Genomic DNA, 57671 nt, shown 5'->3' on the forward strand with positions numbered 1-57671 from the left:
CGCCAAGCGCACCATGACCTACATGGCGTTTTCGCTGGCCATTACGGCCGGTGGACTGATGATCGCTTACCTGCTCCTGGGTGTCACCCACAGCGAAGATCGCACCATGAATCAGATTCTGTGCGAGCGCTTCGTGGCTGACCTCGGGCTGGGCGAAGGGATTTCGGGTTCGACCTTCGTGTGGGTAACGATCCTGGCCGAAGCGCTCTTGTTGTTCGTGGCCGCCCAGGCCGGCTTTATCGACGGGCCACGCGTGTTGGCCAACATGGCCCACGATTCCTGGATGCCCCATTGGTTCGCCAACCTCTCTGAGCGGCTGGCCACGCACAACGGCGTGATGCTGATGGGTTTTGCCGCAATCGCAGCGCTTTTGTACACCGGCGGCGACGTCACCACGCTCTTGATCATGTACTCGATCAACGTCTTCTTGACGTTCTCGCTGTCGATGATCGGCATGGTCCGCCATTGGTGGCAGCTGCGCAACGAGCATCCGTGGTGGCGGCGCCGCCTGGCTTTGTTTCTTTTCGGCGCCGTGATGTGCGTGTCGATCTTGTGCCTGACTATCGTCGAAAAGTTCGACGTCGGCGGCTGGCGAACGCTGGGCGTGACGGGCTTGCTCGTGGGCCTGTGCTTCTGGACCCGCAATCACTACGACACCGTGATCGCCAAGGTCCGTCGGCTGGACGAAACGCTCGGCCAGCTTTCCGCCCCGCCGAACGCCACGGCCGGCGAGGTCGATCCGAAGCTGCCCACGGCTGTGATCCTGGTCGGCGGCTACAGCGGCCTGGGCGTACACACGCTCTTGAACGCCGTGCGCTTCGCCCCCGGCCATTTCAAGAACATGGTGTTCATCTCCGTGGCGGTGGTCGACTCGGGCAATTTCAAGGGTGCCGCGGCGCTTGAGGATCTGCGCCAGCATACCGAGGAATCGCTCGCCAAGTACGTCGACCTGGCGCGCCGGCTGGGTATGCCAGCCACGAGCTACATGACCATCGGCACCGAGCCGGTGCACGAGCTCGAACTGCTCTGCCTGTCGATTGCCAAGCAGTATCCGAAGGTGGTTTTCTTCGCAGGCCAATTGCTGTTCGAGCAAGACACCTGGTACCACCGCCTGCTGCACAACCAGACCGCCTTCTCGTTGCAGCGGCGGCTGCAGTGGGTCGGTCTGCCGATGGTGATCCTGCCGACCCGCGTACGCTAGAGACGCTCGACGCGTGCCCGGGCCGGGTCTACCGTTTTTGAAAGGCGTCCCGTCCTCTCGCGCGGGCGGCCTCCCAGGGCAAATACCCCGGGGCTGAGGGTTTGACGTGTCGGCCACCCCCATTGCCTCTTTGCCTGCCTCATGGTACCTACACGGCTCGGCAGTTAACGGCGGCACAAGCCTGACAACCGACACTTGCCGCACGGTTATCAGCGACAGATTTACGGCCGACCGGCGACGACCGATCTCGTGGCTGACAGGGGGAGTTGGCGGACTATACTAGTGCTCTGTGAGACCTGAACGTTCGTAGGGAACGCGTGTGCCAGAGCATGAGGAATTTGCTCGCCGCGGGTCGACTTGCGTCTCCGCCGGTCGTGCCGCGCGGGGCCCCGCTCCTGCCTGCGATGCAGAACGAGGGGGGGATGGCCGGTGGTTGCCGAAGTCCGAGTGGGAAGAGGGCCGATGCCCAGAGCCTTGAGTATCAGCGGAATCGTCGTCGCGATCCTGCTCATCCTGGTGTTCGGCCTGGACGTGGCGCTCGGGTTCCCGTTCGGTGGGGCGAGCAAGACCATGGATATCGGGTTCTGTATCGCCGCGCTGCTCTTGGGGTACCTGAGCTGGTCGACGCTGCGCGAGCTGCCGTAGCGGCGCCCCGGCTGAACCGCTCTCGGACGTAATGCCCTTCATGCTTATTCGCCGGCGGCGAAAAAGCATGCCACGCTTCCCGGCATGGCACGGCTACGCGGCCCGGCGACGCAGAATCGAGCAAGCCGGCGCGGCCACGCGTTGCCAGGTCAGGCCGGCGGCGGCCCCGGCAAGCGTTTCGCTGCGCAGGCGCCCCTGGTCGGCATAGGACGCAATTTGCCGCACGACCGAGCGGGCGTCGTCCATGAGACGCGAGTGCTGGCTCGCAGCCTCGGCCAGGTCGACGTGCAGGTGAACCATGTCGCCGGCGCCCACGGCGCGATCGACGGCCTGCCGGAGGCGCCGCACCCCGTCTCGCGCCAAATCCAGCGCTTGCGGCATGCGCCACAATCCCCAGCGCAGCTTTTGCGGAATTTCGCTCGCCCGGGCCGACAGCGGCAATAACCACCGGCTGCGCCGCCACAGGCCACGTGACGTGGCCACCTCGGTTTGCAGGCCGGATTCGGCAATGTGAATCGCCGCGATTCCGTATTTCACCAGCAGCTGATACATGTCGCCCGACAAGCTCCGCGGTACGAGCGCGCTGGCCACGCTCAGGCCCGCGGCGCGCGATCGCAGCGCTTCGCGCCGCAACTGCTCGACGATTCGCGGAGAGTCATCGGCCGCGAGCGAGATCGCCAGCGCCTGCCGCGGATGTTGCTCATCGATCGCGCCGGCCCCTTTGAAGTCGACCGGAGAGCGCGTACCCCAGGTCGCGGCCACATCATGCTCGACGAGAAACTGCAGCATCGATTCGGCGGCCGCCGTGACGGCTTGCATCGAACCGGCCTCGCCGGATCGCGCGTCGGCCGACAGGGAGAACAGCACCACGGCAGGAGACGGACTGACTCGCATGACAACACCCTCACGTTTCCGACGGACAAACCGCGCCCCGGCTAGACATTCGTCGGCTGTGCCAGCACGTCCACTCGAAGGAATGTAACGGGCGTACGGGGCGAGAAACGGCGCCCAGTTTTTCGCGTTCGGGCACGCTAGCGAATGGCGCGACTGTAGGGGCATGTGCGTGGCGGCGCGGCCGGCATGTTCCGAAAAGTCAGCCGGCAAGAATCGCGTCAACGAGCCCAGACGTCGTATACACCGCGGCTTCCGCCGCGACCTGATAGCCCAATTCTCGCAACGTCTGGCTCGTGACAGGGCTGATACTCGCCAAACGTGCCCGATGCAAATTCTGCCCGAACAAAGCCGCCAAGGATCGGGCAATGGCCGAACTGGTGACGGTCACCCACGGGCGACTGCCGGTCCCCAAGGCTGCCGCGACTGCGGGATCGGCTGTTGTCACGTCGCGGCTCTCGTAAACGACAACTTGCTCGACCGTGGCCCCGGCCTGTCGTAATTCCTCGGCCAACAGCTCCCGACCGCGGCTGGCCCGGGCGAGCAACACACGTCGTCCGGCAACTTTTTCGGCGAGCGCGGCCGCCAGCCCTTCGGCCCGGTACTCGCCAGGAACCAGCTCAGCCCGCAGCCGATAGCGGGCCAGCTCTTCGGCCGTGGCTGGTCCAATGGCCGCGAGTTTTACGCCGGCCAGCCGTCGCGCGTCGTCGCGCTCGAGCAATCGATCGAGCAGATAACGAACACCGTTGGCGCTAGAAAAGACCAGCCAATCAAACTCAGATAGCCGCGCAAGCGCCGCGTCGACGGTTCCCCAATTCGTCAGCGGACGAATCTCGATCGCCGGTTGAACGAGCACATCGGCGCCCAACTCGCTGAGCCGCGCACAGAGGTCATCCGCTTGCGCGCGCGGCCGGGTCACGATCGCGCGCTCGCCAAACAGCGGCCGCGCCGTGAACCAATCGGAAAGCGGCTCGGTTCCCGCCACATCGCCCACAATGGTAATCACGGGCGGCCGTAACTTCCGCTGGTGAAACTCGCGCGCGACAGTGCCCAGCGTCGTGCGCAGGGTCGTCTGATCGGGCCAGGTGCAGCGACGAATCACGGCCACGGGCGTGGCAGCGTCGAGCCCTCCGGCCATCAGGCCGGCGGACCAATGATCGACGGTGGTAACGCCCATGTAAAACACGAGCGTGCCAGGAAATCTCGCCAGCGCGGCATAATCGACCGCCGATTCCTTGCCGGTCTCCTCATGCCCCGTGACCAGCGCCACGGCCGAGGATAATTGTCGTCCGGTGACGGGCACGCCGGCGTAAGCACCGGCCGCCAGCGCCGTGGTGACGCCGGGCACGATTTCGAACGGCACGCCGGCAGCGGCCAAGGCGCTGCATTCTTCGGTGGCGCGCGCGAAAACCAGTGGATCGCCCGCCTTCAGCCGCACGACGCTCCGTCCCGCGCGGGCGGCCGTGATCATGCGCTCGTTCACCTCCTGTTGCGACATGATCCGCCCGCCCCCATGCCGCCCGAGACAGACCAGCTCGGAGCGCGGCGACGCGTGCGAGAGTACTTGGGGATTGACCAGATAGTCGTAGAGGACCAAATCGGCCCGCCCCAACAAACTCGCTCCGCGCACGGTCAACAGCCCCGGATCGCCCGGCCCGGCCCCGACCAGAAACACCCGGGCTGGCGTGTGCTGAGGCGTCGACGGCATAAGAACGCTCGTTTGTGTGCGGGGGGCATGCTGGTAGAATGGAAGATCGGCGATTTGGGCACCGGGGATGTCCTGCGGGCTCGCTCGCCGCCAGGGCTGCCCTGCGGCAAGCCGGCTCTCACTTTTATCGATCTTAGGGACTGGCCGCACGGCCTCCCAGTAGTGGCGGGCCGGATTTTGTACTGCACGACGCATCGGCTTGCGGCGTGCCGCCGCGCGGCCCGACCGAGAGAGGTTGTCCCCGAGTCGAAAGTTCGTCTTGCCCTTGTTTCCACTGCGGTTTGCAAACCTCCGAGCCTATGGCCGAACAGCCCCCCAAACCTCCATCGAACGACGGCCCGCAGCCGATTTCTCCGCAAACGCGCAAGCGCTTGCAGCTGTGCTTTGAAACGGGGAGCAAAAGCTCGTCCGGCGGCAATTACGATTATGCCACCGAGATGTTCACCATGTGCGTCAAGGGGGATCCGGGCAACCTGATCTACGTACAGAACTTTCTCGGCAACCTGCAGAAGAAATACAACAACAACAAGAAGGGAGCCGGGAAGCTCGCCGCGCTGGGCATCACTACGGCCAAAGGCGCGATCGCCAAGTCACGCGTGCAAAAAGATTGGAAGGGCGTCATTGCCTCCGGCCTGGAGATCCTCAAGGTCAATCCTTGGGACCTCTCTGCGCTCAAGGACATGGCCAACGCCTGTGAGCAATTGCAGCTCGATGAAGCGCAGCTCGCCTATCTCAAGTTGGCGTTGGATGTCGACATCGCCGATCCTGAAATCAACCGCTTGAATGCCCGCGCGCTGGGCCGACTCGGGCGGTTCGACCAGGCCATCCTCTGCTGGAGCCGCGTGCAAAAGGCGATTCCCCGCGACGAAGAGGCGGCCCGCGCGATCCCCAACTTGACCGTCGAAAAGACGATTCACCGCGGCGGCTACGAAGATGCCGAGTCCAGCACCGAGGTGATGGCCGACAAGGACGCCCAGTCCGATCGCCAGGGCACGAGCGGCCCGAAGCTGACGCCGGAGCAGCAACTCGAAAAGGCGATCGCCAAGAATCCCGAGAAGGTCGACAACTATTCCGAGCTGGCCGACCTGCACCTGCGGCACGATCGCTTGGAGGAGGCCGAAAAATGGCTGGCCAAGGCGCTGCAAGTCTCGGGGGGTGAAATCACGATCCGCGAACGGCTGGAAGACATCCAGATGCGGCGGGCACGCCGCGACCTGGAGATCGCCCAGAAGCGCGCGCAAACTGAAAAGACTCAGGAAGCAGTCGAGCTGTGGAAGCAGATGGCCGAGGCCTTGAACCGCACCGAGCTGGAAGTGTATCGCAGCCGCTCGGACCGCTACCCGGACAACGCCAGCTTGAAATTCGAGCTGGCCTTGCGCCTGCAACGGGCCAAGAACTACGCCGAGGCCATCAAGGTTTATCAACAGTCGATGGCCGACACCAAGCGCAAGGCGGCGATCCACCTCGGTCTCGGCGAGTGCTTTCAAGGAATCAAGCAGTTCAAGCTGGCGGCCAGCAATTTCGACCAGGCGGTCGCCGCGACCAACGATCGCGAGCCGGAGCAAAAGAAGGTCGCCCTGTATCGCGCCGGCAAATTGGCCCTGTTCATGAAGAACCTGGAAGTGGCCGACAAATACCTGACCGAGCTGGCCGGGCTCGATTTCGGCTACAAAGATGTCGGCGACCTGCTGGACAAACTGAACCAATTAAGAGAAGATGGCGGGTCCTCGGGCTAGCCGCCGCGGGTAAGTTCGCGGCCTGGCGGCTGGAACCTGCTGGCCGCAAATCCTTGTTTTTCTGGGCCTGATTCTCCGTATGCCGACAACCAATAGTGCCAAGAAGCGTCTTCGCCAGAACGTCGTCCGCCGGGCGCGCAATCGTGCCACGCGCAGCTTGTTGAAAACCGAGGTTCGCAAGGTGCGCGAAGCCGTGGCCGAGGCCGACGCGGAGAAGGCCGGCGCGGCACTGCGGGAAGCCGCCAAGAAACTCGACAAGGCCGCGGCGCGTGGCGTCATTCACGGCAATGCGGCGGCCCGCATCAAGTCGCGTCTGTCGCTGGCCGTAAAGAACGCCAAGGGAGCCACGCCCACCAAGGCGGCCAAGAAGCCCAAGGCGAAAAAGGCCTAAGCCCCTCAGACTCAACGGCACGACCCGCTCATTCGCGACATTCGCTCCCTGCCCGCGTTTGATCCCTTTCCAGGGCAGCCGCGTCCTCGCGCGCCGGTTTGCATTTCCTGTCCGGCGCGGCCATGATCGAGCGAGAGGTGCCGCGCCGCCGTTTCACGGGCACCCTTGTTCTTCTGGGTATTGGCCATGCCCCCGACCGACACGCGGATCGCTGTGTACACCGGGTCGTTCGATCCGATCACGCTCGGACACCTGAACGTCATCGAGCGCGCCAGCCGACTGGTCGATCGGCTGATCGTGGGGATCGGCATCAACGCCGGCAAGGACCCGCTGTTTACGTTGGAAGAGCGCGAGGCGCTCGTGCGACGCGTGACCGCGCACATCCCTAACGTCGAGGTGCAGGAGTTTTCCGGCCTGGCTGTTCATTTCGTGCGCAAGTGCAACGCCCGCGTCATGATTCGCGGCGTGCGCCCGCTGACGGATCTCGAGACCGAGATCACGATGATGATGGCCAACCGACAGCTCGATCCGAAGATCGAAACCGTCGTGCTGTTGGCCGACGCCGAGTTCGCGCACGTCTCCAGCTCGCTGATCAAGCAAATCGCGCCGTTGGCCGACGACGAAGAGTTGGGCCGGTTCGTGCCGCCGGAAGTGATCGCCGCTCTGCGGCAGAAAATGGATGGCCGGCCGATGCCGTCGCGCGATATTTAGCAAGCGCGGCGAATCTCGAAATTTCTGGGTGGCAACCTGCGACTTGCCTATCTGTCGGCGGAAATCTGCGCCGGCAACTCGGCAAAGTTCCGCAGGATACGCAACCCATCGCTTTGGCTCTTCTCCGGATGAAATTGCGTGGCGAAAAGATTGTCGCGCGCAATGGCGGCCGTGAACGGCTGCGGATAATTGGCCTCGGCGGCGATGACCGTGCGATCGTTCGGAACGACGTAGTAGGAATGAACGAAGTACACGTAGGGCGCACTGGACAGGCCCGCGAACAAGGGTTGCGGCTGGCGAAGCTCCAGTTCGTTCCAGCCCATGTGCGGCACCTTGAAGCCTTCGCGTGGGGCGAAGCGTACGACTTCGCCGCCCAAGATGCCCAGCCCTTCGTGGCGCCCCCCCTCGTAACTGACCTCGAAGAGAAGCTGCAGCCCCAGGCAGATGCCCAGGAAGGGCCGGCCTGAGCGCGCCGCCCGGCGCGTGACGTCCGCCAATCCGCGCTCGCGCAGCTCGTGCATGGCGTCGCCAAAGGCCCCCACGCCCGGCAGCACCACGCGCTCGGCCGCGTCGATCGTGGCTGGGTCGCTGGTGATCACGGCCTCGTGCCCGACCTTTTCGAAGCCCTTCTGCACACTGCGCAGGTTGCCCATACCGTAGTCGATGACCGCAATCATTCTCTATCGCGAAAAGTCCAGAAAGCTTGAGAGGAAGGGAATCGCCGGAACCCGCGAAGCGAACGCGGCAAGTGCCTGCAAGGACAGCCTCCCTCGAGGCCCGGTTCGCCCCGAATACGATTCTAGCGTCCCGACGTGCGCTCGGGGTAGATAACGAGTTCCACGCGGCGATTTCGCTCTTTGCCGGCGGCCGTGCCGTTGGAGACGATCGGATGGTTCGGGCCGTGCCCTACGACGAACAACTGGCCCGGCTGCAGCCGGGAGCGGAGCGAAACATAGTCGTAGACCGCCAGGGCCTCGCCGATCGAGAGCTGATGGTTGTTTTGCCACTTGCCGGCACTGGCTGAGTCGTTGTCGGTGTGCCCTTCGATCCCCACGATCTGGTTCGGATACAGCCGTACGATGTCCGCGGCGACGGTATCCAGGAGCGGACTCGCCTCGGGAAGCAGTCGTGCCGTGCCAGGCGAGAAGAGCCGGGAGCTGGGAATCTCGATCCGCACCACGTCGCCATCGGCGCGGGCTTGGACCCCCGGAATATCGATCGCCGGGAGCTGACTCTTCAGGCTGTTGTTGGCCGTGATCTTGGCGCCGGCCTGCGGCTTGGCCGAGACGGTCCAGGCCTCGGGCCCGTTGCCTCCAGGCGGCGTTTGTTCTTTGACCTTGGCCAGTTGCGACGTGGCGCTACCCAACTGATCCCGGAGTGCCGCCACCTGGTCCTCGAGCAGGCGCGATTGTTGCTGCGACTGGCCGAGCATGGTCTGCAGCTCTTGATTGTCCTTGTCGAGCGCCAAAGCGCGCGTTTGCAGTTCCGTATTGCGCTGCGCGAGTGCGACTTGCTGCTGCTGCAGGCTTTGCACCTGGCTTTGCGCGGTGAGCGAGTTTTGCGCGCAGCCGACCAGCACGGCTAACGGCAAAATCCACGGCCAGCGCACAGCGGCCACGGCTCGCATGGCGGCCTACTCCCAGTTAGGTGCAGAAGAGCGATGAGATTGAAGCCGAGGTGCAACGACCGGACGGCCCGCCGCAATGCGCCCGCGTGCGCAAGGGCAACACGAGCGCAAGAGCGCCGCAGGGACCAATCGGCGAGGGATGGTAGCCTCGGCGAATTAGCGACACAAGGCCAATCGCGCGTCGCTGGGAGAAGCCAGCTCCCGCGCCAGCATCGCCCCAGCTAGCGTGTCGGTGGCTGGGTATTGGCCATAGAAGCGTTTGATGAAATGACGATGCCACGGCGACGGCGCGTGAGCCTGCCAGCCCCATCGCGCCAGCAGTCGGTCCGAAATGCGCGCCGTGGTGACGTCGCACAGGATGGCATCGCAGCGCTTCCAGCGGGCCAGCTCGTCCAGGGCGCCCAGAGCGCCGCGAATCGTGGCCAATGATGTGCCTTGCGCCGACAAGGCATAGTCGACGATCAGAAACTGCCGCAGCCTGCGCGGCTGGCGATAATAGAGCCAGCAGCGGTCGCCCGTGCGCAGCCGATGGGCAAGCCGGCCCCACAAGCTCACCTCCAACTGAGAGACGCGCCGGGCGAAAAGACGCGGCCGGACGCTCACCAGCCGCCCGGCGGCCACTTCGATCATGCCGCACCGGGCGCGCCGGAGACGCGCGGGCGATGGCCGATAATGTGCCGCGTCAGGTGGCGCTGGCATGCCGACGGGCCTCGCAGAAATGGGAAGTGCCTGTGACCGCGCCTTCGCGCGATCACAGGCCGTTCCACGTCCAAACTTCAGAACGCCGCTCCCTTGTACGTCAGTGGGCGCCAGGCCCTAGTTCGAGGCCGGGCGAGCCGACTCGTGGTGACGCTGCGCGTGCGGCGTCGACGGCTCCCGCTGCGCCGCACGTTCTGGTTGTCCCTCGTGATCGCGCGGCGATGCTTCCTGCGCCGTGGCTTCGGTCGATGGCTCGTCCGTCGTCTCTTCCTCGTCGAAATACTGCGGTTCGTAGAGCGCGATCCATGGCTTTTGCGGATCGACGGGCCTGGTGAAATTCACCGCGATGCCGGCCCCCGGCCCGACCTCGACGTTCGTTTCGCGATTCTGTTCCTGCCCATGGTCGTTCCACACCGTGCGCACGTCGAACTTTTCGGGATGATCGTCGTCGTTGTCGATTTCCGGTGTCAGCAGCACGCGCTGGTTGCCTTCCCCCTGTACGAGCTGCCCGTTCAAGTAAACCTGGGCGTCCTTGCTCGGAAGCGCCAGATAGATCGCACCGCGAGAGTCGAAGGTGTTGTCTTCCTCTTCTTCGTTCTCCATGCTCGTGTCATTGGCGGCCAACTGATCGATCGGCGGACGCTGTGCGCTGTTCTGCTGCGTCTCGGCATACGGGTTCTCGATCGGCGCGCCACTGTCGGCCAGCGTGCTCGCGGCCGGCGTCGTGCTGTTCGGCACTGTATCGGTTGTGTCGTTGGCAAGGTAATTCCCCGTCAAAGGCGCCGAGATCGGCTGATTTGCGCCGTAGCTCGACCAGCCGCCATACGGAGCGCCCCACGCGCCGAGACCGTAGCCGGCCAAACCCCAGCCGAGGTTCGATCCCCAACCGCCACCCCAGCCGCCCCAGCCCCCACCCCAGCCACCGCCGTAGCCACCCCAGCCGCCGCCCCCCCAACCGTGGTGCGAGTGGTGGTGGCTGTGATGATGCGAGGCGTGATGGTGGCTATGGGAATGGTGATGATTGCCATGGTGTCCGCCGTGATGGCCGCCATGATGACCGCCGCCGTGACCTCCGCCATGCCCACCGCCGCGGGCCATGACACGGCCCGTCGCCACTGCTATCGACAGACCAACCACAGCCACGACAACCAGCGAGCGATGCAATCGCAACGACATAGTTCTCACCCTCTGCAAGTAGGACCAGGGATACATCCGCGCGGCCGGGAACGGCACGCGAACTCGTGATGTTCGGAATGCGCCCGCCGAAACCACATCCTGGCCTGCGGGCTCATGGGAAATCTATTTTCCGTTCCGGCCCCGTGTCGCGCACGGACGATTGCGTCGGCAGGCGAAAACGTGCTCCGGCGGGTCGCCGCACGGAACAATTGCTACAGCCGCGCCAGAGGGCTTGGCGGCGCCCTGCCCGAGTCGGTTTCCCAGGCTACGAATGACCCGGCGGCGCTCATGCGCCCCCCAGGGCTTCGCGAAGGGCTCGCCACACGCGCAGCATGACCGCGAGCAATACCAAGCACACGCCAAGCGCCGCGGGCACCAGCCAGGGAACGTCGTAAAGCGGGTTGGCCCAAGCCCACAGCGCGCCCCACTTCACGATCACCACCAGCGCGGCGAGGCAAAGAAATGGCCCATAAGGAATGACGTTGTCGCGATAGGCGAACCACTGGATCAAGCCCACGACTAACCCCGCCAGGGGCGCGAGAAAGAAGACCATCGGGCTGGCCTGCCAGCCGAGAAAGCTGCCGATCATGGCCATGAGCGTGACGTCGCCGAATCCCATCGCCTCGCGCGCGAGCGCCCAACCGGCGGCGACGCGCACCGCCCAGATCAGCCCGCCGCAGGCGGCCATGCCGACCAACGAGCTCACCAGCCCCAACCAGCGCTCGCCCCCCATCGACCACACGACGGTGATGAGCGCAGCGCCGACCAAGCCACAGGCGACCACGATGATGCTCAAGGGATCGCGGCGCCAGCGGGCCAGCATGAGCGACAATGCCCGCCGCCAGCCGCGACGCCCGCGCCGCGGCCACGGCAAGAGAGCCACGCACCACAGAAGGAAGCAGAACAACGCCACCAGCAGCCACGCGATCGTCCCCCGCGGCGCCAGATGCGCGGGCGGATCGTTCGGACTGGCCAAGGTGAGAAATCCAATCATCGGGCCTGCGACGCGCTGCTCGATGACCGGCAACAACGACGCGGGTACCGTCACCGCGGCCAACAAACCCAGCAGCGTGCCCGGCACCGTCACGAGGTCAGGAATCGTCTGTTCGTCGATATCCACGAGCGACGCCACCAGCATCAAGGTGATCAGCACCAGGTGGCTGATGAATTGGGCGTGCAAGTAGAAGCCGTCGCCCTGCGCCGGGACAAAGCCGAGCGGCGCCAGCGGGCGGACCAGCTCCCAGCGATGTACTTCCCAGACATAGAGCGCCGCGAAGGCGAGTCCCAGCAGCAGTTCCACGACCAGCGGCCGCCAGCCACTCGGGCCGGGATGGCTGTCCTCCCAGCGCCGCGCCTGCCACGATCCCACGATCGGCAGCCAGGCACGGCGCAGCCTCACATCGCCAGGCGAGGGATGCGCGCCACCGGCCGCGACGTAGAGCGGCCGTTGCATGGCGACCAACCACCAGGAAAACCAGTTGGCCAATCGCGCAACGCCGGCTCCCACGACAAAAAGCACCATCAATCGCAAGGGAAGCGGCATAAGAGCCCGAGGCCTTTAGCCTCCCTCCGAGCCGCACGAGGCTAGCTGCAAACGATCGATGATCTCGCCAGCGATGTCGCCCGGCTCGCGATCGTCGGTGGCGACAGTAATCGTGGCCGCCTCTTCGTACAGCGGCGTGCGCTGGGCCAACAATTGGCGGATCTCTTGCTCGCCGCCGGCCAGCAAGTTGGGCCGCCGCGCGGCGGTCGTCGCATCGGCCGCGATGCGCGCGGCGATCGTCTCGACCTGGGCCGTCAGCCACACCACGGCGCCGGCCGCGGCCAGCGCCCGACGGTTCTCCGGGCGCAGCACGACTCCGCCGCCGGCGGCGACGATGGTCCGCTCGCGCGCGACCAGCGCGGCGATGACCTGCGATTCCCGATCGCGAAAGGCCAGTTCCCCCTCGTCGGCGAACTGGGCCGCGATCGACTTGCCGGCACGCAGCTCGACTTCCACGTCGCTATCGCACCAATCCCAGCCCAGGCGCAGCGCCAACTGTTGAGCGACCGTGGTTTTGCCGGTCCCCCGGTAGCCGATGAGCACGAGGTTTTCGGGCGTGGGCATGCGAGGGGCCAAAGCTGACGAGGAGATTTTCGATGTCTGCGAGCGTGCGACGGTATCCGCCGAAATTATAGATCGCCTGCCACACCTTGCGCGGCGGCGATCATGCTTTGGCCGGGCCGATCGTGCGGCGCAATACCTCGCGCATCAGTTCGGCGGGGGCATCCTGGCCCGTGAACAACTTGAATTGCAAAGCGGCCTGGCGGATGAACATCTCGACGCCGGTCACGACCGTGCAACTACGGCTACGCGCGTCTTTGACGAGCAAGGTGCTCTCCGGGTTGTAGACCGTGTCGAAGACGATCATCGCCGGCTTCAGATGGTGCTTTTCATAGGCCGTTTCGTCGACGTTGGGGTGCATGCCCAGCGGCGTGCAATTGATCAGCACGTCGACCGAGTAGTTGTAGCGGGCCGTCCAGTCGATGGCCCGGCAGCCAAGGAATTTGGCCAGCGCGTCGGCGCGGGCGCTGGTGCGGCTGGCCAGCGTGACCTCGGCGCCGCGGCGCATGAGGCCGTAAGCGATCGCGCGGGCTGCCCCGCCCGCCCCCAGCACCAGGGCCGAACGCCCCTGCAAGAAACGTGTGGTGGCCGTCTGTTCGTCCAGTTCCATGGCCGAAGCCAGGCTGTCCATGGCGGCGCGGTAATCGGTGTTGAAGCCCGACAACTCGCCGTTTTCGAAGAGGATCGTGTTCGCCGCGGCAACTCCTTTGACGGCGCCGTCGATCTTGCCGAGCCATTTCAGCACCGCTTCCTTGTGCGGGATGGTAACGCTCAGCCCGCGAATGCCGAGTTCGCGCGCGTCGTCGATGAAGCTGCCCAGGTCCTCGCGCGGGATGCGGAACGGCAGGTAGACCTTGTTCAACTGGGCGCTGCGAAAAGCTGCGTTGTGAATCAACGGGCTGAGGCTGTGGCCGATGGGGTCGCCGATGACGCCGTACAGCTCGGTTTCTGCCGTGATATGTTCGTAATCGTAAATCTCGCGCATCTGCTGAAAGCTGAGTTGCCCCGGCGCGAGGGTCCGTTCGTGATGGAATGTCGCGTACGTGAAGGGAGAGCCGAAGCGGCCTGCCAAAACGCGCGAGGGAGTGCCGATATCGCCCATGCAGAAGCCGACGGTCGGCTGCTGGCTCTCGCGCACCAGCCGCAGCATGCGCAGGTTGTCGTGCGGGTGATTGGCCAGCGTGGCCAGCTTGACGATATCGGCGTCGAGCTTCGTAAGCCGCGCGTGCAACTCGGCCAGGTTATCGGGCGTCTTGCGAAAATCGTGCAGGCTGACGATCCGCTTGGTCTTACCGTAGCGCGGAATCTTGGCGGCGACGTCTTCCTCCAGGTCGACGTATTCCACGCCTTCGGCGATCGCGGTGCGCAAGAGCATGATCCGCGCCGCCTCTTCGCCGTTGTATTTGCCGCCGTCCTGGGTGCGGCGGATCGTGATGATCACCGGCGAGGGGCGATCCGCGAGCACCCGTTTCAAATTGATCTGGCCGTTGATGTAGTCGAGCCGCAGCTCGACGAGCCGCGCCCCCTGCTCGACCAGGTGCTTATGTTCGGCAATCACGTGGCGATGCCGGCCACGGCCAATGCTGACGCAGATCATGATATTGCCCACGCGGCGGTAAGGAGAATCGCTCTAGTATAAGGTGTCGTCCGACAGGAGGCAGGGGCGCACTCGCGGTAGAAGCACGAGTTTCGCCCGGCGGGCGTGGGCGGAATCGCTCTGCGGCGGGACGCCGCGTCACGTGCGCATGAACTGCCGGTCCAGATCCTCGCGCGTGAAGACCAGGGCCGTGGGGCGGCCGTGGGGGCAATGGTGCGTGTCCTGGGCCAGGTGCCGGGAAGCGAGCAGGGCTTCGATCTCCTCCGGCGTGAGGGCGTCCCCCGCTTTCACCGCCGCCTTGCACGACATCATGTGCAATAGTTCGTCCAGCAGATCGCGCCGCTCGGGCGCGCGTCCCCCGGCCACCAACAATTCCACCATGTCACGCAATAGCGCCGCCGGCTGCGCCGCTTTCAGCATGGCCGGATAGCTCGATACCAAGACCGTGCCGCCGCCAAAGGGCTCGATGCGAATGCCCAACTGCGCCAATAGCTCGCGCTGCTCCAGGGCCGCGGCCGCCTCCGCAGGGGTGAGATCCACCGGCTCGGGCACGAGCAAGCTCTGTGTCTCGAGCGCCCCGGCCAGCACCTTGGCGCGAAATTGCTCGTACAACACGCGTTCGTGCAGCGCGTGCTGGTCGATCACCAGCACCCCTTCGGCGCTCTCGGTAACCAGATACCGGTTGTGAATCTGCACGGCCTGCGCCACCGGCGCCGCGTAAGGAGGAACCGAGGCAAACTCGCGCCGTGCATCGACAAAGTGGGGACGCAGATTCCAGGACGTTGATTCCCCCGCTCCGTATTCACTGGCGATGTGCCGAGAAAAATGCGATGTACCGTTTTCGTTCGTTTCGGACTCCGCCGCGAGCGGCTCTTCACTGCCACCGGCCGGATCCCAGTGCCGCTCCAAGGGAACAAGATCCAACGGCGCCGCAGGTGATGCGAGCGAAACGGGTAACGCCGCGCCGGCATTCGCCGCATCGACCTCGGCATCTTGCGAGCGCCGCGCGGCCAGTTCACTTTTGGCCCACTCGACGAACCTATTGCCGGACTGCGCCATCGGCGCGGCGCCATTTTGTGCGTTACCGCCGCTCGCGAAATCGATCGCTCCGAGGAACGCGTCGTTCGGCCGGGCGACGCGGTCGGCCGTGGCGGCATGCGTCAGGTCGCTGGTGAGAAATTTAGTGCGGATCGTGCCGAGCAATTGACTGTAGAGCCGACCGCCATCCTGGAAACGGACTTCGAGCTTCGTGGGATGGACGTTCACGTCGACCATTTCGGCCGGCATGTCAAAACACAGAAACGAAATCGGGTACCGGCCCGTCAGTAGCAGGCCGCGATACGCTTCGGCCAAGGCGTGTTGCAGCGCCCGGTCGCGGACGTACCGCCCGTTGAGAAACAGATACTGCATGCGCGTGTTGCCGCGGCTCTGGCTCGGATGGGCCACGTAGCCGGCTAAACGGATCGGCTGGTCGGCGCTGTCGATCCAGATCAAGGCGTCGCTCAATTCGGGTCCGAAAAACGCGCCGATCCGCTCGCGCCAATCCTGGCTCGGCGGCAGGTCGTAGACCAGCCGCTCGTTGTGGCGCAGCACGAAGTGCACCTGCGGGCTGGCCAGGGCCAAGCGGGTGAAGGCCTCGGTCACGTGCCCCATCTCGGTTTGCGTCGAACGCAGAAACTTGCGCCGCACCGGCGTGTTGACGAACAGGTTGCGCACCTCGATCGCGGTGCCCGGGGCGCAGCCGCAGGGAACGACCTGCCGCGGCTCACCGGCGATGACCTCCAGTTCAGCCCCGGCCGTGGCGTCGGCCGTGCGGCTGCGTAGGGTGAAATGACTCACTTCGGCGATCGACGCCAGCGCCTCGCCGCGAAAGCCGAGCGTGCTGACGCGAAACAGGTCGTCGGCCGTGGCGAGCTTGCTCGTGGCATGGCTGGCGACGGCCAAGGGCAACTGCTCGGCCGGAATGCCGTGGCCGTTATCGACGATCCGCACCAGGTCCATGCCCCCCTGGGCGATCGAGACCTCGATGCGCGTCGCGCCGGCATCCAGCGAGTTTTCGACCAGCTCCTTGACGACGCTGGCCGGCCGCTCGACAACCTCGCCGGCGGCGATCTTGTTGATCACGCTTTGCGGCAATTGTCGAATCGTGGCCATGAGAGTCCGTTCACGGGTGGCATCGAAATGTGCGTGAGTATCCGGCAGCGCCTTTGCCTTTCGGCGCGCTACTTACAGATGGAATTCCTTGATCTTGCGGTAGAGCGTGCGCTCGCCGATCCCAAGCATCTCGGCGGCCTCCTCGCGATTGCCGCCGGTCAGCTTCAAGGTTTCGGCGATAAACAGCCGCTCGATCTCGGTAAGCGGCTTGCCGACCAGGCTGCCGAGATTATCGCCCGTCGCAGGGGTGGCTGACTCGGGCGCCGCTTCGTTGGCACCAGATAACTCGACGGGCAAGTCGTCGATATCGAGCACCCCGTCATAATCGACGACGACCATGCTCTCCACCACGTTGCGCAACTGCCGAACGTTGCCCGGCCAGTCGAAGGCCATCAGCCGGCGCCGGGCGGCGGTCGACATGCTCTTGATGGGTTTATCGTGCCGCTTGGCGAATTGCCGCATGAAATGTTCGATCAAGAGCGGAATATCCTGACTGCGCTCGACCAGCCGTGGCAGCACCACGGTTACGACCTTCAGCCGGTGGTACAGGTCGCTGCGGAAGGTGCCGGCCGTGATCTGCTTTTCCAGGTTGCGGTTCGTGGCCGACAGGATGCGCACATTGACCTTGATCCGCTCATTCGAGCCGACGCGCGTGATCTCGCCATTTTCCAGCACGCGCAGGAGCTTGATCTGCGTCGCCATCGGCATGTCGCCGACTTCGTCGAGAAACAAGGTGCCGCCGTTGGCGTATTCGAACTTGCCGACGCGGTCGGTCGATGCGTCGGTGAAGGCTCCGCGCACGTGGCCAAACAGTTCGCTCTCGAGGATATTCTCACTGAGAGCGGCGCAATTCAGTCCCACGAACTGCTTGTTCTTGCGCGGGCTGTTCTGGTGGATCGACTGCGCGACCAGCTCCTTGCCGGTGCCCGTCTCGCCCTGGATCAGCACCGTGGCATTCGTGGGCGCGATCCGCTTCAAAAGCTGGATCACGTCATTCATCTTCGGGCTGGAACCGATGACGCCCTCGAACCCATACTTTTCGTCCAGCCGGCGGTGCAAATCGGCGTTCGTGCGGCGCAGCCTGAGGTTGGCGGCCGCGTTTTCGGTCACGGCCCGCAATTGCCCCAAGTCCAAGGGCTTTAACAGATAGCTATAGGCCCCCTGTTGCATGGCCGATACGGCCGACGGCACGGTGCCATGCCCGGTGACCAGGATCACCTCGGCCTCGGGCTGGCTCTCCTTGGCTCGTTTGAGGATTTCCAGGCCATCGATATCGGTCATGACCAGGTCGGTAATGACGATGTCGAAGACGTTTTCTTCGAGCTCCGCAGCCCCGGCGGCGCCGCTGGTGGTCACGGTACACTCGTAGCCGACCCGCTCCAGGCTCTCGGCCATGGCCGCCGCGTGCGCAGCGTCGTTATCCACGATCAGCACGCGGATCGGGAGGGCGGAGGAGTCGGCAGTCTCGAGCGGCTTGGCCGTAACCATTTGCCCGATAATACAAAACTGCGGTCCGAGGGGCCACTGGCCGGGCACACCCGCGCCCTATTCCTTGCCCCCGATCTCCTGAACCCCCAAGCGCGGCGGCACGGGCAGCTCGATGGTGAACTGAGTGCCCCGGCCAGGTTCACTGTCGACCCGGATCTGCCCGCCATGCGCTTCGACGATTTTCTTGGCGATCGGCAGGCCCAGGCCTGAGCCACCCGACTTTGTCGTATAGAAGGCGTCGAAAATCTTCGAACGCGTCCGTTCATCCATGCCGCTGCCGGTGTCGATCAAGTGCAAAGCGACGCCGCGCGACGTGACCGCAGTGCTGATCACCAATTGCCCCCCCTTGGGCATCGCCTGCTGCGCGTTGAGCACCAGGTTCAAGAGGGCACTTTGAAATGTCTCGCGGTCCAACAGCACGCCTGGCAGATCGGTTTGCAAGTACGTGACCACCTCGATCTTGGCCTCGGACGCCTTGGGACGGAAGAAATCCAACAGCCGGCGCACTTCTTCGTTCAAGTCCGACGACTCCAGCCGCGGCTTGCGGACCCGGGCGAAGGCCAGAAAATCGTTGAGCAAATCCTGCAGCCGCTGGCACTCGCGCTGCACGACGCCGATCTTGGTCAAGGCGCGCCGGGCACGCGGTGAATCATCGCCGGCCAGGTCTTCGGCCAAGAGCTCAATATTCAGGCCGATCGTCGAAAGCGGGTTTTTGATCTCGTGCGCGAGCCCCCCGGCCAGCTGCGCAATTTCGGTGTACTGGTCGACCAGTTTTTGATTGACATCAGCGGCGGAAGTTTGGCTGGCACGGTTCATGCGCCGCCATTTTACGGGACGTTCCGCCAAGGGCCAGATGCGCCCTGTGCGGGTCTGTGTGGTGGCGCGACGCGCGCCAAGAAGCATTAACGCAAGACCATCAATGCTTATGCTCGTGCTTGTGCGGCTTCGACGGCTTGAAGTCCGGGCCCACGGGTAGCGGTAGGCCCAGCATGTCGCCGTTGGGCTTGAAGCCGCCGCCGTCGACGTCGACGAAGATCGGATTGGCCACGGCCGTGGGCATTTGCTTCGCCTGGTCCGGGCCGACCACGGGTCCGAGTTCTTTCCCTTCGCCCGCCGCGACGACGACCAGGTGGGCGTCCGCAGGCAGTTCGATCGGCAGTTCCTCGTCGAACACCACGGTCGCCTGGTGGAACTTGTCGGCATGGGTGCGGCGCGAGTAGTTCCACTTCGGATCGGCCACACCGTTGACGAATATCTGCACGCGGTTCACCTCCAGCCAGTTCGGGCATTGCACCCGCACGGCCAAAGTGAGCTTCCCGCCCGGGGCCTGTAGATCCTCACCAACCAGCGCGGTGTCGTTACCCTCCCCGGCTTTGGCATGCACCGTCAAAAACGGTCCGTTGGTCATCACGATGTTGCCGTGCTCGCAGGCGTGTACCAGGTTCATCACCGACGCCTCGGCCGGGACGTCGGTCGACGACTTGATGAAATTGCGCAACCCCCCCGAGCCGTGAAAGTTCCAATGTGCGTCGGTGTTGACCACGCCCGGCACACGATAGCCCAGATTTAACAGTTGCAGCCAGTGGAAAATCGTGTTCCCCTGCTCGCGCTCGTTAGGAACGCTCTCCGGCGGCGTAAAGATCGTGGGCAGTGGGTGCACTTCGATCACGTCCATGAAGCCGAACATCTTTTCGAAGCCGCCGTCGGGCGAGCCGTTCAAATCCTTGTCGAAGGCCATCTGTACGATGTTCGGGTGATTCACCTGTACCAGCTTGTCGGAGTTGTTTTCCCACATCGCCAGCCGCTCGATCTGCACCACCGGGTCGACATCCGAAAGCGGCGCGCCGTTGTCCTGCGTGCGTGGATGCGGTGTCAGCGGGAAGGCGTTCTGATGATTCAGCGGCAACGGTCGGCCGGTCATCTCCATGCCAGGGCAGGTCAGCATGCGCTTCACGGCGTCGAAGGCTTTCAGGTGCGGATCGTAGACCGTGATCCGGTTGTGCTCGGTGCATGGCGCGAACTCGACGTGCTCAGCCAGTAGATTCAGCACGCGACCCGCCTGGCTGGCGGTATTGTCGCCGGACGGCGTCGAGTGACTGTGGAAATCGGCGCTCAGCCAGCCGGTGGTGTCGACCGAACGTTTGAGCTGTGCTGCCAGCGGCGTGACTTTTCCGCCCGCGACCTTGATCGTCGTGAAAACGGCGTCGTATTCCGGGCCATAGCTGACGATCACGTCGTACTCGCCCGGCGCAAGCGGCACGCGGAACTTGCCGTTTTCGGTGTAATAGACGTTCCGCACGCCGTGTACGGCGCTATCGGGGCCGAATTTGGGACTCTTTGTGTCGCCGCGGCCGGAGAATTGCACCTTGCAAGCCGTGATGCCGCCGTCGGGGCTCGTGATCTTGGCGTCGACGTACCCGGGGGGCGGCAGCTCGACGGTTTGCGAGGCATTTCTTTCCGCATATATCGTGACCGCCTTCGAGCCCTGCCCTAGCGCGCTGACTTGCGCCTGATATTCGCCGGCGGGCAAACGGACGGCGAGGCGGCCCTTGTCGCTGGTCCGGCCATGGGCCAGCCGCTCGCCGGTCGAGTTCTTGATCTCCACGTCGGCATCGACCACGACGCCGTCGGGATCCTTCACAGCCAGGTCAACGGTCACGAGCGGCTGCTTGTGCAACTCCCGGGCCAGCGCCAGGACCTCGATCAAGTTAGCGGCCGGGAAAAGATGACGCACGACTTCGCGTGTCTCGCCCGGCGCTAGCTTCGCCGCGGCGTCCTTGGACTTGATACTTAAGACCGGCTTATCGCCGCGCTTGATGGCGTCAGGCGAGAAAGTCGACTTCGGTTCCAGCAACATCGCACCGTAACCTTGCCGCCAGTAAGGATCGTAAGCCCAGAAGAGGCCCAGGTCGTCGGCGGTGCCGAATTCGAACTCGCCGTCGGCGCGAATGGCGTCGGCCAGGTTCAGCTCCAGCGGTTCGGCCGAAACGTTCTTGATGCGCGTGATAATCTTCAGGCTGTGGGCATCGTCAGCAAGCGCGTAAATGACTTCAGCCGTCGAGCGTTTGTCTTCAGAGGTGCCGCGGAACGTGAGCGTCTTTTCCGCGCCGCTGCCGCCCGCCTTTTCGGCATCATCGGGCCCCGTGAGAGCGTATTGCCCGTTGAGCGGATAATAGGCGCTCAATTGATCGGACTGTCGCGAGCGCTCGGTGAGGTCAATGACACAACCGCCGACGTTGCGCACGGTCATGTTGGCATTGCGCTTGGGCAAGGCTTCGGCGATCACGGCCACGATCTGCTTGTTGCGCAGCACCCAATCTCCGTAGATGCAATCGACTTCCTTCCCTTGCGGCACCGCGTCGTCCCAGCTCTTTTCCGTAAGCTGGATGACGTCCGCAGCCGAAGCGTCGCGTGTCCCGACCATGAAGCCCACGATCAGGAGTGCGATTGGGAGTCGATACAAATTGAGGGACGGGTACAGGTGCCGCATGGTGCAGATCCTCAGGAGGGCGTTAATCGATTATTCCCAGACGCGGGCCATGATAGCGGATGTTTGTGAGGGATGTGTGAAGCTACGCAGACGCTTCTTTCAACGACTTAGCCGCCGGCCTCGCCCGGCGCTCCTTCTGGCCCGGCGCCTCGCCGTGAAAACTCTGGGCGGCGATCGATCGTTCTCACGAACGACGCCACTCGCGACTACCTCTTGAACACCTTCGGCGAGAGTTTGATCGTGCCCAGATCGTTTTCGCCGGGCTCGATGCGCCGTCGGAACCGCCCTTTGGGCCAGTCGGGCGTGTTGATGAATCCTGGCACCTCGTGCCAGGCTTGAAACTCGAATTCGCCAAGCGGCAGGCCGTGCAGCGCGAAGGTGCCGTCCGTCTGCGAGATTGCGAAGTAGGGATTGCCGCACGGCAGAATGTACGCCTTGTACCACGGTTGGATGTTCGAGGTCACTGGCTGTGGAAGCCCGTGGACCTGGCGAAACTTGTAGGTGGCTTCGTGCGCGGGTGCGAGCAACGGGTTCATGCCGGGCCCGCCGATCTCTGTGACATTAGCATTGATGGCAAAAGGGTCGCTGTTGCGAATCACTAATGTCTGTGCCGTCGTGAGCGCCAGAATATGCGGCTCGAAGCGTAATCCTTTCGATTCGAGCACTACCCGTGGCGGCAGGTCTCGCAAGCGCCTTGGATGCACCGGCACATTCTTGGTCCGGACAAAGAGAAGGACATTGCACAAACCTCCTTGTGCGTCCACCAGGAGCGTCTCATCCACCGGATTGGGCATCTTTCCCAGCCTGCCCGCGGGCACGACCAGCGGGGGAGGATCGGGGCGCGGCCCATCGTAGACGAATCGCCCGATGAGTGTCCCCCAGCGCGTGTCTTGTTGTGGCGGGGCGCCTCGCGCAACGACCGTGGAGAGGCAAACCAGCAGCAGAATAGGCGTGCTTCGCATGAGTCGCCCCGTGGTTCTTGTACCCCGTGCCGGACGCCATCGAGTTTAGTGTTCCGCGGCTGGCGATGCCAAAAAGAGATCCGCCGGGCAAGCCCGGCGGCTGAATAGGTCGAACGCCGCGGTTCGCGGACCGGCATGTACGCAAAAAAGCCGCCGAGCTTTTCGCCCGGCGGCTCTGTTTCGCATCACTTTTTCGAACGCAACGTTGCTTACGCGTCGTCGCGGCTGGCGGCCGCGGCTTGTTCGCGAAGCACAGCGCGGCGGCTGAGCTTGACGCGGTCCTGGTCGTCGATGGCGATGACCTTCACCAACATGGCATCGCCGATCTTGCACACGTCGTGCACGCTGTTGACGTATTCGTCCGACAGCTCGCTGATGTGTACCAGGCCGTCCTTGCCGGGCAGGATCTCGACGAACGCGCCGAAATCCTTGACGCTGGTGACGCGTCCTTCATACAGCTTGCCGACCGTGACACTCTCGGTCAGGGCCTCGACGCGACGCATGGCGCTCTCGGCCGCCGCGGCGTCGCTGCTGGCGATGGTCACGGTGCCGTCGTCCTCGACTTCGATCACGGCGCCCGTCGTCTCCTGGATGCCGCGGATCGTCTTGCCGCCCGGGCCGATCAACAGGCCGATCTTCTCGGGTGGAATCTTGGTCCGCAGCAGGCGCGGAGCCCAGGCCGAGATTTCGTCCCGCGGCTTGGGAATGGCCGTGAGCATCGCCCGCAAGATGTTGATCCGCGCTTCGCGCGACTGGGCCATGGTGGCCTTGATGATGTCGGAGCTGATGCCCGTGATCTTCAGGTCGAGCTGGATGCCGGTGATGCCATTCTGCGTCCCGGCGATCTTGAAATCCATGTCGCCGAAGTGATCCTCATCGCCGATGATGTCGGTGAGCAGGGTCCACTTGTCTTCGGTCTCCTTGACCAGGCCGACCGAAATGCCGGCCACCGGGTTGCGAATCTTCACGCCGGCGGCCATCAGGCCCAGCGTGGCGCCGCAGACCGAGGCCATCGAGCTCGAGCCGTTCGATTCCAGGATGTCCGAGATCACGCGCACCGTGTAGGGGAAATCCTCGGGGTCGGGCATGACCGGCTTCACGCTGCGCTCGGCCAGCGCGCCGTGGCCGATCTCGCGACGGCCGGGGCCGCGGATGGGACGCACCTCGCCGACCGAAAACGGCGGGAAGTTGTAGTCGAGCATGAACTTCTTCGAGTATTCCTCGATCAGGCCGTCCACGCGCTGCTCGTCACGGTTCGTGCCGAGCGTGATCGTGATCAAAGCCTGCGTCTCGCCACGTTGGAACACGGCCGAACCGTGTACGCGGGGCAGCACGTCGATCTCGCAGTGAATGGGACGCAGATCCTTGGTGCCGCGGCCGTCGGGACGCGTGCCCGACAGGATCAAATCGCGCACCACGTGCTCTTCGAGCTTGCCCCAGGCGCGTGAGAAGCTGGCCAGGGAAATCGCGCCCTCGGCCGTGGGGTCGGGAATGAGTTCCGCGAGCACCTTGGCTTTCAGCTCCGCCACGGCGTCGGCGCGGGCGTGCTTGCCCACGGTCTGCTTGGCGGCCTTAAAGGCCCCGTAGTAGGTGCCCTGCAGCCGCTCGTACACGCCGTCCGGCGCCGGAATCTCGTATTGCTTCTTCGTTGGGTTGACCTTGCGGACCAACTCTTCCTGTAGCTCGCAAATCTCGGCCACGATGCGATGGGCCTCGTTGATCGCCTCGAGCATTTCGGCTTCGGGCATCTCGCGGGCAAAGCCCTCGATCATGCACACCGCTTCCTTGCTGCCGGCTACGACCAGGTCGAGATCGCTCTCCTCCAGGTCATCTTGCGTGGGGAACGGCACCCACTGGCCGTTAATGCGCCCTAGTCGCACGGCGGCGACCGGTCCCTCGAACGGCAGAGGCGAAATGCCCAAGCAGGCGCTCGCGCCATTCATGGCCAACACGTCGGCATCATTCTGGCGATCGCTGGCGACGACAAAGGCCTGAATCTGCACTTCATCGTGAAACCATTCGGGAAACAACGGGCGAATCGGCCGATCCACCAGACGCGAGGTGAGCGTCTCTTTCATGGTCGGGCGACCTTCGCGCTTCAAGAAACCGCCGGGAAATTTGCCGGCCGCGGCGGTGCGCTCGCGATAATCGCAGGTGAGCGGGAAGAAATCGATGCCCGGCCGCGGTGGTCCCGTGGCAGCGGCGACCAGGACCACAGTCTCGCCATATTGAACAAGGCAACTGCCGGCGGCCTGCTTGGCCAGAAAGCCGGTCTCGAACGACAGGACGCTGGCTCCGATCTGCTTTTCAACACGTACTTTCAAGGTACTACATCCTTCCTCGTAGCGTCCCGAGCCATTCGCCCGCGCGCCGGCCTATGCGACCACCGCATAACAAGCGCGAAGAATGACAAAGCGGCTGGAGAAAACCCGAACCCGCACTCCACGGCGCAAGGCTTTTCGGCCGTAGAGCCCGGAAGGGCGACAGGCGACAGAATGAAGGACCGCTCATGGATCCTTCGTGCCAGATTCGCGTCGGGGCAGGAGCGACTGCTACGCGGCGGACTATTTACGAATATCGAGACGCCGAATGATGTCCAAATACCGCTGCGGACTGACCTTCTTCAGATAGTCCAACAGGCGACGCCGGCGACTCACCATCATCAATAGACCCCGCCGACTGGCGTAATCCTTGGTGTGCGTGCGCAGGTGCTCTGTCAACTCGCCGATACGGGTCGTCAACAGCGCGATTTGGACCTCGGGCGAGCCAGTGTCATGCTCGCCGCGGCGATAGTCCCCGATCAGTTCTTGCTTACGCTCTTTTGTGATTGCCATCGGTTCGTCGTAAATCCACCACTTTGCCGGCGGTCGGTCTAACAGCACCGCCGCATCTGTACCCGCCGAATCCTTTGCCCAAATTCAGGCACCCCCAAATTCAGGCACACTGCCGACTGCTTGGTTTTCCCACTGCTTGGTTTTGCCACTGCTTGGAGTTGCCAAGTTGGCTAGGACTGCTCCCACGTATAGGTTTTTACAAAACTTGAAACCGCCAATGTACCAATCCCGGGCGGATTTGCAACCACAATTGCCACGAAGTGTAACAGCCGCCGGACACCGCCCGCAGCTGCCTCCCGCCCGTCTTACCCTTGCACCACCGGGTTCGACAGCGTGCCGATGCCGTCGATCGTGATCTCAACGACATCCCCGGCGAACAGCGAGAAGTCGTCCTGCGGCACAACGCCCGTCCCGGTCAGCAGGAAGACGCCGTCGCGGAACAGATTGTCCCGCCCCAGGTAGCCGATCAGGTCCTCGAAAGTGCGGGCCATCTTGGCGACGCTCGTACAGCCTTCGAACACGGTCTGCTTGCCGCGACGGATGGCCATCCGAATACCGATTTCCTCGCGCGGCGGCATCCGATCCACGAGCGTAATCCAAGGGCCAAGCGCGCAGCAGGAATCGTAAACCTTGGCCTGCGGCAGATAGAGCGGGTTTTCGCCTTCGATATCGCGCGAGCTCATGTCGTTACCGATCGTGTAGCCCACTAACCGCAGGCGCGAATTGAGCACCAGGGCCAACTCCGGCTCGGGCACGTTCCACAGGGCGTCTTGCCGGACGCGCACGGGCTTGCCCGGCCCGACCACGCGGCTGGGCGTGGCTTTGAAGAACAATTCCGGACGCGAGGCCGCATACACCCGGTCGTAGTGCGAGGCCGCGGCGGCCGACTCGGCCATCCGCGCCGCGCGGCTGCGCGTGTAGGTGACGCCGGCCGCCCATACTTCTTGCGCGTCGATGACCGATAACGGCACAACCTCGGCAACGGGTACCTTCTCGGCCGTCTGGTCGATCAAGAACTCGATCGTCGACAGCGGATCGTCCGACTCGAGGATCTCGGCCAGCGACCGATAGTGTCCTCCGCTCAACTCGAGCGGCACCACCATCTCGTCCTGGATCAAGCCGACGGTCTCCAGACCGCTCGGAAATCGCATCTTCCCAATCTTCATCGCAATCGACTCCCGCGTTTCGCCCGCTCACTCCTTAAGCCCGGCAAAAGCAGCCGGCCGGTTACAAGATTTTCGTTGCTGGGCTTATTTTCGACAAGCAGGGCCTACACGCGGCGAAAACGGCGCAGTCCTTCGAGCACCGCTTGAATATCAGCCGGTAGCGGCGCTTCGATCAGTAGCGGCTCACCACTCTCCGGGTGTGCGAGGGTCAGGCGGCGCGCGTGCAGCGCCTGTCGAGCGAGCAGTACGTCGCCGTCGGCCGGCTGGCGGCTCAATTCTCCACGCGTGATCTCGGCCCGCCCCCCATACTGCTTATCGCACAGCACAGGGCAGCCAATGCTCTGCAAGTGGACGCGAATCTGGTGCGTCCTGCCGGTATGGGGCTCGATGCGCATCGCGGCAAATCCGTCGAAGCGCTCGAGCACTTCGTAAAAACTGCGCGCCGGGCGGCTGGCCGGATCGTGCGGCCGGATGGCCATCTTCTCGCGCTCGCGCGGGTGCAAACCGATCGGCAAGTCGATCCAATCGCGGTCGCGATCCGGCCGGCCCGACACGATCGCAAAATACTCCTTCTTGATCGTGCGTTTCTCGAACTGCTGGGCCAGCCGCCGATGCACGGAATCGTCCTTGGCGATCACGATGACGCCACTCGTATCGCGATCGAGACGGTGCACCACGCCCGGTCGCGTCGGGCCGCCGACGTGACTGAGTCGATCGAAATGAAACTGCAGCGCCGCCGTCAACGTGCCGGACCAGTGACCTTTGGCCGGGTGAACGACCATGCCGGCAGGCTTGTTGATCGCCGCCAGCCACCGATCTTCGTAAAGAATATCGAGCGGAATCTCCTCGGGCTGCGGCAGCGCGCGCGGCGGATCGACAAGCTCGACCAAGATCCGTTCGCCGCCCCTCAAAGGATGCGCCGCCTTCACGCGCAGTCCATCGACGGTCACGCTCTTGGCATTGATCAACCGCCGAACGTACACACGGCTGTAGCGCGGCAATTGCTGCGCGAGGAAAGTATCCAGCCGAACGCCAGCCGCCGAGTCGGGGGCCACGAGTTCCAGCATCTCGGCCATGGCGGGCGTAACGCTACTCGGGCGATTTGTCGGCGACAGGCGCCGCGGCCTTGTCTTCGACCGTTGCCGCTTCAGGCGATGCCGAACCCTCGGGCTGCGGCGTCTCGGGCTGCGACGCGGGCGTTTCCGGCTGGGTCGTTTCCGGCTGGGAGGCTGTCTCGGCCGCCGGCGCATCCCCTGGCGCAGCGCCCTCGGCGCCTGCAGGTGGGTTGGCCGGCGTACTCAACAGACTGTCGGTGGCCGACGGCTTGAAACCGCTTTCGTCGGGCAACGCGCCAAAATCAGGACGCACTCCGGGCATGCCCGGCATACCCTGGGCGCCCAAGCCGACGCGCGGCGGCGAAGCGGCAAAAAACCAGTCATAGAAGCGCTTCGTCGGTTCGCGGTTGATGTCGCGCAGCCGCTGCTGTGCTTCGGCCGCGAGCGGCCCCGTCCCTTTCGCGGCCAGGGCCTCATAGGCGGCGCGGGCCTTGTCCAATTCGTTAAGCGATTCGTAGGCGCGCCCCGTGCCCAGCGCGGCACGCTCTTGGAGCATCGGCGATCGCGAATGGTCGACGATGAACGTGTACCCGTCCACCGCCGAGCGGAGCGACTTGGTGGCCGCGGCCCGATCGGTGAACAATTGCCCGATCCCTTCGCGCAAGTGAACGTCGGCCAGGCTGAGCACGGCCCATTCGCCGACCGGTGTGCCGGTGAACTCCGACGACTCGGCCAGTTGCGTGAGCGGCTCGGTATCTCCCTTCTGAGAGATGTCGTCCATGGCCGTGAAAAATCGCTGCCAACCTTGCTCCTGGCGGTACGTCGACTGCGTCCGCATATAGCTGTACAGGCCGATCAACACGACCGCGCCGATCAGCACGCCCAAGATCAGCCGGCCATACTCTTCGAAGCGCTCGATCTGCAGGCCGAGCCAGTCCGCCAGAACGTTGTGTTGCAGTTCGTGGCGACGCTCCGTCTTCATGGCGGACCTTCCGTTGCGATGCGAGCCAAAGAAAAAGAGAGCCTCACAACGGCTCCCAAGAGACTACCTGCCGGGAGTATGGGGCTCGGGCGGAAGTTCGTCAAGAGCGGCTACTTACGTCGTCTCGTTCGCGCTACGACGCGCGCTCCGAAGAATCACCGTCGGCAGCCCGTTGCAGACGCGCGCGCATCGCCGTAGGATCGCCAGGCGGAGCCAAATCTCTCGATCACCGGCGATCTAACGGACTGAAAATAGCAGGCTAGGATGGCGACCCCTTTGAATCCCGCCCAGGATCAGGCGGTACACACCCTGCGCGGGCCGCTGTTGGTGCTGGCCGGCGCCGGCACCGGCAAGACGCGGGTTGTTACGCATCGCATTGCCGAGTTGATTCGCCGCGGCACGCCCCCCGCCAAAATCCTGGCCGTCACGTTCACGAACAAGGCCGCCGGCGAAATGCAGGAGCGGGCCGCCGCCCTGCTGGGAAAGCGTCAGCCCGAGAAGCCCGAGATTTCCACGTTCCATTCGTTATGCGTGCGCATTCTCAGGCGTCACGCGCGGCTGCTGGGCTACCCGGCGCAGTTCGCGATTTACGATCGTGGCGATCAAGAGAGCCTGGCCCGGGCGGCGCTGCGCGACATCAAGGTCCCCGGCGCGCTATTGCGTCCCGGGGACCTGCTGCATTTCATCAGCCGCTGGAAAACCTCGTCGATACGCCCCGACGGCGCCGTGGCTCAGGCGGCCAGCGACAAGGAACATCTGGCCGCGATGGCCTACCGGCGCTATCAGCGCGCCCTGAAGACCGCGGGGGCTGTCGATTTCGACGATCTGCTGTTGTGTACCGAGGAACTGTTTCAGCATTTTCCGGCAGCGCGCTCGGCCGAGGCGTCGCGTTTCCACCACCTACTGATCGACGAGTATCAGGACACCAACGGCTCGCAATATCGCATCGTCAAAGCCCTGGCCGACGAGCATCGCAATCTGTGCGTCGTAGGGGACGACGATCAATCGATTTACGGTTGGCGCGGGGCCGAGGTCGAGCACATCCTGCGCTTCCATCGCGACTGGCCCGACGCCACGGTCATCCGGCTGGAGGAGAACTACCGCTCGACGGCGGCGATCCTGGCGATGGCCAATCGTTTGATCGCCTACAACAGCAAGCGGCACGACAAGGTTTTGCGGGCCTTTCGCGAAAATGGCGAAGAGCCGCGCATCATGCAATATCCGGACGAAACGGCGGAAGCGGCCCGCGTGATCGACGAGATTCGCAATCTCATCGCCGAAAATGTCGTCGAGCCACGCGACGTAGCGATCCTATTCCGCACCAACGAGCAGCCGCGCGCCTTCGAAACCGAGCTGCGCCGCGCCAAGGTGCCCTACACGCTCATCGGCGGTATGTCGTTTTACGACCGCAAGGAAGTCCGCGACGTGCTGGCTTACTTGAAAACCATTGCCCATCCGCACGACGAGGTGTCGTTGCTGAGGATCATCAACACGCCGGCGCGCGGCATCGGCGCCCGCGCCGTCGAGCTGCTTTTGGCCCGCGCGGTGGCGGCAGGCAAACCGCTGTGGACCATCCTGCCCGAGGTTGCCCAGATGCAGGAGTTGCCCGTGGCCGCCGTCCAGGCCGTGGGTAAATTCTGCGCGCTCATTGAGCGTTATCGCGAGTTGGCATCGCGCGGCCGCCTGGTGCTGGTGCTCCAGCAATTGTTGGCCGAAATCGGTTACCAGGACGAGCTCGCGCGGCAATACAAGGACCCCAATGAACAGACCGCGCGCTGGAACGCCGTCGAAGAAGTCGTGAACTCCTTGGCCGGCTACGTCGAGCGCACCAAGCGCCCGACCTTGGCCGGATTCATCGAGGACGTTGCACTCGCGGGCCGTGACGACAGCGACGATAAGGAAACGCGGTTGGCACGCAATGCCGTCGTGCTGATGACGCTGCACAGCGCCAAAGGACTCGAGTATCCGCACGTCTACCTGGTGGGCATGGAAGAGGGGCTGCTGCCGCATCATCGCGCCGTCGACCTGGAGGGGGCCGCGATCGACGAAGAACGCCGGCTGTGCTACGTCGGCGTCACGCGGGCCCAGGATCGTCTGACGCTGACCCTGGCCCAGGGGCGCATGAAATGGGGCAAAAAGCGCCCCTCGATTCCCAGCCGATTTCTCTACGAGCTGTTGGGCAAGGCCGACCGCGCCCCCGCGGCGCAGGGCGCAGTACCAGCCCCGCACGGCCGACAGGCGGCGGACCGCGACGCGCAACAAAAGCGCGGCGGTGGCGCCAAGGGCGCGACCGGCAAGCGACCTCCCGCGGCTTCCGGCGCGCGACGTCCGCCGCGCCCGCGATAGCGGGCGATTGGTCAGACGAGCAACTTCCCTGCTGCTGCACGACGTCGCGCAGTTTTGGAAGTCACGGAGCGTCAAAATGGGAAAGCGAGGTAGCTGATTTGGCCGCTGGCGACTAGACTTACGCCATTCGAAGCTCGGCCACGCGGCGCAGAGCAACCCAGGTCGCGAGGCCGCGTTGCGGTAACCGCATTCCGGCGCCCGCAGGAAGGGATTCAAGGCGTCCATGTCGCAGCCTTTGCGTTTCGTTCATGCCAGCGATTTTCATCTCGAACGCCCCCTGGCGGGGCTGGCCGAAATCCCTGCGCACCTGACGGACCTGCTCATCGATGCCCCGTACGCGGCCGCCGAGCGCGTCTTCGAGCTCGCCGAGAGCGAGCGGGCCGACTTCCTGATCCTGGCCGGCGACATCGTGAACATCGATCGCGCCGGTCCGCGCGCCATTGCATTTCTGATCGATCAGTTCGAGCGGCTGGCCGCCCGCGATATTGCCGTCTATTGGCTGGCCGGCCCCGCGGAGCGCCGCGGCCCCTGGCCCAGCGACTTGAAGCTGCCTGGCAACGTCCATCCGTTCGGGCGAGGCGCAACCCAGTCGGTCGTACATCACGCCGACGGCGACGATCTGGCCGAACTTATCGGCTACGGCGCTGCCGCCGACGAACGCCCGACGGCAGCAGCCAAGAACAAATCCAGCCGGTTCACGATCGGCGTCCGACACGGAGCGTTTCACGGGCGTCAACTGGGCAAGCTTGCCGGTCACTATTGGGCCTGCGGCGGAGCGAAGCGGCGCCGCCAAACCACCAGCGATGGCCGGCCGATCGTTCATTCCGGCACCCCGCAAGGACGTTCGCCGGCCCACCGCGGTCCGCACGGCGCGGTTGTCGTCGAAGTCGACGAGCACGGCGTGGCCCGCCCGCGCTTCGTCGCCACCGACCTGGCACGTTATGCGCGTCTGCGCGTCGAAATCGATCCGGCCGCGCCGCGCGCCGATCAGGAACACGCCCTGGCCGAACGCGTGCAAGCCGCGCTCGATAAGGCGCCGGGGCTGGACCTCTTCTTGCGCTGGCAGATCGTGCCGGTCGGCGCGGCGGGGTCGGGTAGTGCCGCGCTGGGTATGTCGCGCGAAGCGTGGGCCCAGACGTGGCTGCGCTGGCTGCGCCAGGAATTCGGCACCGATTCCCCGGCCGCCTGGAGCATGTCGGTCGACGTCGTTTTGCCGCGTCGCCGCGGGCAACGGTCGCCGCAAGACGGCAGCTTGCTCGCCGATTTTCTCGCTGCCGTCGCCGATGCCGAGCGCGATCACGACGAGTTGTCGCTCGATCGCTTCGTGCCCGAGCATTGGCGTCACGCCCACGTGGCCGAATTACTCAGCATCGCCGACACAAGCGCGCGGCGCCGCGTGCTGCGGCAAGCGCGTCTGCTGGGAAATGATCTGCTCGGCGCCGAGGAGCTCTCGGCATGAAGGTCCGCGAGATCAAGATCGACGGATTCGGTGTATGGACCGGGCTCGACCTCGCCGACCTGGACGATCATCTGAATGTCTTCTACGGCCCCAACGAGGCCGGTAAGACCACGCTGATGCAATTCGTGCGGGCGATGCTGTACGGCTTTTCGGCCGAACGCCGCAAGCGTTATCTCCCACCGGTCCACGGCGGCCGTAGCGGCGGACGATTGCAACTGGCCACGCCCGACGGTGAGTTCACGGTCGACCGGCACGCGGCCGACGCCGCGGCACCCGAACGCGTGGAAATCCTCTCGGGCGAGGAACCACTGCGCGACGACCGGTTGCTGGTGCAGATGCTGGGGGGCGTCGACGAAATCGTCTATCGCAACATTTTCGCTATCGGCCTGCGCGAGATCCAGGAACTGGGCTCGCTGAGCGACACCGAAGCGGCACAGTGGTTGTACAAACTGGCCGTCGGCACGGATCGCGTGTCGCTGGTCGACGTCATCAGCGAATTGAACAGGGCGCGCGGCCGACTCCTGGCCGACGGGCAAGAACCGTCGACGATTCCTCAATTGCTTCACGAGCGCGACGAGCTGCGCCGACAATCGAGCGCGCACACGTCCGTACGTCAGTTTCTCGATCTGCGCCGTAAGCGCGGTGAGCTGGTAACCCAGATCGCCCGTTGGGAAGCGGACGCCGACGAGGCCGAGCGTGCGGCGCGGCTGGTCGAAATCGCGGCAGCCATCTTCGACAAGTGGCACGCTCGCGCGGCGCTCGACAAAGAGCTGGCCGCGGCGCGCAAGGAACCACGCGTCGAACAGCAGACGCTCTCGGACTTCACGGCGCTTGAGCAGTCGCTCGCGCGCGTCAGGACGCGGCACAAGAAGCTCTCCCGGCTACTGGCCAAGACAAAACACGACATCGACAGGCTCGGGCTGGATACGGCGGTGTCACAGCGCGCCGCGCGGATCGAATCGCTTTTGGAACAAGAACAGTGGATCACGGCCCTGGATGCCGAACGCGTGGCCCTGGCCGATAAGGTGGCCGCGCTGGAAACGCGGCGCGCCGAATTGTGCGCGCAATTGGGCTTCGATCCGGCCGGCGCCGCCGGCGAAGGGGGCGGCAAGGCGTGGCGGCAACTCAAGTCGCTGGCCGTCGAGCTGCGCAGGGCGAGGGCCGCCTTGGCCGAAGCCACCGAAGCAGCTGGCACCAAACAGCAAAGTTCGCAATCCACGTCCCAAGAGCTGACCGCGGCTCTCAAGGCCCGCGGCGCCACGAGCCTGACGCCACTTTTGGAAAGCTCCGGTCAACTGGTCGCGCAATTAAGGAAACGCATCCAGCTCGACGATCGCGTCAACGAGCTTGTCGAAAGAGAAAAGGAACTCGAAGAGCGCAGCCGTGGCCTGGTCGACAAGTTGCTCCTGCCCGGCTGGGCCATGGCCGGGCTGGGGACCGGCTTTGCCTCGGGCGTCGCGGCGTCGCTCGCGGGTGTGTTTTTGCCGGCATCGCTCGTCGGAGACAGCCGGTTAGCGCTTGTGGCGTTGGGACTGATCTCCTCCGGCGGATCGGGAGCGGCGAAAGTAGCCATCGAAAAGACGTTTGCGCGGCGTTCGAGCCAGTGTCTCGCGCAGCTCGAATCGCTCGTCGGCCAGATCGACGCAGCGAAGCAAGAGCGCGACGCGCTCGATAAGGAATTGCCGCGCGGCGGCGGGCCGCTGCTTGCGCGTCTGCAAGCGGCCGAAAAAGATCACGCCGCCATCCAGGCGCTCGTACCTTTGGAATCGAAGCGGCAAGCCGGATCGCAGGACGCAAGCGAAGCGGAAAAGTGCCGCGAGCAAGCCCACGCCGCATACAGCGAGCTGCGGCATCGCTGGCGGCATGCCTTGATCGACGCCGGTTTGTCGCCAAAAACTCCGCCGGGCCGCGCCGGACAAATGGCCAAGATTCGCCAGATTCTGGCGCGCGTCGACACGCGATTGGAAGAAGAGCGTCGCGAACTGGCGCGGCGGCAGAGCGTCGTCGAGGCGTTCGCTAATCGCCTGGCGCAGTTGCGGGCCGAGTTGGATGTACCCGGCGCCGGTAAACATCTCGACGACGCCCCCTTCGTGGTGCCGATGGCGCCCAAGGTGAACCTCTCGCCGACGCAGGCCAAGCTCGACTCGCTGGCCCTTCCCGTCGAGCTGCGGGCGCTGCGCGAAAAGCTGCACGAACAGGCAGCCCTGGTCGCCGAACGCCAGGCGCTGGTGCGGCGCGGCAAGCGGCTCGCCGCGCGGCGGCAAAAGGTTCGCCATCACGGCCGTCGCCTCGAACGGAAATTGCTCGCCTTTCTCGATCGCGAGGGCGCTGCCGACGCGGCCGAGCTGCGCCGGCGCGCCGAGGACACCCAGCGCAGCGACCAGCTTGTCGGTCAGCAAGAGACTCTGGGCATCGAGATCGCGGCGCTCGTGGGCACGCAGGTTCACGAGGATGATCTCGCGCAGCTGGTACGCACGAAAACCCGGGCGGAGCTCGACAACGCGTGGCTCGCGCACAGTTCCCGGGCGCGCGATGTGCGCGAGAAAGTCAAATCCGCGCACGAACAGTTAGGACGCTGGGAGCAAGAGACGCAGATGCTGGTGGCAGGGCGCGAGCCGGCCCAGGCGCGCGTGCGCTTGGGCGCTGTGGAGCAGCAACTGCGCGACGCCCGCAAACGCTGGCAAACGCTGGCCGCGACGGAACATTTCTTGGCCGGCATCCGCAAACGCTACGAGCGCGAACGCCAGCCAGAAACGCTGCGCGAAGCGTCGGGCTATCTCGAGCGCTTGACGTCTGGGCGCTACGTGCGCGTGTGGACCCCGCTCGACGAGCACGTGCTGCGCGTGGACGACGCGGAGGGCAACGTCCTGGCCGTCGACGTGCTCAGCCGCGGCACGCGCGAGCAATTGTTCCTGAGCTTGCGGTTGGCGCTGGTGCGCTGGTACGCGCGGCGCGGGATCGAGCTGCCGCTGGTGCTGGATGACGTGCTCGTGAATTTCGACGCACGCCGCTCCCGAGCCGCTGCCGAGGTGTTGCGCGACTTCGCAGCGCGCGGACATCAATTACTCGTGTTCACCTGCCACGAACACATTTACGATCTCTTCCGTTCGTTGGGGGTCACTGCGCGGCGGCTGCCTGCCAATCCGCGCTTACTGGCGTTCGGCGTGATCGACGAGCAAGAGGTCCCGCACGAGCCGATAGCGCCGCTGGTGGCGCCGGCAACACGCATCGAGACGATCGAGCCTGCGCCGGTGCCGGCGACGAATGGGCACACGGCACACCTGGAAGAGCCGGCACCCGCGCCGCCACCGCCGCCCCCTGCCCCACCGCCCGCTCCGGCGAAAAAGAAGCGGACGCTTGTCAAGTTCGACACCGTACACGGCCCGCGCGGCCCCTTCGCCACGGCGCTATGGCACGAGCGCATCACGTACGAGCTGTCGGGAGAACGGCCCGACGAACCGGAACTGCCGCCGCATGACGACGAGGACGATTGGATCGACATCGATGCCATCGAATAATCGTCGCGTACGGTGTAATCTCGGCGCCGCGAAACTACAATGACGTCGCGCGCCGCTTGCGTGACGCGCCGCGATAAAGCGCGCTTCCCAATCAAGTCTCTCGCGGAGTTACCACGATGAATCGCACACGCTTCACACGTCGAGAGTTCAGCGGCCTGGCGCTGGCGGGCTTGGGGAGTTGCGTAAGCAGCTCGTGGAGTCGGGGCGAGGAGCCGGCCGCCGACGCCGCGCCGCTGGCGTTCGTGCCTGGTTCCTTCACGATCGTGGCGCTCCCGGATACGCAGATCTATTGCGAGAAGTACCCGCGGCATTTCATCAATCAAACGCGGTGGATCGTCGAGAACCAGGAAAAGCACAACATCGTGTTCGTCACCCACCTGGGCGACATCACGAACCGCAACACGCCCGAGCAATGGGAAGTCGCGCAGGAGGCGCTACGCGTTCTCGATGGCGAGGTGCCCTATTCGCTGGTGCTGGGGAATCACGATTACGGGCCAGGCGGCAACTGCACGACGCGCGACACGCTCTTGAACGGATACGTGCCGCTGTCGACGGTGAGCAAGCAGCGAACCTTCGGCGGTGTGAAGGACGACGGCCGGCTGGAAAACAGCTACCACACCTTCAACGTCGGCGACAACAAGTTCCTGGTCTTATGCCTGGAGTTCGGCCCTCGCGACGACGTGGTTTCCTGGGCCGATTCGATCGTCACGCGCCACCCGCAACATCGCGTGCTGTTGACGACGCACGCCTATATGTACTTCGACGACACCCGCTACGACTGGACGAAATTCGGCAAGGATCAGAAGTGGAATCCGCACGCCTACGGCACGGCCAAACTCGCGGGCGGCACGAACGATGCTCAGCAGTTGTGGGAGAAGTTGATCGCGCCGCAGCGCACTTTCTTCATGACGCTCAACGGCCACGTCCTCGATGACGGCCTGGGGCGAATGACGTCCACCCTGCCCAGTGGCGGCGCGGTACACCAGATGCTGGTCAACTACCAGATGAAGAAAGAAGGGGGCGAGGGCTTCTTGCGGCTTGTTGAATTCCTGCCCGACAAGCGCACGGTGCAGGTGAAAGCCTATTCACCGTCGACGGGCACGTACAAGACCGACCCACAGAATCAATTCACACTCGCGCTCGACCCACCGCTGGCCTGACTAGCCACAGAGTTCACAGAGGGCACCGAGTAGATCTCGAAGCCGCCCCGCTCGCGTCTTCGAAGCGCTTCGCGCTTAACGGCTTGTGTGCTCTTTTGTTTTCTCGTCTCTGTGTCCTCGGTGTGCTCTGTGGCAAATATCTTTGTCATTGCCGCGTCGCGCGGGCCCGCACGGCCACGTCCGGAAAATCGGTAAACAAACCGTCGACGTCGTATTGATTGAAGAAGCGGCGGGTCTGCGCCTCGTCATTACCGAGCGTGTAAGGAATGACCTTGAGCCGGCGCTCGTGGGCGCGGCGGACCAAATCGTTGTCGCGCACTGACTGTCCGTCGTTCTCGATCGCCTTGAGTGCCGGACCGATGCCGTCGGCGAACGTGGCCAGGTCGTCCAGCGTGCGATCATCGGGCGCCCCGCCGGTCAGGTACACCATGCGCAGATCGCTTTTCAATTCCTGCCGCATACGGCGCAGGGCGTCGAGTTCGAAGCACTGCACGATCACCGGGTCCGTGCGCTGCGTCAGACCGAACGCCGCATATTGATCGAGCAGCTTTGCCTCGAGCGGCTGCCCCTCGTCCCGGTGCCAGCGTGGGCTTTTGGGTTCGGGAATCGTACCGACGTTGCGGCCCGTCCGCTCGTTCAGCCGGCGGATCATGGTCAGCATCTCGGCCAGGGTCGGAATCTGATAGCCCGGCTCGGCCGAATCGCGACGGCCTTTGACGGCGAGCGTCTTCAACTCCGCAAGCGTGAAATCGATGAAGTAGTAGCGCCCATCGGCGCGCTGGCGGCCGGGAAACAGCTCGGCGACGTTGGTCGTGTCTTGCATGTGAATATCGTGATTGCAGACCAGGACGCCATCCTTGCTGATGACGACGTCGGGCTCGATGAAATCGGCCCCCTGAGCATAGGCCAGCGCATAGGCTTCCAGCGTGTGCTCCGGCAGGTAGCCGCTCGCACCGCGGTGGGCGATGACGAGCTTCTCTCGCGCTTTTGGCGGCGAGTCCTTTGAGGACGCGTTATCTGTTTCAGCACCACATGCGAAAGTGGCCAACGCGATCCAAGGCAGACAACATGAAGAAAAATACAGAATGACCTTGATGCGTGTCGGCATGACGAAGGGCTCGCGGTGCGTGGCGCAAGAAAGATTACGACGGTCACCAAAGTAAGCGCCTTTCATCGGGAATTCCAGTCAGAATCCTGTTACGGTCGCGCTCGAATTTTTATCCTTCAAAAAGCCACGCGCGCCGCGCAACAAACCCTGCAAAGCGCACTTTGCGCGCGGTTCGAGACGGGTCGACGCCCCGAGCACGCGTTGCTACTATGGTTATCAGGATGTCGCCCTTCGGGGCGCTCCCGGGTCGCCAGGTTCCTGCCCCACCTGGCGGCTCTTTTTTTGCGCGCGGCGCGGGACGCAGCCCGATCCGGGACCAATGCTGCGCCCGATCGATCGGCGTCATCGTTACCGTCGGCGCGGCACCTGCGCGATCGCGAAACGGCGTCGGCATACCGGCGCGCCCGTCGTGCCAGCTCGGGTTGCCCCATCATCGACCGCGGGCTACGATCGAGCACCGGACGCAGCACGAAACGTTGCGATTTTTAGCGGCGGCAGCTCCCAACGCAGCCCGCGTCCGTTCCGGCGAGACAGAAGCGCTCGCGTCACACTTTCTGGCGGCAGGAGTTCATCGTTCGCATGACCCAACACGAGCATCGCGGCGGCAAACCGGAACATGGCCACGAGCATGGCCACAGCCACGAACACGGGCACCGCAAGCGGCCCATCCATCACGATTGGCGGCTGTGGGTGGCCGTGATTGCCATGCTGGGAGCGATGTTGGCGTACGTGATGTCGGACGACGAGCGCTTCGCGCCGGGCAACGATAAGCACGACCCCATGCCCGCCGCTCCGGCGCCGGCCATGTAGCCGGGCGTCCCTCGGGCAGCTTTGTCTCCGGATGCGACAATCTTGCGCGACACGCGGTTCACCAGTGGACGTGAACCCCGGGCAAACTTTCGTGCAGCCGCGCCACGCCCGCATCGGTGACCTTGGTCCCCTCGACGTATAGCGATTCGAGGCCGGTCAGTTTCGTCAGTTGCTGGATGCCGTCGTCGGTGATCGGCGCATTCTCGATGATCACGAACCTGAGGGACGGCATCTTGGCGAGTTGAGCCAGTCCGGCGTCGTCAATGCGCGAGCGCGCGACGCGCAACAGCTCCAGGTGCTCTAGGCCTGCCAGCGACGCCAGGCCTTCGCCCGTCAGATTCGCCGCAGCGAGGTTCAAGGCGCGGAGGTTCGACCACTGGGCCACGATCTTCAAGCCTTCATCCGTGATCGTCGTCTCGCCGAGAGCCAGCGATTCCAGATTTTCGAGGTTCGCCAGATGCGCAAGCCCCGCATCGCTGATCTTGGCTCGCGGCAACTTGATGCTCGTGATTTCGACGAGCGTCGACAACCGCGCGACATCCTCATCCGCTAGTTCGGCGTCCGGGACGTCGATTTCCTGGGACCGGCCGTCACTCGCCAGGTGCAGCTGGTGAGCGAACTCGGGATCGATTTGCAAGCTCGCCGCGGCATCTTCGGCGCTCGGCGCGACGACGGGACACATGTTCGGGCTATCGCACGACTCTTTGCAGCCGGTCGCCGGAGCGCACAAAAGCGCGATCGCCAGCGAACCGACGATCCTCGCACCTCGACTTCGAACCGCTTCGGCCCGCATCGTAGTCCCGACGCTCATCGCGCCGCCTCCATCAATTGCTTAATGATTCTGGCCGAAATCGTTCTTCGCGTCGCGCCACAGGGAATGGATGTGATTCGCCGGATTGCCCGCCGAGTCGGGTTGCGTGTTGACGAACTCGATGACGAAGGTCGGCCCTTGCACGACGTAATAGTGGCCGATGCCCGGCTTGTCGGCGCCGGCCCAGGCGAATTGCAGCTTGTCGATGCCGGCCTTTTCCAGCGCCTCCAGGCGCCCCTTGGCGACCGCTTCTGGCATGTTGTCGGTGTAGGCCTTGATCAGGTCGCGCAGCAGCTTGATTTGCTCAGGAGTCATGTCGGCCGCGGCCACGCCACCCAACGAATCCTGGGGCGGCCGCGGCAAAGCCGCGCCACGCAAATCGTTGGGCGCCTTCTCGGCAATGACCGCCTGCTTGCGCTGCTCGGGCGTCAACGAGGCCAGCAGCTTGAAGCCGGTGTCCTCTTCCGGCTTGAGGATGCGCAGGCCCTTCTTGAAATCGCCGAAGTCTTCGCGGACTTCGGCCGGATTGGCGCCGAAGAACGTGGGCGTGGTGGCATCGACAATGCCATGATCGACCACGAAGTTCAGCGACAAGTGATGCCCCTCGACGCTCCATCCCCAGCGGCCATCGTCGTCAGGCCGGCCAAAGATGGTGAAGTAGTAGCGCTCCGGATCGCGGATCGGCGCGTCGGTGCGCGATTTTTCCAGTTCGCGCAAAATCGCTTCCAGCCCCATGATGGTCTTGGCCTTGTCGTAGCCCAGGTGGCTCAAGCCGCTTTCCAGCAGCTTGTGCGCCGCGCGGCGGCCGGTGTCGTTCATCTGTTTGATCTGCAGCCCCTTACGCTCGGGCTTGGGAATGAAATGCCAATCGAGGCGGCGCGGATCGTCAAATGCCATAAGCGCCAACTTGCGCTGCTCAGGCGGAAGCACTTCGACAAACCCTTGAGCCGCCAAGACCATATCGGCGCCGGGACCCGCCGGGCGATACTTGAGCCAGCCGCCGCCGATCACGAGCACCGCGAGCGCGGCGGCCATCACATACTTCGAACGCTTCATCAGAACTTCCTCAGAAGGTGGAAATGATTTTTGGTGGGAGTGCGTGGGCCAGTGTCTACCCTTATAAGCGGACGAACGGCTGCCTTCCATTCCCCTCCCTGTCAGGGAGGGGTCAGGGGGAGGGTCAACGCGTCGCGCGATTGGGGATTCGGAACCATCATCAAAACTGTGCAGGCATTTTTAATGCGTCACGCGACTGGTTGTGAACGTGTTCCCCCTCACCCCTCGCGGGGAGAGGCTTTTGCTATTGTTTCGGCGAACAAAAGCCGACTACGGGGCCGATAGATCCGCGCACACCAGTTCCTTGTCGTTGCGGGCAAAGACGTGCTTGTAGGCGTAAGCCGGGTGCGACCAGCAGACGCCGTCTTTGCGGCGCAATTGCTCGGTGGTGGGGTCAAGCAACTTCGTTCGGCTCAGTTCCTTAAAGCCCTCGGGCGACAACCGCGTGATCAACAGCTCGCCCCGATCATTGAACATCCAGATATCTTCACCATGTTTCACCATGTGGATCGTGGCCCACCGCTCGCGCGGCACCGCCTGCTGACTTTCCCAGATACGATCGCCCGTTTTTGCGTCCAGGCAGCGTAGCTCGCCATAGCTGTCGACGCCGTAGACATAGTCGCCCGCCATGTACGACGTGCTGATGATCGAGTGCAGCGAATCGGTCTGTTTTTCGTCAGGCCCGAGGCGGCGCCAGATTTGTTCCACGGCCGGCCGATCGGAGAGCAGCTTCAACATCAATGAGCCGTCATAGAAACAACTGACGAATAGACGGTCCTTCTCCACGATCGGCGTGGCGATGTTGATGATCATGCGGGTCGGCGTGAAGGGATGCTCCCAATATTGCTTGCCCGAGGCCGGGTCGAGACCGGCGACGTGCTCACCGGTCCAGCAGACCAGCACGCGCTTGCCGGCCTGCTCGATGATAATGGGCGCCGAGTACGAAGCATTGTCACCGAGTGCCCGCCAGCGTTCCTTGCCGCTCACCTTGTCAAAGGCCACCAGGCAGGCGTTCTCCTCGCCGCCGATTTGCACGATCACCAGGTCTTTGTCGACTAGCGGCGACGCGGCGATGCCCCAGATGGGCATGCGAATCTTGTACTCGGTATTCAGATCCTTGGCCCACAAGACCTTGCCGCCGGCCGCATCGTAGCAGTGCAGGTGGCCCATCGTGCCCAGCGCGTAAGCGCGTCCCTCGTCGATCGAGACCGAGGCACGCGGCCCGGCGACATATTGCACGGTGTACTCGCAGTCGTACTCGTGCGACCAGAGCTTCCGGCCGGTCATGGCGTCGAACGCGTGCGTCCGCTCGATCTGCTTGGGCATATCGACGCGATCCATCACGAACACGCGACCATCGGCCACGGTGGGCCCGCAGTATCCGGCCCCGATCGGCGCCGCCCAACGGTGCGCAATCTTTCCCGGCGGCAGCTTGGTGACGATGCCACTCTCGCGCCATACGCCGTCGCGTTTGGGTCCGCGCCATTGCGGCCAGTCGTCGGCCGTGGCCGCGCACGTATGACCAAGGAGAATGGCGCATACCGCCAAGATCGGGAATATTTTTCGCATCGGGCTGGTTCCTCCGTGTGTCTATTGCAAGCTGTGTGCATCGCGAGCTGTGGAAGACGCGCTTGCGCCACGCCAGTCGATGACCGACCGGTAGCGCTTGGTCTTCCTAAGGTACTGCGCGCAGCACCTGACGGGCAGTGCCCTGGCAAGCGCATGACCTTTCCGACGGCCAGCATGCTTATTCGCCTTCGGCGAAAAAGCATGGCATGACCCGAGGTCCCACTAATGGCGCCATGCTTTTTACGCCCATGGCGGAATAAGCATGTTGAATTCGTCGGAGACGGCGCGACGGTTGCGAAACCTACTTTCCGCCACCGGCAGCAGCAGCGGCGGGCTTTTTCGCCCCTTCGCGCGCGTTGGCGTCGATGAATTCACGCAGCGTCTTGCGGAACGTGGGATTGGTAAAGGCCGTCATATGGTCCGCCCCGTCGATGACCACCACGCGCAAATTCGTCATGCGCTTTTCCAGTTCGTCGACGCCCGCCTTGAGCGGATCGATTTCGCCGATCAGCGACAAGGTTGGCACCTTGTTGGCCTTCAGCTGCTCTTCCGGCACCGAGAGGCCGGTCATGCCGCGGATGACGGCGGCAAGCGCCTTCTGATCGTTGGTGAGCATCAGCATCTGATTGATGCCGGCCATCTGCTCTTCGGTCGGCTTGGGGCGGCCCGCGGGGGTCAGCTCGGCGATCAAGGGGCCTATGCCCTTGCCCGCTTCGAGTGATTCGGCAAGCGTTTTGAGGAAGGCCAATCGTTCATCGTCGGCCTGCGCCCAGCCGGCGCCGCCGAGCGTGGCCGTGATCAAACGATCCGGATGGGTGGTGAGCAGCTTGTTGGTGATGAAGCCCCCCATCGAATAGCCGACGACGTGCGCCTTGTCGATTTTCATCTCGTCCATCAGGCGGACGACGTCCTCGACCATCTGGATGCCGTACTTCTCCGGCTCGTGCGGCTTGCCGCTGCGACCGTGGCCGCGATTGTCGATGGCAATGACCTGGTAATCCTGAGACAGGTCCTTGATCACGCCCGAGCCGCCCCACTGCGTGGGAATGCTGGCGGCGAAGCCGTGAATGAGAATGACCGGCTCACCCTCGCCTTCGACGGTGTAATGAATTTTCACGCCGTCGGACAGGAAGTAACGATCGTCCGCGCGGACCGCGGCGACGGAGAACAACGCGAGCGCAAAAACCAATAGCGAGAGACGGCGTGGCATGGCAGCATCCTCTGCAAGGGGGCGATAGAGTAACCAGAACGTGGCGCGCAAGCGCGTCGACCTCTGGCTGGATCGCCGATCCCGCGCCACACCGCCACGAACGGTCAGGAATCAGCCGCGGACCAGAAGAGCCGGACGCGAACCGTCGTTATTGTGTGCCGGGTCGCGGAGTCGGTCAATTAGAAGGAAGAAAAGAAATTCCATCACGGATGAGCACGCGCAATAAAATGCCCGGCCGCCTGCGCGTTGGGTGCGCAGACGCCGGGCGTCGGGTTACCGGTCGTTGCCAGCGGCCAGATGGCAGCCCTCAGGATGCCAACACCGCCGGCTCGCGGTGCATACGTCGCGCGAAAATCCACAGTCCGATGGCCAGCGGCACCGCAAATCGCGCCACCTGAAACAATGCCATGCTGGTGCCGAAGCCCAGTCCCAGCGACAGCCGGCTCTGGCCCGGATTTGGGGAGATGTAAACACTCATCTGTGTCAGCCCCGCCAGCAAGCCCATGATCGCGCCGGTAATGATCGGCCATCTGCGATTCACGCCGGCCCGCGCCGCCAGCCAGGCAAAGAGTGCGGCGGTCAGCGTCGCCGAGGCGAGCATTAGCCCGCCGCACAACAGCTCGATGAGCGCCGTGCCGCCCGGGGACAAAAGCTCGCTCGACATGGCCGGATCGAGCTTTTTGAGGATTCCTCCTGTTCCGACCACGCTGAACAGACTGGCCGCGTAGCCTAGTTGCAGCACGACCAGAGGCAAAACAACGAAAATCAAGATCGGGTGCCGCCCGCTGAACGAGCGGCGTCGGAATTCTCTTTGCGCGCACTCGACAACATCGAGCGGCGCACCCAATCGGTCCATCAGCCCGCGGGACGGAAGAGCATCCGTGCTCATCTGATCCTCCATGAAATCGGTGACATGATCGGACAGTTCTTCGAAGAGCCGCGCGGCGTAAGCCGCCGGCAGTTTCGTACGCGCTAACTGGGCGCGAAGTTCGTCAAGCCAGGCTCGCTCGGACACGTTCACCTCCCTGCAAGCATCCATTCACCGCCGCGACGACGCGCTGCCAATCGAGCACCGTGGCGGCCAACTGCTTGCGGCCGCGCGGCGTCATGCGATACACGACGCGATCGCGCCCGGCCACGGCCTGCCGTCGACTGGCAAGCAGCGCTTGCGCTTCCAAGCGGTGCAAGATAGGGTAAATACACCCCTCGCCGAACTCCAGGCGATTCCCGCTGGCGGCGCGGATCGCTTGCACCAGCTCGTAGCCATACATCGGCCGCTCGTCGAGCAACTGCAGGATCAGCATCTCGGGCACGCCGTTCAAAAACGGCGGATTGGTCTTTTTCGCATTCATGGCGGGCCTTGTACCTCAAGGTTTGAGGTATGACAAGACGAGTTTCTCGCGATGGCGCCGTCGTAGGGCGTAACGCCGCGAGCGCAAGCGTGTAACGTCCGGCAAACCAACCGCCTGAATCGGAGCCAAATCGATGTCGACAATCCGCGGCTACTCGGTCGGCAGAACGAACAGACTCGGCGGCACGTCGACGTTAACGCCCTGCGCGGGTATATCGATCTTCAAAGTCCACAGCACGCCCTGCGTTACCAGGCGCCGATAGACTTCTTGCTTCCAGTTCTCGTGGAAGTGCAAGCCGGTGAAGCCGAACGAGCGGCCGCCGTCGGGCCGCTCGAAGGCGAGCGCGACCATCTCCTCGGCGCCATCGATCGTCGCCGTCAGCACCGGCTGCGGCTGCGCGGCGCCCTGCGGGCGCTTGAGGCGATAGTAGAACTCGTCATGAATCGTCAAAGGCGCGAGCCCGCGCGCCATCGGATGACGCGGTTCGGCGGGTTGCAGGCGTGTTTCCAACACCTGGTATTTGCGATCTGGTCCGCCGTGGCAGCCGCCAAAGAGCGTCGCGAACGCGGCGATGTATTGCGGATCCTTGCTACCGATGGCCCAGTGCAGCGCCGTCAATCCACCGCCGCGGGCGGCCAGTTGCGCGATCGCGTCCTGCCGGCGCGGATCGGCGGCGATCCAGCGGGCTCCCTCCGAAACGTACAGCACCAGGCCATCGGCGCGGCGAATCAGCTCGGGCCCTTCGGGCCACGCTCCGTCGGCCTGCACGACGCGCACCTCGACGTCGTCTCGCTTTTCAAGCGTAGCGGCCAAGATACGCAAGCCCGGCATGAACTCGTGCGTCGTGACCGGATGATTGTCGCGTTTCTGTCCAACGAGGAGCAGCTGCTTTTTTTCGGCCGCGTTTGCCATACGACCGGCGATCAGAACAATCACGACTACGAGTATCGTCCGCCTCAGCATTGCTCAAAGCTCCTCAGTGTTTCGTGTCCGCCGGCGATTATAGGGTCAAATGGCTCATGATTGCCAAGTGCGGCCTCGCGCCGATCCTTGACGCGTCCCGCGTGCCGAACGAGAATCGGATCGCCGTTTGCCTGACCTACCGGGCCTCTCCGAGCGGGCCCTGCACCACGCCTGAGGATTTACCTGCCATGCGCGTCACCAGTTCACCGTCGATCACCAGCTCTTGCCTCGATTATTACGCGCGATGCGCGGCGAAAGCCCTCTTGATCGCGCTGGCTTTATTCACGATCGCGAACGTGGCGCGTGCCGAGACCTGGGGCGAAAAGCTCGGCTTCCCGGCCGGCAAGAAGGTGCTGATCCTGCACGCCGACGATATCGGCATGTGCTACGAGGCGAACGAGGCGGCCAAGAACTACCTCAAGGCGGGGCAGATCCAGTCGGCCGCGCTGATGGTCCCCTGCCCTTGGTACAACGAGATGGCCAACTGGTACATCGAAAACCCGGACTACGACCTGGGTCTGCACCTGGCGCTCACGAGCGAATGGAAATGGTACCGCTGGGGGCCGGTGGCCGAGCGTTCGAAGGTGCCGGGCCTGATCGACAACGAAGGCTACCTGTGGCGCTCGGTGCAATCGGTCGTATTGGCGGCCAAGCCGACCGAGATCGAAGAAGAGATTCGGGCCCAGATCAATCGCGCGATTGCGCGTGGCACCAAGCCCAGCCACATCGACACGCACATGGGCACACTGTACGCCCGGCCCGACTACACGCGCGCATATCTGAAGGTGGCCGAAGAGTTCCGCATCCCGGCCATGGTCGTCGAGCCCACTCCCAAGGTGATGGAAAAATTCAAGAAGCAGGGTTACCCGGTCAGCGAGGCGGGCAGCCAATTGCTGCGCGATTACAAGCTGCCGAAGCTCGACGATTTCTGGGCCGCCCCCGAGGGCAAGACGTACGAAGAGAAGCGCGAAAAATTCTTCGAGCTGGTTCGCTCGTTCGATCCCGGCATTACGGAGATCATTTTCCACCCCTCGGTCCAGACCGAAGGGCTGAAAGCCATCACCGGCTCGTGGCAGCAGCGCGTGTGGGAGGCGCAGATGTTCGCCGACCCGGCGGTACACGCCTTCTTCGAGCGCGAAGGGATCCTCTTCACCAACTGGAAAGAGATGATGCGCCGCTTCGACAAGAAGGAACCAGCAGCCAAAGCGGGCGGCTAGTGTTAGCGCGGGCGCTGGCTGGCCTGGCGGTTAAGGAAGGATGACGTTCGCATGGCGACCACCGCCGGTGGCAAAGCACGATTCGCGACGGCATTGTCGAAGCTCCGCGATGCCCGCGAGGCGGCGCTATCGGCCGCGCGCGAAGCGCTCGGCCGCCTGGCGGGTCAGCCCGACCTGGCCGTGGTCTTTGCCTCAGGTTTTACGGGCGAAGAGCTCGCTGAGATCGCGCCCGTACTGCAAGGCGAACTGAAGACCGACTGCCTGATCGGTTGCGCCGCTGAATCGCTGGTTTACGACGCTACCGAGATCGAGGCCGAGCGGGCCCTCGTCGTTTGGTTGGCACAGTTGCCGGGCGTGATGCTTGTGCCCATGCACTTGCAATTCGAGCGCACCGACGACGGGGTGGCCATGTTGGGCTGGCCCGAACAGTTGGGAGAGCAACTCGCGGCCGGTCCGAGCTTGCTCTTGTTGGCCGATCCGTACAGTTTTCCCACGGACGTGCTCTTAAGCCATTTGAACCGCCACCAGCCCGACGTCCGGGTCTTCGGCGGGATGGCCAGCGGCGTGACCTCGGACGGCGATCCGCGGCTGATCTTCGGCAAGGATGCGCTGGACGATGGCGCCGTAGGCGTCTGGATGCACGGACCGGTTCACGTGCGCAACGTCGTCAGCCAAGGATGCCGCCCGATCGGCCGACCACTGGTCGTAACCAAGGCACAAGACAACGTTCTGCTCGAGTTGGGAGGCCGGCCGGCGCTTGCCCAGTTACAAGAACTCTATCAAGAGGCAACGCCCCAAGAGCAGCAGCTCATGCAGCGTGGCCTGCACGTCGGCCAGGTGATCAACGAATACCAGGACCATTTCGGCCGTGGCGATTTCCTCGTGCGCAACGTCCAGGGAATCGATCAGAAGGCGGGCGCCGTGGCCATCGGCGACTATGTACGCGTGGGACGGACCGTGCAGTTTCACGTGCGCGACGCCGCCACGGCCGACGAAGACCTGCACGAGTTGCTCTTGGCCGCGCGGCGCGAGAGCGCCGGGCCGTGTGCGGGCGCGCTCGTGTTCACGTGCAACGGCCGGGGAACACGCCTGTTCGCTGGGCCGCATCACGATGCCCAGGCGGTCGCCAGGCAATGGCCGGCCCTTCCCACGGCGGGCTTTTTCGCCCAGGGGGAGATCGGGCCCGTGGGGGGAAAGAACTTCGTCCACGGTTTCACGGCCAGCATCGCGCTCTTTGAGCAGGCAAGCGCCAGCGGCTATGCCCAAGAGAGTCAAACCCAAGAGAGCTGACGCCGAATCCTGGTCTCAGGTCAGCACGGCCAGAATCTCGTCCTCGTGCAAGATCAGCAGTTCTTCGCTATTGAACTGCACTTCGGTGCCGGCCCAGTCATTGAACAGCACCCGGTCCCCTTCGCTGACGTGGGGCTTGGCGCGCGTGCCGTCCTTCAGAATCGGCCCGTCCCCCACCGAGAGAACGCGCCCCTCGCGCGGCTTCTTGCGGGCACCTTCCGGTAACACAATACCGCCGGTGGTTTTCTCCTCGGCCTCCACGCGTCGCACCACGACATTCGGGCCGAGGGGAATGATTCGCATGGGCGGCAAAAGCTCCGGCACGATGACGCATCGCTCGCGGCTGGGCACATGATCGAACGCGACCATGGGCGAGACGACAGAAGCCGATTCTCGCACGCACAAAAATGCCCTGCAAGTGAACGGTTGTGCTTACCTACGTTCGAATTCCGTGCAGCGTGGTGCGGCCTATACGACATGTGCCGCCGCGGTAAAGCTTGCCGCCGGAAGGTGCCAAACGCGGCCCGACAGTTCGCCGCGCCTGACTTCACGGCTTGGGACGGGACAGGAAGGCCAAAATCACGCCGGGCGCCATCAGCCCCGCCGCCCAAGCGGCCGCCCAGGAGCGAGCCTCGATCGCATGCTGGACGCCGGCGAAAACGATGGCCGCGGCGCCGCCGCAAAACACCAAAGGCACCAGCGGGTAGCCGGGAACGCGAAACGGGCGTGGCCGAGCACCGTCGTGTAACCGTAAAAGGAGCAGCGAAACCCCCGTCAGCAACAAGAAAAACCAGAATACCGGCGTCGTGAAATCGATCAGTTGCTGGAAGCCGCTTCCCTCGGGCCCCTCACCGGTCATGCCAAATCCGACGACGGCCAACAGCGTGCAGGCGGCTTGAATCGTCAGCGACCAGGCAGGCGTGCCGAAGCGCTGGCTCCAACGTCCCACGACGGCAAAGAGCGTGTGGTCGCGTCCCATCGCGTAATAGATTCGCGCGCCGGTGAAGATCATGCCGTTGATCGCGCCCAGCGTGGAAATACAAATCAAAATCGAAATGCCGCGCCGCCCCCAATCTCCCAAGCCCAGGGCAGCGACGTCGGCCGCTATCGCGTTACTCGCGGCAAAGCCACGAAGACCCATCGCGTGTACGAAGGCCAGATTCACACCGACGTAGACCGTCGCGACGGCCAGCACCCCGAGCATAAGCGCGCGCAAGATATTCCGCTGCGGATCGCGCACCTCGGCCGCGGCGTAGGCAATGTCGTTCCAGCCGCCGTACGTGAAGACGATCAGGATCAGCGCCAATCCGAGCTTGTAGTCGGCCAGCGGGGCCGGCGGTGGGTCCGGCAGGGCGCCGGGGTCATGGCGCGTCAAGCCGACGACAATAACGGTCGCCAGTCCGAGCAGCTTGGCGGCGGTGAGCGCATTCTGCGTCCACTTGCCAGCCCGCACGCCAAGAATGTTGATGCCGCTGATCACGAGCACCGCGCCGGCGGCGTAAATCGTGAACGAATAATTCCCGAGCGGCGCAAGTTGCGTCGCATACCGCCCAAAAACGTAGGTCATCGCGCCGATCGATCCGGGGCGAATCACCCACAGCTGCGCCCAGGCGAACATGAAGCCGACGGCGCGACCGAAGGCGCGCGACAGGTAAACGTAATCGCCGCCGTCGGCCGGATAGGTCGTCGCCAACTCGGCGTAGCACAGCGAGCCGACCAGCGAAAACATCGCGCCTAGCAGCCAGCCCCCTATGAGCCAGACCAACGAGGGCATGTTGGCCGCGATCATGGGCGTGGTCTGGTACAGCCCCGAGCCGATGATGATGCCCACAATCATCGACGTGGCGTCGAAAAGCGACAGCCGGCGCTCGGGCTCTCCCCTTGCGGTTGGCGTTTCGGCAAGCCTGGGATTCGAGAGGGTCACGTGCGCTAACCGCGGCCAGGAAATGCACGGCCCGGCGGCGTGCCAGGCGGCGCGGCATTGTAACAGCCCGAACGACGCGTGGGGCCCCTTGAACCCTGGCGGCCCGTTACCGCCGAATGCCTTCCTGCGCCTCGGCCCGCGTCGCCACCAAGGGCCGATTGAGCGCATGCTCGGGCGTATCGTCATTATCCCCGGGCTCCGGCAGCGTTAGTTCGCACAGAGCGAACAGCGCCGCCAACGAGACCCACAACAGCGTGGTACGGAGCAGTCCTTTGCGAATGACCATGAGCTGATTTCCCTGCGTCGAATGGCTGAAAGAGGCAGCCGCCCCCGGCGGCGCGAGGTACTTTTCGCGCGGCGCGGGAACGGGCCGATTCCCCGCAGCGCATAGGTCCTTATCGGCTCTCGAAATGGCATTTGGGCAGCGTAGATCGCGAAAACCGATTGAAAGCATCGTCGTGCTGGCACAAAATGCGGCGGCCTGGAAAACTGATCGGCCTGGCATTCCCCGCGGGTTTACGGGCGCAAGTCACGCGCAGAACCAAAGAGGAGGTTCTCATCATGGCCGCTGACATCGCGTCCCTCGTTGCAGCGCTCGAATCACCTGACGCAGCCGCGCAGCAAAGAGCGGCCGAGCGACTCGCGCAACTCGCCGACGAGGCGCAAGCCGCGGCCGTGCCATTGGTCGAAGCGTGCGGCGCGCAGCAAGAAGCGCTCCGCGAGGCGGCTGTCGCGGCACTTGAGTCACTCGGTTCGCCACCAGCGGGCGCTGTCGTTCCGCTGGCTCGCTTGCTTGTGCGACGGGAGCTTGATGTGGCCTATTGGGCGGCCACCCTCTTGGGGCGTTTACAGGAGGAGGCCGCGCCGGCGGTCGCGGCACTGGCCCAGGCGCTTGCCGATCACCCGGAACTCGCGGTGCGCGAGCGCGCGGCGTGGGCGCTGGGGAAAATCGGCCCGGCGGCGGCGCCCGCGCGAGAAGCCCTGGAGAGTGCCGCAGCGAGCGCTCAGCCGCGGCTGGCGAACCTGGCGCGCGAGGCCCTGAAGGCGATCCCCAAGTAATCCGCGGTACTGCGACGGCTGGCCGGCCCAGGGCAGCGCCCCGCGGCAGTTCGTCGCAAAATGCATCGTTTCTGTTGCCGATTCGCAACAGCTCTCGGGGTGGGCGGCGGCGGAACTGGTCGAGCAGCCGTGACTCTAAGTCTAATACGGGATGGGCACATCGGCCGGGGAGTAGGCGTCACGCTCCCCTCCGGCACCTTTTTTGCGAAACGTGACCGAAACAGCGAATTGCGACCGAACAATGGACGCCCCTGTCACGTCTGGTTAGCATAAAAGTCACCTCTCGACACGGAACAGAACAGAACATCCGACCAGCCGTCCCCCTGGGACGGTCCGGGTGTGCCACAGACGCCGCACCGGCGAACGGCAACTGAGATGAAGCTTCGGCGGACCATAGTCGAGAGTGTCAACGTCCCTCCGCATCTGCGTTCGGGCGCGATGCGGGCCATGTTGTTCTTGCCGAAAAGACTTTCGGCAACGGCGCCGGGCCGATCGGCCCGGTCGACCGCTACCGCAGATGACGCGCGGTTTAGGCAGAGATCTTCAGCGGCGGAATCTGCGTCAGCGGCTTCCTGGTGATTTCCCGATGTTTTTCCGAGTGAGCGGTGTCCGCCAAACGCGGCCGCGACAACGCTCCTCGAACGGCAACAGAGAGGCATCCATCCATGGGTTTCTTCGGCTTCCGGGGCAAGCGTCATAAGAACAACAAGCGAAGCTCCACGCGCCGATTGTCGCTCGTGACGCGCAGTCTGTACTTCGAGCCGCTCGAAGACCGGCAACTGCTGACCGTCACCTTCAACCAGATCACCGGGCCCGAAACCAACTCCGGCTACGACATTCCGTCGGGCAAGACTCTGTATGTTCCGCTGACGGCCAGCGACGCCGGACAGACGATCACGTACACGGCCACGACCACCAATTCGTCCGTTACTGCCAGTGTGCTCACCGGCAACCCCGAACTGGTGCTGAACGTCAGCGGCACCGACGCGCAAGGCCAGGCCTTTACCGGCACCTTGACCTTCGTGCTGTTCCAAGACATTGCCCCACAAACCGTTCAGGGCATCATCGACGACGTCAACAACGGGACCTTCGACACGGCAACGTTTTACCGGATGGAGACCGATCCGAACTTCCAGTTGATCCAGGGCGGCATTCTGCCGCCGTCGAACACGAATCCCACGGTCACGGGCCCCACGCTGCCGAACGAGTACAACGCCAATGCCGCGTTCAACTCGCCGGGGCTATTGGCGATGGCGGCCAGCACGGACCCCAATACTGGCCTCAAGACGGCTTCGACCGAATTCTTCGTCATGGGACCCGATGTCCCGCTGGCGCAGGAACCGCAGTTCCTGAACTACGGCTACACGATTTTCGGCCAGTTGCTCAGTGACCCCAGTGGCGTCTACAGCAAGATCCTGAACGTACCCACGACGGCACAGCAACAAGATCTCGACTACGCCAACACGCCGGTGCAAATCACCTCCGCGTCGATCATCGAAAGCGACACGCAAAACGCGGTTTTGGCCATCTCGGAACCGGCTGGCTTCACGGGTAATGCCACGGTCACGGTCACAGCCAACGGGTCGGACAATAGTTCGAAGCAACAGTCATTCAACGTCAGCGTTGTGGCAGCCAGTGCAGGTGGCGCTCAGCTAACATTGAATCCCGTCAGCAATCAAACGACCCAGGCGGGGCAGGCAATCCAATTCACGGTTTCGGCCAACGACACGGTGGGGGGCACGCCGACGTTCGCCGTCGGTGACCAAGATCCTTTCAGCCAGGCTCCGTACCCGGCCATGACGAACTTCACGGTGACCGTCACGGCAGGTGCGAACAATACCGCCACCGTGACGCTGACACCCAAGGCCGGCTTCACCGGCACCGCGACCCTGGTGATGCACGCTGACGACAGCTCCAACGGCCTCAGCGACGCGCAGGAATTCACCGTCACCGTCACCGGACCGCTCACGGTCCAGACCTCCGGCGCGACGCAAGACGTGAAAGCCGGCAACACGCTCGGGGTGACCGGCGTTTCGATTGCCGATCCCGGATTGCCAACGACGGCCAACGTCACCACGGTCTTGAAGGTGCAGCACGGCACCCTGACGCTGCCGACGAATGTCACCAATGGTTTGACGGCCGGCCAGATCCAGGGCAACGGCTCGGGCACCGTCACGATCACGGCTCCGCTGCTCGCGCTTAATAACACGCTGGCCGCCACCAACGGCCTCGTGTACACGCCCACCACCGGTTACGGCGGCGCCGACGGCATTGACATCACGGGCACCGACACCTTCGGTGGATCCAACGAAGTCACGGTCCCGCTGCAAGTGTTGGCCGACATCCTGATTAACTTACCGTCGACGACGCCTGCCACGGCGATGAACACGGCCGTGGGCATTACAGGCTTGTCGATCACCGATCCCACCGTGCCGGCCGGCGATCTAATCACGCTCAAGTTCCAGCCGACCAATGGCATCGTCACGCTGTCAACGAGCGTCCAAGGGGGCATCACGACCGACGACATTCAGGGCAACGGTTCGAATAGCGTTACCGTCACAGCCACGCTGGCCGCCCTTAACGCCACGCTCGCGGCCAGCGGCGGTATCTCGTACACGCCCAATGCCTCCTTCAACGGCACGGACAACGTGCAGGTGCAGGCCAGCGACCCGGTGGACAATTCCACAACGAACAACTTCTCAGTCGTGGTTGGCATAAGCTTCACCGCGCCAACTTCCATTGAAGCGCCGTCGGGCAGCTTCTTTGGCATCAGCGGACTGTCGGTCAATGATTCTGCGCTATCATCAACCGGCACGCTCAGCCTAACGATCGGTGCGAGCCAGGGCACTCTCAAAGTCTCGACCAGTGTCGCAGGTGGTGTAACGAACGTAACCGGCAACAACTCGGCGAGTGTTACGCTCACCGGCACGTTGGCCCAGATTAACGCCACACTGGCTGCCACGAACGGCGTGCAATACAAGTCCACGGTCGATTACACGGGGCCCGATACGCTCACCCTCTCGGCTACCGATAGTCTGGAAAGCAGCAACAATACGGGCAGCGTTGCCTTGACGGTCATGGGACCGTTAACGATTAACACGCCCTCGGCGCAGACCATTCCGGCAAATACTCCATTGGCCCTCACCGGCATATCGATTGACGATACAGGTATTCCTTCGACGGACACCGTGACATTCGTTCTGCAGGCGACGAATGGAGTCTTGCAGTTGAGCCAGACGGTCAGCGGGGGTCTGACCGCCGGACAAATCTCGAACAATAATTCGGGCAACGTCACCGTGACTGGCACTTTGGACGCCATTAACGCGACATTGGCCGCACAAGGTGGATTGACCTACACGCCCAATAGCGATTTCGCCGGCGGCGACACCATCACCCTGAAGGCGAACGACAACGCCACGAACAGCGACAACGAGCCCATCTCGCTCCTCGTCCTAGGACCGCTCACCGTGACCGTACCGAGTGGCATTCAGGCGGTGGTGGCCGGCGGCACTCTGAACGTGCCCACAATTACCGTCGCGGATCCAGGCCTGGATCCGTCGGCCGATGTCACCGTGATCTTCCACGCTACGAATGGCGTGCTGAACTTTCCGAGCGGAATTACCGGCGGTCTAGTCGCCGGCGAGATCCAGAACAATGGTACGGGTACCGTCACGGTCACCGCTCCGTTGTCGAGCTTGAATGCCCAGTTGGCGGCCAGTGGCGGATTCACTTACACGCCCAGCTCGTCGAGCTTCAACGGACCGGACTCGATCAGCGTGACGGCCTCGGATCCCACGCTCACCCAGGTGACCCAGAGCGTGTCGCTCGCGGTCGGCCTGACAATCAACCTGCCCAGCGCGCCGTTGCTGCCTGCCGGTCAGGCGAGCGTGATCAGTGGTGTCTCGATCACCGATCCGGCACTGTCGACGACCGATACCGTGTCGATTGTCTTCAGCGTGCAGAGTGGCACACTGAACGTGTCGACGTCCGTGTCCAACGGCGCCACGCAAGTTTCCGGAAATGGTACGGATAGTGTCACTGTCACGGGTACCTTAGCGCAGATCAATGCGACCTTGGCCGATGCGCACGGCTTGACCTACACGCCTGGCGCCAGCTTCAATGGCGTCGACACGCTGTCGGCTTCGGCAAACGATTCCGAGAATGGATCGAATTCGGAAGACACCACGCTCACGGTCGTGGGCCCCTTGACGGTGACGACTTCGACAACGCAGCAAAATATTCCGGGCGGTGTTCCGCAGTCGATTCCTGGTGTATCGATCGCCGATCCTTCGCTTCCCGCCGCGAGCAAAGTCACCGTGGTATTCACGGCACAGCACGGCACGCTAACGCTCCTGAACTCGGTGAGTGGCGGCGTTACGGACGGCGAAATCCAGACCAACGGTACCGCGACCGTCACGGTCACTGCGACACTTGCCGAAATCAACGCCACGCTCGCCGCCAGCGGCGGCCTGATGTACACAAGCGCGTCTGGCTTCTCGGGCGCCGACGCGTTGAATGTTCAAGTCAATGACCTGGCCAGCAACAGCAAGGCGGGGCAGGCGCAGCTCTTCGTGGCCGGCCCGATCTCGGTCACCGGGCCGACGACGACGCAGTTGGTGGTGCCCGGCGGCACGCTGACCGTGACTTCGCTTTCGGTCAGCGATCCCTCGTTGCCGAGCGGGCAAGGCGTGCAGTTGGTTATTACGGCCGCCCACGGCACGATCAATTTGCTGACGAACGTTACTAACGGCATCGGCGTGGGCCAGATCACGGGTAACGGCAGCGGTACCGTGACGATCAATGCCTCACTTGCCCAGATCAATGCAACTCTAGCGGCCACGGGCGGAGTAACCTACACCGCCGCGAGCGGCTTCAGTGGCACCGACGCCATCAACTTTGCCGCCAGCGACACGGTCGGCAACAGCAATAGCAACGCTCCCACCTCGGTCGCGGCTGCCGTCGTCGGACCGCTGAACGTGACCGGACCCACGGGCACTGCCAACGTCGGCAGCTCGGCGAGCACGCCGATCAGCGGCTTCGTCATCACTGACCCGTCGTTCCCAGCGGCTAGTAATCTCACGGTAACCCTGTCGGCAGGCCACGGCACGATCACGCTCTTGACCAACGTGACGGGCGGTCTCACGGCCGGCCAGATCTCCGGCAATGGCACAAGCAACTTGACCATTACCGCTCCGTTGGCGGCAATCAACGCCACGCTCGCCGCGAGCGGCGGCTTGCTGTACCAGGGCATCAGCGGCTTCAGCGGCTCGGATGGGATTACGCTTCTGGCTAATGACGGCGTATCGACCAATGCTTCGGCCACCGCGGCCTTGAACGTCATTGGGCCCGTCTCGATCACCGCGCCGTCGACGTTGACCGCGAATCAGAATAACTCGGCACTGGTGACCGGCCTCTCCCTCGCTGATCCATTGCTCCCCACCAGCAACAACGTGACGTTGACGATCACCGCCAGCCACGGCGTGGTCAGCCTGTCGACGTCGGTCACGAACGGCCTCACGAGCGCGCAGATCACTGGCAACGGCACGGCCAGCGTTTCGATCAGTGCCCCCTTGGCCGCGATCAATGCCACCCTCGCCGCCGCGGCGGGTGTCACCTACACGCCCACCAACGGCGTCAATGGCCCCGACACCTTGGTGCTCACGGGCAGCGACACGTTCTCGAATTCAACGACCAAGAATATCGCGGTCACGATTTTGCCGATCGCCAATTCGAGCCTGTCGGGCTTCGTTTATCTCGACAGCAACCTGAACAGCGCCTTCGATGCGAGCGAAATGGGCCTGGCCGACGTGATCCTGATTCTGCAAGGCACCGACTCGCAGAATAACGCCGTAGGTCCCTTGGCCGTGAAAACCGACAGCAACGGTTCCTTCCAGTTCAACAGCTTGCCGGCCGGCACGTATACGCTAACCAAGATCGCCCCGGGCGACCTGGCCGACGGACATGCCACCGCGGGTAGCCTGGGCGGAACCGTGCAAGGCAATGACGTGATCGCGACCATTACCCTGGGCGCGAATGGAACGGGCACCGGCTACAACTTCGGCGAGAACGGGCTGGCACCGAAGTTCGTCACGCTCGACATGTTCTTGAATTCGGCCCCGACGCCGTTGCAGACCCTGATCAACTACATCGACAAGTCGTACGCGGACGCGGATATTTCCACGACGGCGCCTGTGGGCATCTC

The 57671-nt window shown here is 63.9% G+C and carries 44 protein-coding genes (2 of these 44 cut by a window edge); 14 read left to right on the forward strand and 30 right to left on the reverse strand.

What is annotated here, in order from left to right:
- Together VHD36_11265 and VHD36_11270 are read left to right on the forward strand one after the other, a co-directional pair.
- On the forward strand, positions 1–1201 hold the 3' portion of the coding sequence (locus tag VHD36_11265; protein ID HVU87891.1) for an APC family permease. It extends 1049 nt beyond the left edge of the window; only the last 1201 of its 2250 coding nucleotides appear in the window; its start codon lies off the left edge, out of view; its stop codon occupies positions 1199–1201.
- Between the two features lie 462 nt (positions 1202–1663).
- Positions 1664–1846: a hypothetical protein gene (locus tag VHD36_11270; protein HVU87892.1), complete on the forward strand. Its 183-nt coding sequence runs from the start codon at positions 1664–1666 to the stop codon at positions 1844–1846.
- 93 nt (positions 1847–1939) lie between these two features.
- Here the strand turns inward: VHD36_11270 and VHD36_11275 are convergent, their stop codons facing one another.
- Both VHD36_11275 and cobA read right to left on the reverse strand, forming a co-directional pair.
- On the reverse strand, positions 1940–2740 hold the full coding sequence (locus VHD36_11275; GenBank protein HVU87893.1) for a hypothetical protein: 801 nt from the start codon (positions 2738–2740) through the stop codon (positions 1940–1942).
- A gap of 199 nt (positions 2741–2939) precedes the next feature.
- Entirely contained in the window at positions 2940–4445 is a 1506-nt protein-coding gene (gene cobA / locus VHD36_11280; protein ID HVU87894.1) for a uroporphyrinogen-III C-methyltransferase, read from the reverse strand.
- A 299-nt stretch (positions 4446–4744) separates the two neighbouring features.
- Here cobA and VHD36_11285 point away from each other — a divergent pair, with 299 nt between their 5' ends.
- The 3 genes from VHD36_11285 (at position 4745) to coaD (ending at position 7283) form a co-directional block, all read left to right on the forward strand.
- Complete coding sequence (locus VHD36_11285) at positions 4745–6181, forward strand: tetratricopeptide repeat protein (GenBank protein ID HVU87895.1); 1437 nt, start codon at positions 4745–4747, stop codon at positions 6179–6181.
- 79 nt (positions 6182–6260) lie between these two features.
- Positions 6261–6572: a 30S ribosomal protein S20 gene (rpsT, locus tag VHD36_11290; protein ID HVU87896.1), complete on the forward strand. Its 312-nt coding sequence runs from the start codon at positions 6261–6263 to the stop codon at positions 6570–6572.
- Between the two features lie 186 nt (positions 6573–6758).
- Positions 6759–7283, forward strand: coding sequence for a pantetheine-phosphate adenylyltransferase (coaD, locus tag VHD36_11295; GenBank protein HVU87897.1), 525 nt, complete (start codon positions 6759–6761; stop codon positions 7281–7283).
- Positions 7284–7330: 47 nt separating this feature from the next.
- On the opposite strand, the gene hisH is transcribed toward coaD, so the two are convergent.
- From hisH to VHD36_11380, 17 genes are all read right to left on the reverse strand, one after another.
- A complete protein-coding gene (gene hisH / locus VHD36_11300; protein HVU87898.1) occupies positions 7331–7960 on the reverse strand; it encodes an imidazole glycerol phosphate synthase subunit HisH in 630 nt (209 codons plus the stop codon).
- A gap of 122 nt (positions 7961–8082) precedes the next feature.
- Entirely contained in the window at positions 8083–8910 is an 828-nt protein-coding gene (locus VHD36_11305; GenBank protein ID HVU87899.1) for an OmpA family protein, read from the reverse strand.
- A gap of 156 nt (positions 8911–9066) precedes the next feature.
- Positions 9067–9540, reverse strand: a complete 474-nt coding sequence (locus VHD36_11310) for a hypothetical protein (GenBank protein ID HVU87900.1) — start codon at positions 9538–9540, stop codon at positions 9067–9069.
- Between the two features lie 186 nt (positions 9541–9726).
- Positions 9727–10785, reverse strand: coding sequence for a hypothetical protein (locus VHD36_11315; protein HVU87901.1), 1059 nt, complete (start codon positions 10783–10785; stop codon positions 9727–9729).
- A 286-nt stretch (positions 10786–11071) separates the two neighbouring features.
- Positions 11072–12328, reverse strand: coding sequence for an A24 family peptidase (locus VHD36_11320; protein HVU87902.1), 1257 nt, complete (start codon positions 12326–12328; stop codon positions 11072–11074).
- Positions 12329–12343: 15 nt separating this feature from the next.
- Complete coding sequence (locus tag VHD36_11325) at positions 12344–12892, reverse strand: shikimate kinase (GenBank protein HVU87903.1); 549 nt, start codon at positions 12890–12892, stop codon at positions 12344–12346.
- A 100-nt stretch (positions 12893–12992) separates the two neighbouring features.
- On the reverse strand, positions 12993–14486 hold the full coding sequence (gene aroE / locus VHD36_11330; protein ID HVU87904.1) for a shikimate dehydrogenase: 1494 nt from the start codon (positions 14484–14486) through the stop codon (positions 12993–12995).
- A 138-nt stretch (positions 14487–14624) separates the two neighbouring features.
- Positions 14625–16640 carry a DNA mismatch repair endonuclease MutL gene (gene mutL, locus VHD36_11335; GenBank protein HVU87905.1) on the reverse strand — a complete coding sequence of 672 codons (2016 nt, stop codon included), beginning with the start codon at positions 16638–16640 and terminating at the stop codon, positions 14625–14627.
- Between the two features lie 72 nt (positions 16641–16712).
- On the reverse strand, positions 16713–18065 hold the full coding sequence (locus tag VHD36_11340) for a sigma-54 dependent transcriptional regulator (GenBank protein HVU87906.1): 1353 nt from the start codon (positions 18063–18065) through the stop codon (positions 16713–16715).
- A 120-nt stretch (positions 18066–18185) separates the two neighbouring features.
- The gene (locus VHD36_11345; GenBank protein HVU87907.1) at positions 18186–18944 is read right to left on the reverse strand and encodes an ATP-binding protein; all 759 of its coding nucleotides are present in this window, start codon (positions 18942–18944) and stop codon (positions 18186–18188) included.
- A gap of 100 nt (positions 18945–19044) precedes the next feature.
- Positions 19045–21618 (reverse strand): CehA/McbA family metallohydrolase, encoded by a 2574-nt coding sequence (locus tag VHD36_11350; protein HVU87908.1) that lies wholly within the window; start codon positions 21616–21618, stop codon positions 19045–19047.
- A 206-nt stretch (positions 21619–21824) separates the two neighbouring features.
- Entirely contained in the window at positions 21825–22580 is a 756-nt protein-coding gene (locus tag VHD36_11355) for a hypothetical protein (protein ID HVU87909.1), read from the reverse strand.
- Between the two features lie 209 nt (positions 22581–22789).
- Positions 22790–24904: a polyribonucleotide nucleotidyltransferase gene (locus VHD36_11360; GenBank protein ID HVU87910.1), complete on the reverse strand. Its 2115-nt coding sequence runs from the start codon at positions 24902–24904 to the stop codon at positions 22790–22792.
- Between the two features lie 240 nt (positions 24905–25144).
- Positions 25145–25414, reverse strand: a complete 270-nt coding sequence (gene rpsO, locus VHD36_11365) for a 30S ribosomal protein S15 (protein HVU87911.1) — start codon at positions 25412–25414, stop codon at positions 25145–25147.
- Between the two features lie 305 nt (positions 25415–25719).
- Complete coding sequence (locus tag VHD36_11370; GenBank protein ID HVU87912.1) at positions 25720–26580, reverse strand: fumarylacetoacetate hydrolase family protein; 861 nt, start codon at positions 26578–26580, stop codon at positions 25720–25722.
- A gap of 104 nt (positions 26581–26684) precedes the next feature.
- Positions 26685–27656 (reverse strand): RluA family pseudouridine synthase, encoded by a 972-nt coding sequence (locus VHD36_11375; GenBank protein ID HVU87913.1) that lies wholly within the window; start codon positions 27654–27656, stop codon positions 26685–26687.
- A 13-nt stretch (positions 27657–27669) separates the two neighbouring features.
- Complete coding sequence (locus tag VHD36_11380) at positions 27670–28617, reverse strand: hypothetical protein (protein ID HVU87914.1); 948 nt, start codon at positions 28615–28617, stop codon at positions 27670–27672.
- Positions 28618–28881: 264 nt separating this feature from the next.
- On the opposite strand from VHD36_11380, the gene VHD36_11385 reads away from it, so the two are divergent.
- From VHD36_11385 to VHD36_11400, 4 genes are all read left to right on the forward strand, one after another.
- Positions 28882–30963 carry a UvrD-helicase domain-containing protein gene (locus VHD36_11385; protein ID HVU87915.1) on the forward strand — a complete coding sequence of 694 codons (2082 nt, stop codon included), beginning with the start codon at positions 28882–28884 and terminating at the stop codon, positions 30961–30963.
- Between the two features lie 223 nt (positions 30964–31186).
- The gene (locus VHD36_11390; protein HVU87916.1) at positions 31187–32422 is read left to right on the forward strand and encodes a metallophosphoesterase; all 1236 of its coding nucleotides are present in this window, start codon (positions 31187–31189) and stop codon (positions 32420–32422) included.
- A complete protein-coding gene (locus VHD36_11395) occupies positions 32419–35940 on the forward strand; it encodes an AAA family ATPase (GenBank protein HVU87917.1) in 3522 nt (1173 codons plus the stop codon). The genes VHD36_11390 and VHD36_11395 overlap by 4 nt, the downstream gene beginning before the upstream one ends.
- A gap of 116 nt (positions 35941–36056) precedes the next feature.
- Positions 36057–37100 carry a metallophosphoesterase gene (locus VHD36_11400; protein ID HVU87918.1) on the forward strand — a complete coding sequence of 348 codons (1044 nt, stop codon included), beginning with the start codon at positions 36057–36059 and terminating at the stop codon, positions 37098–37100.
- A gap of 145 nt (positions 37101–37245) precedes the next feature.
- Here the strand turns inward: VHD36_11400 and VHD36_11405 are convergent, their stop codons facing one another.
- Positions 37246–38208 carry a glycerophosphodiester phosphodiesterase family protein gene (locus VHD36_11405; GenBank protein ID HVU87919.1) on the reverse strand — a complete coding sequence of 321 codons (963 nt, stop codon included), beginning with the start codon at positions 38206–38208 and terminating at the stop codon, positions 37246–37248.
- 579 nt (positions 38209–38787) lie between these two features.
- Here VHD36_11405 and VHD36_11410 point away from each other — a divergent pair.
- Positions 38788–39018 (forward strand): hypothetical protein, encoded by a 231-nt coding sequence (locus VHD36_11410; GenBank protein HVU87920.1) that lies wholly within the window; start codon positions 38788–38790, stop codon positions 39016–39018.
- Between the two features lie 58 nt (positions 39019–39076).
- On the opposite strand, the gene VHD36_11415 is transcribed toward VHD36_11410, so the two are convergent.
- The 7 genes from VHD36_11415 to VHD36_11445 form a co-directional block, all read right to left on the reverse strand.
- Complete coding sequence (locus VHD36_11415; GenBank protein HVU87921.1) at positions 39077–39829, reverse strand: hypothetical protein; 753 nt, start codon at positions 39827–39829, stop codon at positions 39077–39079.
- A gap of 21 nt (positions 39830–39850) precedes the next feature.
- Complete coding sequence (locus VHD36_11420; GenBank protein ID HVU87922.1) at positions 39851–40885, reverse strand: DUF3500 domain-containing protein; 1035 nt, start codon at positions 40883–40885, stop codon at positions 39851–39853.
- A 270-nt stretch (positions 40886–41155) separates the two neighbouring features.
- A complete protein-coding gene (locus VHD36_11425; GenBank protein ID HVU87923.1) occupies positions 41156–42454 on the reverse strand; it encodes a PQQ-binding-like beta-propeller repeat protein in 1299 nt (432 codons plus the stop codon).
- Between the two features lie 301 nt (positions 42455–42755).
- The gene (locus tag VHD36_11430; GenBank protein ID HVU87924.1) at positions 42756–43664 is read right to left on the reverse strand and encodes an alpha/beta hydrolase; all 909 of its coding nucleotides are present in this window, start codon (positions 43662–43664) and stop codon (positions 42756–42758) included.
- Between the two features lie 307 nt (positions 43665–43971).
- Complete coding sequence (locus VHD36_11435; GenBank protein ID HVU87925.1) at positions 43972–44679, reverse strand: hypothetical protein; 708 nt, start codon at positions 44677–44679, stop codon at positions 43972–43974.
- Positions 44657–45016: a helix-turn-helix transcriptional regulator gene (locus VHD36_11440; protein HVU87926.1), complete on the reverse strand. Its 360-nt coding sequence runs from the start codon at positions 45014–45016 to the stop codon at positions 44657–44659. Before VHD36_11440 ends, VHD36_11435 begins: the two co-directional genes overlap by 23 nt.
- A gap of 150 nt (positions 45017–45166) precedes the next feature.
- Entirely contained in the window at positions 45167–45979 is an 813-nt protein-coding gene (locus VHD36_11445) for a ThuA domain-containing protein (protein HVU87927.1), read from the reverse strand.
- Positions 45980–46167: 188 nt separating this feature from the next.
- On the opposite strand from VHD36_11445, the gene VHD36_11450 reads away from it, so the two are divergent.
- Both VHD36_11450 and VHD36_11455 read left to right on the forward strand, forming a co-directional pair.
- A complete protein-coding gene (locus tag VHD36_11450) occupies positions 46168–47196 on the forward strand; it encodes a polysaccharide deacetylase family protein (protein ID HVU87928.1) in 1029 nt (342 codons plus the stop codon).
- 51 nt (positions 47197–47247) lie between these two features.
- Positions 47248–48486, forward strand: a complete 1239-nt coding sequence (locus VHD36_11455; GenBank protein HVU87929.1) for an FIST N-terminal domain-containing protein — start codon at positions 47248–47250, stop codon at positions 48484–48486.
- A 15-nt stretch (positions 48487–48501) separates the two neighbouring features.
- Here VHD36_11455 and VHD36_11460 read toward each other — a convergent pair whose 3' ends face one another.
- The 3 genes from VHD36_11460 to VHD36_11470 form a co-directional block, all read right to left on the reverse strand.
- Positions 48502–48789 carry a co-chaperone GroES gene (locus tag VHD36_11460; GenBank protein ID HVU87930.1) on the reverse strand — a complete coding sequence of 96 codons (288 nt, stop codon included), beginning with the start codon at positions 48787–48789 and terminating at the stop codon, positions 48502–48504.
- A 244-nt stretch (positions 48790–49033) separates the two neighbouring features.
- A complete protein-coding gene (locus VHD36_11465; GenBank protein ID HVU87931.1) occupies positions 49034–50410 on the reverse strand; it encodes an amino acid permease in 1377 nt (458 codons plus the stop codon).
- Between the two features lie 106 nt (positions 50411–50516).
- A complete protein-coding gene (locus VHD36_11470; protein ID HVU87932.1) occupies positions 50517–50696 on the reverse strand; it encodes a hypothetical protein in 180 nt (59 codons plus the stop codon).
- Between the two features lie 275 nt (positions 50697–50971).
- Between VHD36_11470 and VHD36_11475 the strand changes: the two genes are divergently transcribed.
- Together VHD36_11475 and VHD36_11480 are read left to right on the forward strand one after the other, a co-directional pair.
- Complete coding sequence (locus VHD36_11475; protein ID HVU87933.1) at positions 50972–51469, forward strand: HEAT repeat domain-containing protein; 498 nt, start codon at positions 50972–50974, stop codon at positions 51467–51469.
- Positions 51470–52134: 665 nt separating this feature from the next.
- On the forward strand, positions 52135–57671 hold the 5' portion of the coding sequence (locus tag VHD36_11480) for a peptidylprolyl isomerase (protein HVU87934.1). Its footprint extends 1183 nt past the window's final position; only the first 5537 of its 6720 coding nucleotides appear in the window; the start codon lies at positions 52135–52137; its stop codon lies off the right edge, out of view.

It is taken from the genome of Pirellulales bacterium (assembly GCA_035546535.1).
Classification (GTDB): Bacteria; Planctomycetota; Planctomycetia; order Pirellulales; family JACPPG01; genus JACPPG01.

Coding starts and splice junctions, on each gene's coding strand:
- VHD36_11430 (HVU87924.1), bottom strand. CDS start 43,664: ATGCCACGCCGTCTCTCGCTATTGGTTTTTGCGCTCGCGTTGTTCTCC.
- VHD36_11390 (HVU87916.1), top strand. CDS start 31,187: ATGTCGCAGCCTTTGCGTTTCGTTCATGCCAGCGATTTTCATCTCGAA.
- VHD36_11400 (HVU87918.1), top strand. CDS start 36,057: ATGAATCGCACACGCTTCACACGTCGAGAGTTCAGCGGCCTGGCGCTG.
- coaD (HVU87897.1), top strand. CDS start 6,759: ATGCCCCCGACCGACACGCGGATCGCTGTGTACACCGGGTCGTTCGAT.
- rpsT (HVU87896.1), top strand. CDS start 6,261: ATGCCGACAACCAATAGTGCCAAGAAGCGTCTTCGCCAGAACGTCGTC.
- VHD36_11305 (HVU87899.1), bottom strand. CDS start 8,910: ATGCGAGCCGTGGCCGCTGTGCGCTGGCCGTGGATTTTGCCGTTAGCC.
- VHD36_11420 (HVU87922.1), bottom strand. CDS start 40,885: ATGAAGCGTTCGAAGTATGTGATGGCCGCCGCGCTCGCGGTGCTCGTG.
- VHD36_11320 (HVU87902.1), bottom strand. CDS start 12,328: ATGCCGCTTCCCTTGCGATTGATGGTGCTTTTTGTCGTGGGAGCCGGC.
- VHD36_11470 (HVU87932.1), bottom strand. CDS start 50,696: ATGGTCATTCGCAAAGGACTGCTCCGTACCACGCTGTTGTGGGTCTCG.
- VHD36_11370 (HVU87912.1), bottom strand. CDS start 26,580: ATGAAGATTGGGAAGATGCGATTTCCGAGCGGTCTGGAGACCGTCGGC.
- VHD36_11315 (HVU87901.1), bottom strand. CDS start 10,785: ATGTCGTTGCGATTGCATCGCTCGCTGGTTGTCGTGGCTGTGGTTGGT.
- VHD36_11410 (HVU87920.1), top strand. CDS start 38,788: ATGACCCAACACGAGCATCGCGGCGGCAAACCGGAACATGGCCACGAG.
- hisH (HVU87898.1), bottom strand. CDS start 7,960: ATGATTGCGGTCATCGACTACGGTATGGGCAACCTGCGCAGTGTGCAG.
- VHD36_11450 (HVU87928.1), top strand. CDS start 46,168: ATGCGCGTCACCAGTTCACCGTCGATCACCAGCTCTTGCCTCGATTAT.
- VHD36_11425 (HVU87923.1), bottom strand. CDS start 42,454: ATGCGAAAAATATTCCCGATCTTGGCGGTATGCGCCATTCTCCTTGGT.
- VHD36_11415 (HVU87921.1), bottom strand. CDS start 39,829: ATGAGCGTCGGGACTACGATGCGGGCCGAAGCGGTTCGAAGTCGAGGT.
- mutL (HVU87905.1), bottom strand. CDS start 16,640: ATGGCCACGATTCGACAATTGCCGCAAAGCGTGATCAACAAGATCGCC.
- VHD36_11310 (HVU87900.1), bottom strand. CDS start 9,540: ATGATCGAAGTGGCCGCCGGGCGGCTGGTGAGCGTCCGGCCGCGTCTT.
- VHD36_11350 (HVU87908.1), bottom strand. CDS start 21,618: ATGCGGCACCTGTACCCGTCCCTCAATTTGTATCGACTCCCAATCGCA.
- VHD36_11375 (HVU87913.1), bottom strand. CDS start 27,656: ATGGCCGAGATGCTGGAACTCGTGGCCCCCGACTCGGCGGCTGGCGTT.
- VHD36_11275 (HVU87893.1), bottom strand. CDS start 2,740: ATGCGAGTCAGTCCGTCTCCTGCCGTGGTGCTGTTCTCCCTGTCGGCC.
- VHD36_11385 (HVU87915.1), top strand. CDS start 28,882: ATGGCGACCCCTTTGAATCCCGCCCAGGATCAGGCGGTACACACCCTG.
- VHD36_11355 (HVU87909.1), bottom strand. CDS start 22,580: ATGCGAAGCACGCCTATTCTGCTGCTGGTTTGCCTCTCCACGGTCGTT.
- VHD36_11395 (HVU87917.1), top strand. CDS start 32,419: ATGAAGGTCCGCGAGATCAAGATCGACGGATTCGGTGTATGGACCGGG.
- VHD36_11445 (HVU87927.1), bottom strand. CDS start 45,979: ATGCTGAGGCGGACGATACTCGTAGTCGTGATTGTTCTGATCGCCGGT.
- VHD36_11440 (HVU87926.1), bottom strand. CDS start 45,016: ATGAATGCGAAAAAGACCAATCCGCCGTTTTTGAACGGCGTGCCCGAG.
- cobA (HVU87894.1), bottom strand. CDS start 4,445: ATGCCGTCGACGCCTCAGCACACGCCAGCCCGGGTGTTTCTGGTCGGG.
- VHD36_11345 (HVU87907.1), bottom strand. CDS start 18,944: ATGAACCGTGCCAGCCAAACTTCCGCCGCTGATGTCAATCAAAAACTG.
- VHD36_11455 (HVU87929.1), top strand. CDS start 47,248: ATGGCGACCACCGCCGGTGGCAAAGCACGATTCGCGACGGCATTGTCG.
- VHD36_11460 (HVU87930.1), bottom strand. CDS start 48,789: ATGCGAATCATTCCCCTCGGCCCGAATGTCGTGGTGCGACGCGTGGAG.
- VHD36_11270 (HVU87892.1), top strand. CDS start 1,664: ATGCCCAGAGCCTTGAGTATCAGCGGAATCGTCGTCGCGATCCTGCTC.
- VHD36_11285 (HVU87895.1), top strand. CDS start 4,745: ATGGCCGAACAGCCCCCCAAACCTCCATCGAACGACGGCCCGCAGCCG.
- VHD36_11405 (HVU87919.1), bottom strand. CDS start 38,208: ATGCCGACACGCATCAAGGTCATTCTGTATTTTTCTTCATGTTGTCTG.
- VHD36_11475 (HVU87933.1), top strand. CDS start 50,972: ATGGCCGCTGACATCGCGTCCCTCGTTGCAGCGCTCGAATCACCTGAC.
- aroE (HVU87904.1), bottom strand. CDS start 14,486: ATGATCTGCGTCAGCATTGGCCGTGGCCGGCATCGCCACGTGATTGCC.
- VHD36_11325 (HVU87903.1), bottom strand. CDS start 12,892: ATGCCCACGCCCGAAAACCTCGTGCTCATCGGCTACCGGGGGACCGGC.
- rpsO (HVU87911.1), bottom strand. CDS start 25,414: ATGGCAATCACAAAAGAGCGTAAGCAAGAACTGATCGGGGACTATCGC.
- VHD36_11380 (HVU87914.1), bottom strand. CDS start 28,617: ATGAAGACGGAGCGTCGCCACGAACTGCAACACAACGTTCTGGCGGAC.